Consider the following 54,451-nt stretch of genomic DNA (forward strand, 5'->3'; position numbering starts at 1 on the left):
GGTTGACGTAATAGCCGTCGTGCAGTTCGCGGGCGGCGCGCGCCGCCATCTGGTCTTGTGTCCACGCCATGATTACACCCCCGCCTTTTCTGTGATGGTCCGTTTTTCAATGCGTTTTTCGGGATTCGGGTTGTGCACGATGCGGTGCACATAGATGCCCGGCAGGTGCACCTGGTCCGGCACCATGGCGCCGGTCTCGACGATTTCCTCCACTTCCACCACGCAGATGCGCCCGGCCATTGCAACGGCCGGGTTGAAATTGCGCGCCGTCAGGCGGAACTGCAGGTTGCCCGACTTGTCAGCCCGGTGCGCCTTGACCAGCGACACCGCCGGCACCAGGGAGCGCTCCATGACGTAGGTCTTGCCGTCGAACTCGCGCAGCTCCTTGCCTTCGGCCACCAGCGTGCCGACACCGGTGCGGGTGAAGAAGGCCGGAATGCCGGCGCCGCCGGCGCGCAGCTTCTCGGCCAGCGTGCCCTGGGGCGTGAATTCCAGCTCCAGCTCGCCGGCCAGGTATTGGCGCTCGAACTCCTTGTTCTCGCCGACGTAGGACGAGATCATCTTCTTGATCTGGCGTGTCTCCAGCAACTTGCCCAGGCCGAAACCATCGACGCCGGCGTTGTTGGAAATGACAGTGAGGTTCTTCACGCCACTGTCGCGCAGCGCGTCGATCAGCGCCTCGGGGATGCCGCACAGGCCGAAGCCGCCGACCGCCATGAGCTGGCCGTCGGCCACGATGCCCTTGAGGGCCGCGGCGGCGGAAGGATAGAGCTTGTTCACACAGGTCTCCTGAAATGGGGAAAGCTGAACGATACTACGTAACTCAGTACGTAGTATTTCGTAATGGCCAACCCCCAACCCGATCGCATCGCCGTGACCCACGACATCGACTACCAGCTGGCCTTCGACCTGGCCCCGATCGGCCTCGTGCTCTCGCGCAACCGCACCATGGTGAACTGCAACCGCCGGGTCTGCGAGATGTTCGGCGCGACCCGCGAACAGCTCATCGGGCAGTCCTTCCAGATCCTGTACCCCAGTGCTGACGAATACGAACGCACCGGCGCGCGCATCGCGCCGCTGCTCAACCGCGACGGCACCTATTCCGACGACAGGCTCATGAAGCGGCTCGATGGCCGCTTCCGCGGCGAGATCTTCTGGTGTCATGTGACCGGCCGCGCGCTGAACCGCGACGCCCCGCACGAGGCCGGCATCTGGAGCTTCGAGGACCTGAGCTCACGCCGGCCGGTCAAGGCTGAGTTGACCGCCCGCGAGCGCGAGGTGGCCGCGCACGTCATGGACGGCCTGACGGCCAAGGAAATCGGCAAGGCGCTGGCGATCAGCCACCGCACCGTGGAAATCTACCGCGCTCGCCTGATGCGCAAGTACCAGGCCAGCACCACGGCCGACCTGGTGCACAAACTGATGGGCGGTTAAAAAGGTCCTATTTTCATAGCATTCCATGACCGTTCGACGCTGGTCCGGTGCCCAAAAGCCCCTGAACATCGCCTCAGCGGCCACCGAAATCGGCTTTCAGCGCGTGACCGGCGCGTCCACCACCTCGGCGGCGGTGCGGAAGGCCTCGACCGCGGTGGGCAGACCGCAGTAGATGCTCGCGTGCAGCAGCACCTCCTGGAGTTCCTGCGGCGTCGCGCCGTTGTTCAGCGCGCCGCGCACATGGCCCTTGAGCTCGTGCTGCTTGCCCAAGGCGATGAGCATGGCCACGGTGATCAGGCTGCGGGTTTTCAGGTCCAGGCCCGGACGCTGCCAGACGTCGCCCCAGGCGTTGCGTGTGATGTATTGCTGGATGGGTGCGGTGAACTCGGTGGCGCCGCCGAAGGCGCGGGCCACGAAGTCTTCGCCCATCACCTGCTTGCGGGTGGCCAGGCCTTTGTCGAATTGGGAATCCATTGTGTGAAGCTCCTGCAAAATCAGGCTGGCATCATGCATGAATCATTCCAGAGGAGACCCCTATGACCCGCTACCCCGCCCCCGAACTGAACGACCTGCCCGACGACATCAAGGCCAAAGTGCTGGAAGTGCAGGAGAAAGCCGGCTTTGTGCCGAACGTCTTTCTGGGCTTTGCCCGCCGCCCAGCCGAATGGCGCGCCTTCTTTGCCTACCACGACGCGCTGATGGTGCCGGAGTCCGTCGGGCGCACCAGTGGCCTGAGCAAGGGCGAGCGCGAGATGATCGTGACCACCACCAGTGCGGCCAACAACTGCCTGTACTGTGTGGTGGCGCACGGCGCCATCCTGCGCATCTACGAAAAGAAGCCGCTCGTGGCCGACCAGGTGGCGGTGAACTACCGCAAGGCCGAGATCCCGCCGCGCCAGCGCGCGATGCTGGACTTCGCGATGAAGGTCTGCCAGCACTCGGATCAGATCAATGACGCCGATTTCGAGGCGCTTCACGCCCATGGCTTTGACGACGAGGACATCTGGGACATCGCGGCCATCACCGCCTTCTTCGGCCTGTCCAACCGCATGGCCAGTTTCAGCGGCATGATGCCCAATCCCGAGTTCTACCTCATGGGCCGGATGCCGAAGGCCAAGGCCTGACTACTTTTCTGATAGCAATCAGTGACCTTTCGACGCTGGGAAGGAGCTGATTTCCCTCAACTTCGGGTGGGCGGGGCCGCCGGTGCCGTTCCTGTGGCCGTTTTTACCCGAGCAGTCCGGCGGGGTCCACGAATTCGTAGCCCAGGTCGTGTGCCACGGCTTCGTAGGTCACCTGGCCTTGGCACACGTTCAGGCCGTGCAGCAGGTGCGGGTTGTCCTTCAGCGCCTGCTTCCAGCCCTTTTCGGCCAGCGCCAGCGCATGCCCGATCGTGGCGTTGTTGAGCGCAAAGGTCGAGGTGCGCGCCACCGCGCCTGGCATGTTGGCCACGCAGTAGTGCACCACGCCGTCCACCATGTAGACGGGCTCGGCATGGGTCGTCGCGTGCGAGGTCTCGAAACAGCCGCCCTGGTCGATGGCCACGTCCACCAGCACCGCACCCTTCTTCATGCGCGCCACGTGCGCGCGGGTCACCAGCTTGGGCGCCGCCGCACCGGGCACCAGCACGCCGCCGACCACCAGGTCGGCGTCCAGCACGGCCTCTTCGATAGCGGACGCCGTCGAATAAATCGTGCTGATGCGGTTGCCGAACACCAGGTCCAGCTGGCGCAGGCGGTCCACGTTCTTGTCCAGCACGGTCACGCGCGCGCCCAGGCCCACCGCCATCTGCAGCGCATTGGTGCCGACCACGCCGGCACCAATGATGGCCACGTGCCCGGGCTGCACGCCGGGCACGCCGCCCAGCAGCAGGCCGCGCCCGCCATGGGCTTTTTCCAGATAGGTGGCGCCGGCCTGCACGGCCATGCGCCCGGCCACTTCGCTCATCGGTGCCAGCAGCGGAAGGCCGCCGCCGGCCCCGGTGATGGTTTCGTAGGCGATGCAGATGGCACCGGACTTGACCAGCGCCTTCGTCTGCTCGGGGTCCGGCGCCAGGTGCAGGTAGGTGTAGAGGATTTGCCCAGGCCGCAACATCGCGCACTCCACGGGCTGCGGCTCCTTGACTTTCACGATCATCTCGGCGCGCGCAAAGATCTCGGCGGCTGTGGCCACCATCTCGGCACCGGCGGCCACGTACTGCGCATCGGTCAGGTCGATCGCGGTACCGGCATCGTTTTGCACAAGCACCTGATGGCCATGGGCCGTGAGCTCGCGCACGCTGGCCGGCGTCAGGCCGACACGGTATTCATGGTTCTTGATTTCCTTGGGGACGCCGATGAGCATGATTGCCTCCTGTGAATGGATGAGGCGGATTGTGGCGGCGACGACTCCTCTTGAGAAGCAATGTTAATTTTATTGCAAGTTCATAAGAATAATGAATAGTTTCCAATGACCTGCCGGGCTTCGGCGGTCCAGGCGGTCCTGCTCATTCCTGCACCAGCTGGCGGACCCAGTCCGGCAGCGGCACGGCCTTCTGCTTCGGAAAATCGACCCAGATCGTGGTGGCCCCTCCGGCGACCCAGATCGCACCGGGGGCATCGGCCCGTTCGATCGTGGCCCAGGTCTCGAACGTGGTGCGCGCCGGATCGCTGGCATACATGCGCACCAGCAGGTCGCCCGGGAACTCCAGCTGCTTGTAGAAATTGCAGAACGCGTTGACGATCACCGGCCCTTCGCCCAGGGGATCCATCCTGCAACCGATGGATCGGAACCACTCGATGCGGATGATTTCCAGGTAGCGGAAATAGGTGGTGTTGTTGACATGGTTCATGGCATCCATGTCACCCCAGCGGATCGGGATGCTCATCTCGAAAACCTGTTTCTTGATGGCGGGAATTTCAAATTTCATCGATGGGCCCTGATCGAAAAAAGAATACCAAGGGTGAAGAGCACGGCGGCCGCAAGCTGCGCAAAGCCCGGCCAGTGGCCGTCCAGCACAAACGAATACACCAGCGCGAAGACCGTCTCGCTGACGATCAGCTGCCCGCACAGGCTGGCGGAAAGCCGCTGGCTGGCCACGTTCCAGAGGATGGTGGCCAGCCACGCCGAGCCCAGCCCGGTGGCCACGCACACCGCCGCCGATTGCGCAAAGCCAGGGTGTCGAACCAGCACTGACGCCGGCGTGCCCAGGGCCAGCCACATCAGCAGCGCGCCCGTGCCGGTGGCCACGCCGAGCCAGTTGGCCCAGTCCGTGGCGGAGACCTCGGGATGGCGGTGCAGCCAGGCCGAGTTCAGCAGCGCAAAGGCCGTCCAGCACGCCATGGCCAGGACGGCCCACGCTACGCCACGCATGAAGTCGGGTACAGCGCCTGTCGCGTCCATTGAAGGCGCCTGCGACGTCGCGTCCATCATCAAGGCCAGACCGGCAGCCGTCAGCACCAGACCCGGCAACAGTGCCGGCCAGCGAAGACCTGCCGGCTTGCCCAGCACCATGACCCACAGCGGAATGGTGCCGATGATGAGTGTCGGGACCTCGGTGCCGGCATCGCGGATCGCCAGCACCAGGAACCAGTAATAACCTGTGAAACCCAGCACGCTCAGGACCACGGCCCAGCCCATCTGGGCCAGCGTGGGCCGCCGCCGGCGGCCCGGCAAGGCCAGGAGCACCAACGTCGACGCCAGCCCATAGGCCATGAACCGCCCCGCGGCGAGGTCGAGTGATGACAGGCCCGGCGTCATGCGCGGTGCCACGAAAACCAGCCCCCACAGCGCGCCCGCCAGCAGGCCCGCAACAATGCCCCAACTCATGCCGGCATGGACCCCACCCGGCACCTCGGCGCGCCCCCGGGCCCGCGCGCGAGCCTCACGCCTCAGACCCCAAATCCATCGTCGGCCGCAATGACCGCGCCATTGATGAAGTGGCTCTGGTCGCTGGCCAGCATCAGCACCAGGCCATCCAGGTCCTGCGGCTGCCCCACACGCTTGCGCGGCAGCATCTGGATCAGTTTCTGCCCCTGCTCGGTCTGCCAGTGGTGGTGGTTGATCTCAGTGTCGATGTAGCCGGGGCAGATCGCGTTGACATTGATGCCGAAGCGGCCCCACTCCAGCGCCATGGCCTTGGTCATCTGCACCACCGCGGCCTTGCTCATGCAATAGACGCCGATTTGCGGCAGCACCTTCAGGCCAGCCATCGAGGCGATGTTGATGATGCGCCCGCCCGTGAAACTGCCGGGCGCCGCACCACGGGAACGGGCCAGCATGCGCTTGCCCACTTCCTGCGCCACGAAGAAGGCGCCGCGCACGTTGGTGTTGAACACGAAGTCGTAGTCGTCCTCCGCCACGTCCTGGATGCGCTGCGTGGTGCTGACACCGGAGTTGTTGACCAGGATGTCGATCGATCCCATTTCGGTCTCGGCATGCGCCACCGCGGATTTGATGGAATCGTTGTCGGTCACGTCGAGCTCGATCACATGGGCGTCGCCGCCCGCGCCCTCGATCTCTGCGCGCAGTTCCTTGAGCTTTTCCAGTCGCCGGCTGGCCAGGACGACGCCCGCACCGGCGGCAGCCAGCGTGCGCGCAAACTGGGCGCCGAGGCCCCCGGAGGCCCCGGTGATGAAGGCCACGCGGCCGGAGAGATCGATGCTGTATGCCATTGAGGGAACCTCCACTAAAAACGAAGAGAACGATCGTTCGATTGTGCCTGTGAACGGCATAAAATCAGTCGCCCAACCGACAGACACATGCACCTGTTGTGGGGCACGATACCGCCCATGTTCAACCGAGACATCCCATGACAAACCAGGAAATACTGGCCCAGTTCGGCCCGCGCGAAGCAATGGAATACGACGTGGTCGTGGTCGGCGGCGGTCCCGGCGGCCTGGCCACCGCGATTCGCCTGAAGCAGCTGGCGGCAGCGAAAGGCACCGAAATTTCGGTCGTCGTGCTGGAGAAGGGCTCCGAGCCTGGGGCGCACACGCTGTCCGGCGCAATCATGGACCCGATCGCCCTCAACGAACTTTTTCCGAACTGGAAGGAACTCGGCGCACCGCTGAACCAGCCCGTCACCGGCGACATCTTCCTGATGACCAGCGAGACCGGCGCGACCCGCACGCCCAACATGCTCCTGCCGGCATGCTTCCACAACCACGGCAACTACATCGTCAGCCTGGGTGCAGTGGTGCGCTGGATGGCCCAGCAGGCAGAGAACCTCGGCGTCGAGATTTTTCCTGGCTTCGCGGCGGCAGAGGTGCTCTACCACGACGATGGCTCCGTCAAGGGCGTGGCCACCGGAAACCTGGGCATCGGAAAGGATGGCGAACCCACCGAGAACTTCCAGCTGGGCATGGAACTGCATGCCAAGTACACCATCTTCGCCGAAGGTTCGCGCGGCCACCTGGGCAAACAACTGATCGCCAACTTCAAGCTCGACGCCGGCTGCGATCCGCAGAGCTACGGCATCGGCATCAAGGAACTCTGGGAGATCGATCCGGCGCGCCACACCCCGGGCCTGGTCGTGCACACGGCCGGCTGGCCGCTGGAGGAAGACACCTACGGCGGCTCGTTCATGTACCACATGGAAAACAACCAGGTCGTGGTGGGCTTCGTGGTCGGCCTCGACTACAAGAACCCCTGGCTCAGCCCGTTCGAGGAGTTTCAGCGCTACAAGACCCACCCGAACATCCGCTGGTACTTCGAGGGTGACAAAGGTGCCAAACCCGCCAAGCGCATTTCCTACGGTGCGCGGGCCATCACGGCCGGCGGCCTGCTGTCCCTGCCCAAGACGGTGTTCCCAGGCGGGGCGCTGGTCGGCTGCGATGCCGGTTACCTCAATGCCAGCCGCATCAAAGGTGCGCACGCCGCCATCAAGACCGGCATGTTGGCCGCCGAAGCGGCCTTCGACGCGTTGGCGAGCGGTCGCCAGCATGACGAGCTGACGGCCTATCCGGAGGCCTTCAACGAATCGTGGCTGCATACCGAACTCAACAAGGCACGCAACTTCAAACAGTGGTTCAAGAAGGGCCGTACGGTCGGCACGCTGATGACCGGCATCGAGCAATTCGTGCTCAAAGGCAACATCCCCTGGACGATCCACCGCGACAAGCCCGACCACGTCTACCTGAAGCCGGCCGCCGAGTGCAGGCCCATCGACTATCCGAAGCCCGACGGCGTCCTGACCTTCGACCGGCTCTCCAGCGTCTTCATCAGCAACACCAACCACGAAGAGAACCAGCCCGCCCACCTGACGCTCAAGGACGCCACGGTCCCGGTCAACGTGAACCTGGCCAAGTTCGCCGGACCCGAGGGTCGCTACTGCCCGGCGGGCGTGTACGAATTCGTGCCCGACGAATCCAAGGGCGGCAGCGCCCAACGCCTGCAGATCAACGCCCAGAACTGCGTGCACTGCAAGACCTGCGATATCAAGGACCCGACGCAGAACATCGTCTGGGTCTCGCCCGAAGGCGGTGGCGGCCCGAACTACGCCGGCATGTAGGCGGCCACGTCATCTTGATCTGAAAGGGGCCAACCGGCCCCTTTTTTCATGGCCCCTGTCGATCCTGCGACGACCCCCGGCGATGCACGCACGTTACAGTTCACGCTTCCCCTGGAGGTCAATCCATGAACATCGTGATCACCGGTGGCGCCGGTTTTCTGGGCGCGCGTCTGGCGCGCACCCTGCTCGCCCAAGGCCCGCTGGCGCTGGCGGGCGCAGCACCGCAGCCCATTTCCCGCATCACCCTGGTCGACCGGGCCCAGCCGCCGGCCGACTTGCTGGCCGACTCGCGCGTCGCCACCGTCGTGGGCGACCTGAACGACCTGCTGCGACCGGGACCGTCCGGAACGATGGCCATCGCCGCCGACACCCAGTTGGTATTTCACCTCGCGGCTGCGGTCAGCGGCGAATGCGAGGCTGATTTCGATCTCGGCATGCGAAGCAACCTGGACGCGACCCGTGCCCTGCTTGAGGCCTGCCGCACCCTGAAGACCGGCCCGACCTTCGTGTTCGCGAGCTCGCTGGCGGTCTTCGGCAAGGCGCCTGGGCAGTCCCTGCCCGAGGTGATCGAGGACAACACCCTGCCCACTCCGCAAAGCAGCTATGGCATCCAGAAGTTCATCGGGGAACAACTCGTGGCCGATTACGCACGCAAAGGCTTTGTGCGTGGGCGCAATGTGCGTCTGATGACGGTCAGCGTGCGCCCGGGCAAGCCCAACGGTGCGGCGTCGAGCTTCCTCAGCGGCATGATCCGCGAACCGCTGGCCGGTCAGCGCGCCGTCTGCCCGGTACCCGCGGACGTTGCAGTGGCACTGTCGTCGCCCGGACGCACGATCGACGGCTTGATCCGTGCGGCGCAGACCACCGATGCGGACTGGGGCCCGCTGACCGCCATGAATTTGCCCGCCCTGCGCACCAGCGTGCGCGAAATGGCCGAGGCGCTGGGCCGCGTGGCCGGCTCGGCAGCCGCCAATCTGCTGGACTGGACGCCTGATCCCGCGATCATTCGCGTCGTCAGCACCTGGCCCGGCGCCATCGCAGCGACCCGCGCACGCACTCTCGGCCTGCTGCCCGACTCCAGCTTCGAAGCCATCATTCGCGACTACATTCGCGAAAACCCGGATGCGATCCGCCTGCCCGTGCAGCCATAATCAAAGTTGTATGACGACTTTCGGGCGCATCTGACTCGATCAGATGTCCGAGGGTTGCCACCGTTTAAACCAAGGAGACTTTCATGAAATTGAGCAAACTGGTGTTGGGCCTGAGTCTGGCTCTGGGCTTTGTGGCCGCAGCCTCGGCACAGACCACAATGAAGATCAGCATTTCGACGGCCCAGAACTCGCACCAGGGCATTGCCATCGACACCTTTGCCAAGGAAGTCGAGAAGCGCACCGGTGGCCGCTACAAGATCCAGACGTTCTACAACGGCGCGCTGGGCGGCGAACGCGAATCCATCGAGGCGGTGCAACTGGGCACGCAGGAACTGGCCTTCAGCTCCACCGGACCGGTGCCCAATTTTGTGCCCGAAGCCAAGATCCTGGACGTGCCTTTCCTGTTCCGTGACAAGGCACATGCCCGCGCCGTGCTGGACGGCCCGATCGGCCAGGAAATGCTGGTCAAGTTCGACGCCAAGGGATTCAAGGCGCTGGCTTGGGCCGAGAACGGTTTCCGCCACATGACCAACAGCAAGCGCCCCGTCAATGTGCCTGAAGATCTGAAGGGCCTGAAGATGCGCACCATGGAGAACCCGGTGCACATTGCCGCCTACAAGGGCTTCGGCATCGTGACGACGCCCATGGCCTTCCCGGAAGTGTTCACCGCCCTGCAGCAGGGCACGGTCGATGGCCAGGAAAATCCCCTGTCGGTCATCATCTCGGCCAAGTTCGATCAGGTCCAGAAGCACCTCTCCCTGACCGGCCACGTGTATTCGCCCGCCATTTTCCTGATGAACAAGGCGGCTTACGAAAAGCTCAGCGCGGCCGACAAGCAAGCCTTCATCGAGGCCGCCAAGGAAGGCACCAAGGCCAACCGTGCCCGCGTCGACGAGGACGATGCCAAAGGTGTGGCCGACCTGCGCGCCAAGGGCATGACCGTCATTGATAACGTGGACAAGGCCAAGTTCGTCACGGTGCTGGCGCCGGTGAACGCCGAGTTCGAAAAGCAGTTCGGCAAGGCCAACATCGACCGGATTCGCGCCGTCAAGTAGTTCCCGCTCCACTGTCCGGACCACGCCCGAAGTTCTCCGACTTTCGGGCGTTTTCATTCCTGAACCTTCAGCCCAGGCGGCCCCTATCGTGAAAGACACTTTTCTCCGGATCGAACGCATGACCAGCACGCTGTCGATGCTGGCGGCCTGCGCCATGCTGGCACTGGCCGCCAGCCTGGGCGTGTTCCAGATCATCACCCGCTTCGTGCTCGAAACCCCGGCCGAGTGGTCCGAAGTCATGATCCGCTTCAGCCTGATCTGGATGGTCTTTCTCGGCATTCCGACGGCGTTTCGCCAGGGCGCCATGGTCAGCGTGGATGTGCTCTACCGCTGGAGCCCGCCGGCCCTGCGGCGCGTGCTCGACTGGATCGTCTGCCTCGCCGCGCTGGTGCTGATCGCCGTCATCATCTGGTGGGGCTGGGACTATGCCAACCGCGGCAAGGTGCAGACCATGATCGGTCTTGAAGATGTGTCCATGTTCTGGGCCTATCTGGCGATGCCGGTCGGCGGCGTGTTCAGCATCCTCGGCATCATCGGCAACCTGCTGGATCCGCAGCGCCTTGAACTGGAGACCGCGCAATGAGCACCCCTGGACCGCTCCAAGGCGCGAGGGCCCCCTTGGGGGGCAGTGCAGGCGCGCAGCGCCAAACGTGGGGGCTCCTATGACCGCCGCGATGCTTTCAACGATGGTGCTGTGCTTTGCACTCACCGTCTCGGTCGCGGTGTCGATCGGTCTGGCCTCGATCCTGGGCATCCAGGTTGGCAACGCCAACATGCTGATCTCCGTGAAGGAGATGTTCAACGCGATCAACAAGTTTCCGCTGGCGGCCATTCCCTTCTTCATCCTGGCCGGCAACATCATGGAAACCGGTGGCATCTCGCGTCGGCTGGTGGAGTTTGCCAAGAGCCTGGTCGGTGGTGTGCAGGGCGGCCTGCCCATGACCTGCGTACTGACGTGCATGATCTTCGCGGCCGTGTCGGGCTCGTCGGTGGCCACGACGTTCGCCATCGGCACCATCCTCATTCCGGCGCTCATCAAGCACGGCTACCCCACCACCTGGGCCGCCGCCTTGCAGGCCACCAGCGCCGAACTCGGGGTGATCATCCCGCCTTCGATTCCGATGATCCTGTACGGCGTGAGCGCCGAGGTCTCGATCGGCGAACTCTTCATCGCCGGCTTCGGTCCCGGCATCCTGATCGGCCTGGCGTTGATGGCTTTCGTCTGGGTCTATTGCCGCATCAAGGGCTGGGGCAAGAACGATGGCGACGGCCGCCTGGGCGTGGGCAAGGCCACCTGGCAGGCCGGCTGGGCGCTGCTGATGCCGGTCATCATCCTCGGTGGCATCTACGGCGGGGTCTTCACGCCGACCGAAGCATCGGCCGTGGCCGTCTTTTATGCGCTCGTCGTTGGCCTGCTGATCTACCGCGAAATCAAGCTCGCCGATCTCGCCATCATCCTGCGCAAGTCGGTGCTGTCCAGCGCGGTGATCATGTTCATCATCGCCAATGCCGGGCTGTTTGCTTTCCTGATCACGCGCGCCGGCGTGCCCGATGCCATCGGCCACTGGTTGGAGGATGTTCTGAAAACCCCGGCCTATTTCCTGCTGGGCGTGAACGCGGCGCTGTTCCTGATTGGCATGTTCATCGAGACCAGCGCGGCCATCATCGTGCTGGCACCGATCCTGGCGCCGGTGGCCATGCACTTCGGGATCGACCCGGTGCACTTCGGCCTGATCATGGTGGTGAACCTGGCCTTGGGCATGATCACGCCGCCTTTCGGCGTGAACCTGTTTGCCGCCTGCACGGTGGCGCGCATCTCGCTGGACCGCATGATCAAGGACCTGATTCCCTTCGTGTTGGTGATCCTCGCCTGCCTGATGGTGATCACCTATGTGCCCGGCCTCTCGCTGGGCTTGCGGGACCTGGTCTACGCCCGGTAGGTCGACGCCGGCCCAGCGGTAGAATCCAGCCTTGTCAGGAGAGAGCCGGCCCCAAGGGCTGGCCGCCGAAGGCGCAGGAGGCTCCGCAAGGAGTCCTGAACGCTCAGGCAAAAGGACTGACAAGCGTCTGAAAGGACGTTTCCTCACTGGAGAGAGTCTCCGCGGGTGCAAGCCGGCGGGGTCCACCGAAGGAGCAACCCGCAGCCCGCCGCTGTGCCCCAGGCACGGTGACGCAGGCCCGGCGAATCTCTCAGGTAAAGCGGACAGAGAGGGCAGCCCATGGCATGCGTGCCATGTTTCGAGTTTGCCCCGCAGGAGAATTGCATGTCCGCACCCCATGACACCCCTTTGCTCACCACCCCGCTGAATGCGCTGCATGTGGAGCTCGGTGCCCGCATGGTGCCGTTTGCCGGCTATTCGATGCCGGTGCAATACCCGGCCGGCCTCATGGCCGAACACCACCACACCCGCACCGCCGCCGGCCTGTTCGACGTCTCGCACATGGGCCAGCTGCGTCTGGTGGGTGCTGACGCCGCAGCCGCGTTCGAGACCCTGATTCCCATGAACGTGATCGGTCTGCAAGCCGGCAAGCAGCGCTACGGGCTGCTGCTCAATGACGAAGGCGGCATCCTCGATGACCTGATGTTCGTCAACCGGGGCGCAGACCTCTTTGTCATCGTCAATGGCGCCTGCAAGGCTGGCGACATCGCCCACATCCAGGCCCGGATCGGCCAGCGTTGCGACGTCATCCCGATGCCGGAGCGCGCGCTGCTGGCCTTGCAGGGCCCGCAGGCGGTCGCCGCCTTGTCGCGCATGGTGCCCGGTGTCGAGAAACTGGTCTTCATGACCGGTGGCAGTTTCAGTTGGGCCGGCGCGGACCTGTTCATCACGCGCAGCGGCTACACCGGCGAAGACGGATTCGAAATCTCGGTGCACAACGACCATGCCGAAGCGCTGGCGCGTGCCCTGCTGGCACAACCCGAGGTCAAGCCCGTGGGCCTGGGCGCGCGCAATTCGCTGCGCCTGGAAGCCGGACTGTGCCTGTACGGCAACGACATCGACACCACCACCACGCCGGTCGAGGCTGCCCTGAACTGGGCGATGCAGAAGGTGCGCCGCACGGGCGGCGCACGAGCCGGAGGTTTCCCCGGCGCCGACACCGTGCTGGCGCAACTCGACGGGACACTGCCGCTGACGCGCGTTCGTGTCGGGCTGGTGGCCACCGAGCGGGTGCCGGTGCGCGAGCACGTGAAGCTGGAAAACATGGACGGGCAGACCGTCGGCGAAGTCACCAGCGGCCTGCTCTCGCCCACGCTGAACCGGCCGATCGCCATCGCCTATGTCGAACCCGATTACGCGGCCGCAGGCACGGAACTGTTTGCCATGGTGCGCGGCAAGCCGGTGCCGATGGTCGTGACGCCAACCCCCTTCGTCCCGACCCGCTACCACCGCGGCTGAGCGCCGGCTGGGTCCGCGTCCCCTGTCATGCTTCCCTTATATTGGCCCCCTGATCATTTTCCCCGGAGAACCCCATGAGCCTGAAATACACCGAAGACCACGAATGGATCAACGTCGACGGCGACATCGCCACCGTCGGCATCACCCACCATGCCCAGGACGCCCTGGGCGACGTGGTGTTCGTGGACCTGCCCGAAGTGGGCGCGACCATTGCGCAGAAGGAAGTCGCCGGCGTGGTCGAGTCCGTCAAGGCCGCCGCCGACGTGTACATGCCCGTGAGCGGTGAAGTCACTGAGGTGAACGAAGCCCTGCGCGCCGACCCCTCCTTGGCCAACAGCGACCCGCTGGGCGCGGGCTGGTTCTTCAAGGTGAAGCTGTCCGACGCCGGTGAAGTCGCCGCGCTGCTGGATGAGACCGCCTACACCGCGTTCGCCGCCAACGCCTGACCGGCAAAGCCTTGCGTGCGGGGCATTCCGCGGAGTGCCCCGTGCCCAATGTTTTGACCGGAGCCCTCCATGCTGATGCCAACCGCCCTGCCCTTGGGCGATCTCGAAAACCCTTCTGAATTCATCGCCCGCCACATCGGCATCAGCGCCGCGGACGAGGCCCACATGCTGTCGGTCATCGGCGAGGCCTCGCGCCGCGCGCTGATCGACTCCATCGTGCCGCGCAGCATCGCGCGCAACGCCGGCATGGACCTGCCGCCCGCGACGACCGAAGCCGCCGCGCTGGCCGAGCTGAAGGCCATCGCGGGCAAGAACCAGGTGCTCAAGAGCTTCATCGGCCAGGGCTACTACGGCACGCATACGCCGGGCGTCATCCTGCGCAACATCCTGGAGAACCCCGCCTGGTACACCGCCTACACGCCCTACCAGGCCGAAATTTCCCAGGGCCGCATGGAAGCCTTGGTCAACTTCCAGACCATGGTGACCGACCTCACCGGCATGGCGATCGCCAACGCGTCCATGCTGGACGAGGCCACCGCCGCCGCCGAGGCGATGACGCTGGCCCGCCGCTCCGTGAAGGCCAAGGGCCACACGATCGTGGTGGCCGGTGATGCCCACCCGCAGACCATCGAAGTGATCCAGACCCGCGCGAAGCCGCTGGGCCTGACCGTCAAGCTGGCCAACTCGCACCCGGAATGGGTCGAGGCGCTGGCCGGCGACGACTACTTTGCCGTGCTGGCCCAGTACCCCTCCACCAGCGGGCGCATCGACGACCTGCGCGCCGACGTGGCCACCGTGCACGGCAAGCAGGCGGCCTTCATCGTCGCCGCCGACCTGCTGGCGTTGACCCTGCTGGTGCCCCCCGGTGAGTTCGGCGCCGACATCGTGATCGGCACCACGCAGCGTTTCGGCATGCCCATGGGTGCAGGCGGCCCGCACGCCGCCTACATGGCCTGCCGCGACGAATTCAAGCGCTCCATGCCTGGGCGCCTGGTCGGCGTGAGCGTGGACGCCCACGGCAACCCGGCCTACCGGCTGGCGCTGCAGACGCGGGAGCAGCACATCCGCCGTGAAAAGGCCACCTCCAACATCTGCACCGCGCAGGTGTTGCCGGCCGTCGTCGCCAGCATGTACGCGGTCTATCACGGACCGCAGGGCCTGACGCGCATCGCACAGCGCGTGGCCGCCTACACCGCGATCCTGGCCCGGGGCCTGCGGCAACTGGGCTGCGAACTGACCAGCGACTCGGCCTTCGACACGCTGACCGTCAAGGCGGCTGATGCCGCACAGGCCCGGGCCATCGTGGCCAAGGCACTGGCCCAGGGCGCCAACCTGCGCCTGGCCTGGGACCAGTACGTCAGCGTCTCGCTGGACGAGACCACCACGCGTGACGACCTCGCCCTGCTCTGGTCGGTCTTCGCGCAGGATGGCCAGGCCTTGCCAAGCGTCGATGCCTTCGCACAAGGCATCGAACCGCTGATCCCGGCCGCGCTGCGCCGCACCAGCGCCTTCCTGACGCATCCGGTGTTCAACAGCCACCATTCCGAAACCGGCATGCTGCGCTACCTCCGCAGCCTGTCCGACAAGGACCTGGCGCTGGACCGCAGCATGATCCCGCTAGGCAGCTGCACCATGAAGCTCAATGCCACCAGCGAGATGATCCCCATCACCTGGCCCGAATTTGCCAACGTGCACCCCTTCGCGCCGGCCGACCAGCTGCAGGGCTACCGCGAACTGGACGAGCAACTGCGCGCCTGGCTGTGCCAGGCCACGGGCTACGCCGGCATCAGCCTGCAGCCCAACGCGGGCAGCCAGGGCGAATACGCCGGCCTGCTGGCCATCCAGGCCTGGCACGCGTCGCGCGGCGACCACCACCGCACCATCTGCCTGATTCCGTCCTCCGCCCACGGCACCAACCCGGCCAGCGCGCAGATGGCCGGCCTGCAGGTCGTGGTGACCAAGTGCGACGAGAACGGCAACGTGGATATGACCGACCTGGAAGCCAAATGCGAGCAGCACAGCGCCAATCTGGCCGCCGTAATGATCACCTACCCCTCGACCCATGGCGTGTTCGAGACCACGGTGAAGGAGTTGTGCGCGCTGGTGCACCGCCACGGCGGGCGCGTCTACGTGGACGGCGCCAACATGAACGCGCTGGTCGGCGTCGCCGCGCCGGGCGAGTTCGGCGGCGACGTGAGCCACCTGAACCTGCACAAGACCTTCTGCATCCCGCACGGCGGCGGCGGCCCGGGCGTGGGGCCGGTGTGTGTGGTCGAAGACCTGGTGCCGTTCCTGCCCGGACACGCGACCGGTGGCATCCAGAGCGGCGTGGGCGCGGTCAGCGCGGCGCCTCTCGGCAATGCTGCCGTGCTTCCCATCAGCTGGATGTACATCCGCATGATGGGCGCCGACGGCCTGAAGCACGCCACTGAAGCCGCCATCCTGAGCGCCAACTACATCAGCAAGCGCCTGGCCGGCCACTACCCCACGCTCTACGCCTCGGCCAACGGCCATGTGGCACACGAGTGCATCCTGGACCTGCGCTGTCTCAAGGAGACCAGCGGCGTGATGGCCGAGGACGTGGCCAAGCGGCTGATGGACTACGGCTTCCATGCGCCCACGCTCTCTTTCCCGGTGGCCAACACCCTGATGGTCGAGCCCACCGAGAGCGAAACCCGCGAAGAACTGGACCGCTTCATAGCCGCGATGATCGCGATCCGCGACGAGATCCGCCAGATCGAATCGGGCGCCTGGCCGCAGGGTGACAACCCGCTCAAGAACGCGCCGCACACCGCGGCCAGCGTGCTGAAAACCGACTGGCCCCACCCCTACCCGCGCGAAGTAGCGGCGGCGGCCCGGGGCGCGTCGGTCAACACCAAATACTGGCCCTCGGTGGGCCGGGTGGACAACGTCTACGGCGACCGCAACCTGTTCTGCAGCTGCGTGCCGGTGGAGGACCTGGCCTGACCATCCTGATCTGATTTCCCAGGGGTGGCCCACCAGCCGCCCCGCCGCGACAGCGGGAGAGACCGGTGCCCCGAGCACCGGCGCCGAAGGAGCAACCACCCCGGAAACTCTCAGGCACCCCGGACCGCCGCCGCGACGGCGCGCCTGATCGGCGTGCCGCCACACTCTGAAGAGCAGCCGGGATTCGTCCCCCGGCCCACCGCAGGAGCAAGCCGCCTCACGGGGTGGTGAATCTCTCAGGTCACAAACAGAGGGGGTCATGCGCCGCACACGGTGTGCGGGGCGTGCCCTTTGTTTGACGGCTTTGAAAGCGAGATTCCCATGTCCCATCTCATCGTCATCGGCGGCGGCATCACCGGCGTCACCAGCGCCCACGTCCTGGCCCGCGACGGCCACGAGGTCACCCTGATCGAAAAACACCGCTACGCCGGCATGGAAACCAGCCATGCCAACGGCGGCCAGCTCTCGGCCTCCAACGCCGAGGTCTGGACCCACCCCTCCACGCTCATCAAGGGCCTCAAGTGGATGCTCAAGGCCGACGCGCCGCTGCTGGTCAACCCCACGCCCAGCTGGCACAAACTCAGCTGGTTTGCCGAGTTCATCGCGTCCATTCCGAAGTACCGCGACAACACCGTCGCCACCGCAAAGCTGGCGATTGCCGCGCGCGAGCACCTGTTCGGCTGGGCCCGAGCCGAGGGCGTGGACTTTGACCATAAGAAGCGCGGCATCCTGCACATCTACCGCGACAAGGCCGGCTTCGACCACGCCGCCAACGTCTCCAAATTGCTGGCCGAAGGCGGCCTGCCGCGCCGCGCCGTCACGCCCGACGAGATGCGCGCCATCGAGCCCACGCTGGCCGGCCAGTACTACGGCGGCTTCTACACCGAAAGCGACAGCACCGGCGACATCCACAAGTTCACCCACGGCCTGAGCCTGGCCTGCGAGCGCCGCGGCGTACGCCTGCTGACCGGCCACACGGTGGCCCGCGTGCAGAGCAACGGCAGCACGGCGCAGGTCACGCTCTCCAATGGCGAGGTGGTCACCGGCGACGCGGTGGTGGTCTGCGCCGGCGTGCACAGCCGCGCGCTCGGCGCCCAGCTGGGCGACCGGCTCAACGTCTACCCGGTCAAGGGCTATTCGATCACTGTGATGCTGAACGACGAGGCCAGCCAGGCCGCCGCGCCGCAGGTCAGCCTGCTGGACGACGAGACCAAGCTGGTCACCAGCCGCCTGGGCGCCGACCGCTTCCGCGTGGCGGGCACGGCCGAGTTCAACGGCTTCAACCTCGACATCCGCGCCGACCGCATCCGCCCGCTGGTGGATTGGGTCAACCAGTGCTTCCCCGGCGTGAGCACCCGCCGGGTCGAGCCCTGGGCCGGCCTGCGGCCCATGATGCCCGACATGCTGCCGCGCGTGGGCCCCGGCCGCGCGCCCAACGTGTTCTACAACACCGGCCACGGGCATCTGGGCTGGACGCTGTCGGCCATCACCGCGCACCAGCTCGCCGGCCACGTCGCGCAGTGGGAGGCCGCGCGTGGGCCGCGCGGGCTGGCTGCTGTGCCCGCCTGAGCAAAGGACGGCCCCGGTCACTTCGCTATTGATAGCTGACCATGACCATTTGACGCTGGGATTCGGTCATTTTGATCAAGAATTGGCGCTCCGGCGACCTGCCGGGCGCCTTTCCGGTGGGCAGCGCCGGCACCGGCCCCACTCAGAGGCCATGCCCGATTCGCTTTAATTCGTCCGCATGGGCCTCGTAGGCACCCAGGTGGGCGCGCATCAGGCTTTTCCAGAGCTTCCCGTGGTTGGGCACCGAGAAGTGAAGCAGCTCATGGACGATCACGTAGTCCCACAGCTCGGGCTTCAGGGCGGGCAGTTCATCGCTGAAATTCAGATGGCCCGCGGTGGAGCACGAGGCCCACTTGTTCCGCATCGGCCGCACACCCAGCCAGACAATCCTGACCTCCAGCTTGTCGGCCCAGTGCCGCACGCGCTGCTTGAACCGGTCTTTCTGGTCGGTTGCCGTCATCGCGCTAGATCCGGTCCGCCTTGTCCAGCAGCGTGAACAACGCATCCACCAGGGCCGTCACCTGATCAAGGTTGTGGGCCTCCGGGTAAATGGCGAACGTCACTTTCTTGCGCAGTTCACGCAACGCGTTTTCGCTGCGCCGCCAGTTCGGAAACTCGGTGAACGCGTGGCGAATCTTGCGGCTGACCACTTCGGCGTTCCCGATCTTCGCGTCCAGCAGGCTGCGGTAGACAAAATAGGTCAGGCCATCGAAAGACTTCTCGGCCTGTTCCTTTTTCCGCGCTTCATTGCCTTCGACCTCGCGCAGCAATTCAGCCAGGGCCTCGGCCGTGCTGGTCTGGCGGTTCTCGAAGCTCTCCTGCACCGCCCTCGCCCGCTCGGCCATGGCGATGAGGCAGGGGTCATCGCTGTGTTCCTGCGCCAGCTGTTCAATGCTCTTGATCAGGTTGATGACCTTGGTGCCATCCCCGCCGCTCTTGTTCTTGATCAGCTCGATGGTGTTGCCATCGATCGCTAGGATCTCACCCAGTCCGCCCACGCCATAGCTGCCCACCTGCTGCTGGACGAGATGGTTGGTCTTGGCCTGGAATTCGCGGTCGACCCTCACGGTCCGGGTGTAGGCCTTGCGCACAATCTGATAGATCGCCGACAAGGTGCCATAGTCGTCCATGAACGGGCGCAGGAAGGCGTCGGGCGAGATGATCTCGTAGAGCATCTCGATCTCCTTGTACTCCTTGAAAAACGCCTTGCGCCGCTCCGGGTCGCGGAAGTGCTCGATGAGCGTATCCACGTCCTTGTCGTTGAAGTTGCGCTCGATCAGGCCCAGGTAGTCCGGCGCCCTGGACTCCATCTTGTTCTTGAACAACACCTTCAGCAGCTTCAGGTCCTTGACGATGGCGTTGATCTCGTCGCTGTCAAAGGCCAGCGCCTTCTCCAGCTTGTCGAAAATGCCGACGAAATCGAGCACGAAGCCATGCGGCTTCACCATCCCCTGCGCCTCGTTCTCGTAGGGGCGGTTCACCCGGGCGATGGCCTGCAGCAAGGTGTGGTCGCGCATCGGCTTGTCGAGATACATCGCGTAGAGCACCGGCGCGTCGAAACCGGTGAGCAGCTTCTCGGTGACGATGAGGATCTTCGGCATCTGGTCGAGCTTGCCGAAGCTCTTGCGAATCTGCCGCTCCCGCTTCGGGTCGAGGTGAAATTCCTTCAGCAGTTTCGAATCGTTGTTGCTGCCGGTGTAGACCACTTCGGAATACGCGGGCGGCAAGAACTGGTCGAGGGCGTGCTTGTAATGCGCGCAGGCTTCGCGGTCCACGCCGACCAGGAAGGCTTTGTAGCCCAGCGGCTCGACGTTCTGGCGGTAATGCCCGGCGACGAACTGCGCCACCTGCTGAATCCGCTCCTTGCCCTTCAGGAAGTTCTTCAGGTTCACCGCCCGTTCGAGGATCTTGTTCAGCTCCTCGATGTCGGCCACGCCCTCGGCCTCGGCCAGCGACAGGAACTCCTTGTCCAGCGTCTCATGGGGCACCAGCATGTCGTTGGGCGCGAGCTGGTAGTACAGCGGCAGCGTGGTGCCGTCTTCGATGCTGTCGGCGATCGAATACTTGTGCAGATAGCCCTGGTCGTCCTCGCAGCCAAAGGTCTTGAAGGTGCCCTTGCCATGCACCGTCTTGTCCACCGGCGTGCCGGTGAAGCCGATGAAGCTCGCGTTCGGCAGGCCGGCCATCAAAAAGTTGCCGAGGTCGCCGCCCGTGGTGCGGTGGGCTTCGTCGATCAGCACGTAGATGTTCGCGCGCGTGTTCAGGTTCGCCGGCATGTCGCGGAACTTGTGGATCATCGTCACGACGATGCCCCGGTAGTCGTCACGCAGCAGCTGGTTGAGCCGGGCGATGCTGCTGGCGTGCTCCAGGTTGCCCAGGCCCAGCGCGGCCAGATTCTTTAGCATCTGATCTTCCAGCTCGTTGCGGTCGATCATCAGCAGCACGGTGGGCTTGTCCGCCCCGGGCGCGCGGAACAGCCGCTCCGCCGCCTTGATCATAGTGAAGGTCTTGCCGCTGCCCTGGGTGTGCCAGACCAGGCCGCGTGTGCGCTGGGGGTCGAGGGCGCGGCCCACCGCCGCCTCCACCGCGCCGGTCTGGTGCTGGCGCAGGATGTATTTATTGAGCTCCTCGTCCTTCTCGGCAAAGACGATGTAGTCCTTCAGGAAGGCCAGCACCTGCGGGATGGCGCAGAAGCTCTTCACCTTGGCCTCCAGCTTGCCGACGTCTTCGCCTTTCCAGTTGAAGATGTTCCGCCGCACCGTGTTCCAGCTCACCCCGTAGCAAAAGCCGATGGCGTCGGTGGCGGTGAACAACTGCTGCGGCACGAACAGCTCGGGCGTCTCGCTGTGGTAACGGCGGATCTGGTCCACGCCCAGGGCCATCGCCTCGTCCTTGCTGGCGTTCTTGCACTCGATCACCAGCACCGGGATGCCGTTGATGAGAAAAACCACATCCTCCCGCGTGCCGTAGTGGCCGTTGTGAAAGGCCCACTCCTCGGTGACCTCAAAGACGTTGCGCGCCGGATCGTCGTAATCGACCAGGATCAGGTCGCGCTCGCGCTTCTCCTCGTGGTCGAAGAACTTGCCCCGGTTGCGCAGGTGTTCGACGAAATCCCTGTTGCCGTAGATGTCGGTGTGCAGATGGCGAAACTGCCCGAGCAAGGCGCCCTCGGCCTCGGCATAACGAGGATTGAATTCCCGCAGCTTGGCGTCGAGCAGGTCATCGAAGAAGAGGGAACGGTTCCTGGCGCGGTCTGCGGGCGGGACGTCCGGATCAAAGCCGCGACGCTGCTCGGCTTCCTCGCGGGATACAACCGTCCAGCCGATGGCCGCGGCGTAGCCGAGGATGCGAGCCTGGACGGTTTTGTGTTCGCCGGGGGTGGGCATGGCTATTTAAAGCAAACCCCATTGTTGGTGTGCTTCGCGCGTGTAATGCCCAAGCCCGCCTCCATTCGGAAAATTGTTGGGATCAAAGCGAGGAATCGCGTCCAGCAGTGGTGCTTTCTTGAAAGGAACGTGAATCACATGCGCGACCTGACTGTCAATACGTTGGGCCAAGGCCGCTGGCCAGAGCACACGCAGTCCAGCAGGGTCAAGAATGCTCGTGTAATCCGTGTAAGCCGCGATTATTGGTATCCGGTACGTATCAATGGCCTGTGTTATCTCGAATGGAACCCAGTCCGTGTCGTTTTTGGTGGTTACGCCGATAATCAGCACCATATTCTTGGAGTTCCGAAGTCTTTCCAAGAGTCGCGCTCTTAATGTGGACTTCTTGCTAGTATCCCGGACAGCCGACGTTTTCTCGTGGCTGTTGATCATCGTGAAGTCGTCATCGGTCCTCGCAGTCCACGCCTTCATGAGATTGTAGTAGTCGATGTCGGACTTACCGGGCTGATTGGTTCCGTCCGCATGGAATGCGATGTATGTTCCATTTCGATATGCCATGGCTATTCCTCCCAATGCGCTTTTACGTCTCGAAGATCGATCTCTTCAAATCTATCTGGATGCAGGACGATGCGGATCACTTCGGTAATCCTGTTCGCTTTCGTTTCAGTGACGACTGAAAGAATAATTAAATTGAGCAAATCGCGGGACGGAAGTCCGATCCCGGAAAGACCGCTCCCGATCAGGGGAACATTCAGTGGGTGGCCACCAGCCTCGATTCGCGCACGCTGCCACAGGTGGTGCATTGCGACCCACATTTTCGTCACATCCGATTTTGCTTTGCAGGTTTTGGGGTCAGCCTCGGATAGCGCGAAGACTATATATTTGTCACTATTAACGCATATCTCTGCCGTCGTTCCGATTGGAAACCGTTTTATTTTGCCTACATTTTTATCGACTTCCAAATAAGTGACATCTTTCAACTCCATTTTTAGCTGTCTATCGAAGTCCTTAGCCCCGCCACCGAAACACTGTTTCAGAAACAAACCGTGCAGGCTCGTTTCGGAAACCGGACTGCCAAGTTCACTTTCAAAAAACTCAGTAACACCGATTCCACGCAGTCCAGTTTGCGCAAACAAATCGCCGTACAAGACTTCGATTTTCGTGTTCGTGGTTGCAACCTTGATAACGATTTTGGACGGCTTCCAAAATCGGTTAAGACCATAAGCAATACTTGCCCCAATCATCAGGGTCAAAGCGTAGCCGCCTTCAATCTTGACGTCCGGAAGAAAATGAGTAATGCCCTCGGTCAGTGTCCACAAAACGCTGAAAGCGGCAAATGCGTAAGCCAAGCCTTTCCATGGCTGGTGACGGAGTCCGCGCCACAAGGCGTGGCACTTGGTCATCTTACTTGGCGTCATGATTTTGTATCCAGGGATTCGTGGAAGTGGCGCCCAATGGCACGCAGTCCACGCATAAGTTCATGGATGTCATCTTTGGAGATTGAAATTCGCCGCCCAACTAATGACGAGGTCAAGCCAGTGGCCTTTTGGTAGGCCTCATCAATGACCCCCATCTTGTGGGCTAGCAAGTGGCGCTTCTGGAATGCATGCTGAATCGTGATCCATTGGCTTGGATCAACTGCGTCCGAGAGGTTGATACCGAACTCCGCGTTCACACTTTCGGCGGCGCTTTTGATGTTCTGGAATCGTATTTCAGCCGCCTTCTTGGAGTTGGCCACATTTTGACCGAACACACGGCATGCCTCCCGTCCGAACCCGTCAAAGGCAGATACACAATCCTCAAGTGCGTTTTCGATTAGCTGTTGGGCAACCGATGCTTCCTGTGTTCCGGCGATTGTTAGCAGCTTCTCAATCAGCTCGAAGTTCTTTTCGAGGATCTGGAGGGAGTTGTGAACGCCGCAATCAGGGCAAAATCCGAATACACCGTAGATCATGTAACGAAGAGTACATTTGTCGCATACGACTTCAGTCTCAAGGTCTTCTTCACGACAAGGCTGCAACGGCGTTGGCCTGCCGCTGACTTTCATGCTTATGCCAATCCCGAAGGCCCCCCGAGGCTTGTGATTGAATTCCAAAGATTTCAGGTCTCTGATTAAAGCCCCGGTAACTTTATTCAGAACTACGGATTTAGCGTACTCAACCTGAGCCTTTGTGAAAAACTTGTTTTGTCCTGCTTCATGACCACAATATGGGCAGTGACATGGCAGATTTTCACCTCTCAAACCAGTTCCCGGTTGAATCTTGAAGACCCTTTCGCAACTTGGGTTCGGGCACTCACGGCCGATAAGGCCTGTTTCATCGGGCGGTATCGAAATAGAAAACTGAGAAGGGACGCTATTTAGATGCTTCATGTGGCTTCCACCTTTTCGAATTCGATTTCGTGAATACGTGTCTTCGCGGTCATCAGTTGGTGAAGGAGGGTGCGGAAGAGATCTTGGAGGGCTGCTTGCTTTCGAACGGCAAACTCCTGCTTGTCCTCTAACGTCTGGAATGCGGCGGCGATCTCCTGCTGTTCGGCGCGTGACGGCACCGGAATCGGAAGCGTCTTCAAGAATCCACATGTCAGGGCACCTTTCGTGCTTCCGCCGCCGTGCGCGATTGCTCGGAGATAGTCGTAGCGCGTTTGCATAAACCAAAGCACGAAATCGGGGACGATCTTGGCGGCGTGAAACTGCGCATAGGCAAGGTGCTGATTGATGCAGGTCTCGATCCGTGTGATCGCAGAATTTCCGAGCGTCTTTCCTTGGCCGGTGATTGCGATGAGCAGGCTGTTCGGTGCAACCCTGGGGAGGTGGCATTCCTTCACTGCCTGCGGCGTTACAAACTGGTCCGCCTCCGTGATGAAGCGGTCATGAATCTTGGTGCTGTTCAGCCACGGGATTGACCCGCCTTCCCAATACGCTTCGTTCGCGCGCTTCGGAGTCGAGCCGTTCCCAACCTTGGCAAGCGAGCCCAACGCCACCACCTCCCAGCTTTCTGGGACGAGGCCGATTTCGGTTTGTTTTTGGGGTTCGTTGCGGAGGCCTTCGGTGAAGAGCTTGTGCATGAGGGCCTTTTTCAGCTCGGTGGTGGTCTGAATGATCCGCTCCTGCGCTTCAATCGCCCGCTGCACCGTCGAAAGGATGTGCGCGATCTTCTTCTGCTCCGGGAGTGGGATGCCAGCATCGTTGATTGGCAATTCAGCCAACTGCGATTTGTTAATCGCCTTGAAAATCGCGCCTGACCCGAGGCTGTCGATATAGGTCTCTATCTTCTTGAGGTAGAAGTAGAGGAAGTCGCGATCGATGCCGTTCGCCCGAATCGCCGCGATGCCTCGGCCTATGCACGATCGACCCTTGCAGAGATTCGTCGCTCCAACCGGTGCGCGAACCGACATCAGGATGTCCCCTTCTTCAGCCAGCTTCTTCGGCTCACGACAATAAATGCGTGGCGTTGGGTACGTAGCGCCGAAGTCAGTCTTTCCTTGATAGAAAGGAAGTCCGTCACCGATGTCGTTATAGCTCGATGACGGTGGCGATTGCCCCATCACGAGCTTGGCGACGTCTGAAAGCATTACGGCAGCGCTCACTCAGCACCGCCTTCCTCGTTCCCGCTTTCCACATCACCCCTTGCGATCCGCATGACTTCGGCGTCGAAATCCGAGACAAACAAGCGATCCTGGACGATGCAGGAAAGGTTGTCGTGGCCGGTGTCGTAGTTTTTGCCATCGGTGGCAGTTATTAGAAATTTTCGAATAACTGACCCTTCCACCAACCCACTGTCCTCGCCGGGGCTCCAGGTTTCCAGGCGGCTTTTGAAGTGCATCACCCAGCACCGCCTTCCAACTGCTTTGCCGTCCTTGCGGTGAGTGTCTGCATCTGGCGGATGGCGATGGCATTGGTTTTTTCCACCCATTCCTTGACGCTGAGCTTGTAGCTGTTCAGGCCGGTCTGACTTTTAATTACGGCGAATTCGCCGGAATTAAAACGGGGGTTGTGCACGTTCTCCCAGATGCCGAGGAATTCGACGGTGTTGCGGTTGCGCAGCCAGTCAGAGATGAAGAAATCGCCGTCCTTGGCTTTGAGCATGTCGGTCAGGGAGATGTAATCCTGCCCCTCCCGCTGGACCACCGCGACTTCGGTGCCACGGACGTTGATCGTGGTGTTGGTGGATTTCTTCGTCATGAATTGACCCCCAGTTGTTCGAGGATTTTCCGCAGGGCCGCATCGGTTTCCCTGGCCTCGGCCTCGATCACGTTCAGTTCTTCGACGATCTCCGCAATGGGCCGGTAGGTTTCGGCACCCGAGGTGTGGATGTAGCGGCTGGGGGAGATGTTGTAGTCGTTCTTCTTGAGTTCGGCGTGGTCGACGATGCGGCTGAGTTTTTCTTCCTCCTTCCAGCCGATCAGGGTGTCGGCGATGCGCTGGATGCCGGCCTCGGGGATGAAGTTCTTGGGGTCGCCCTTTTCAAAGACCTGGGACGCGTTGACGAGCAAGACCTTGCCCTGGCGCCCCTTGGGCTTGCCCTTGTTCAGGAACAGCACGATGCCGGGGGCGGTGGTGTTGTAAAACAGGTTCTCCGGCAGGTAGAGCACGCTCTCGATCAGGTCGTGGTCGACGAACCACTGGCGGACGGTCTTTTCCTTGTTGGTGCCGGCATTGCCCGACCCGCGCGAGGCAGCGCCGGTGTCCAGCACCACGGCGGCGCGGCCGGTGGCGTTCAGGCTGGCGTGGATGTGCTGCACCCAGCCCCAGTCGGCGGAGGATTTGCCGGGGAAGCCGGCCCCGGGGGGGAAGCGGTCGAGTTCGTCGTTGTCGTAGTCGGCCTCGGTGAACCAGTCCTGGTTCCACATGGGATTGGCGACGACGCGGTCGAACGTGCGCAGCTTGCCTTTGCTGCGGAATTTGGGGTTCTTGAAGGTGTCGCCGATCTCGATCTGGCCTTCCATGTCATGGATGATCATGTTCATGTTGGCCATGGCCCAGGTCTCGGGGGTGAACTCCTGGCCAAACAGCTTCAGCGGCGCGACTTCGCGCTTGTTGCCCTGCGCGCTTTCCTCCATGGCGATCTCGCATTTCACGAGCAGGCCGCCGGAGCCGCAGGTGGGGTCGTAGATGTCCATGCCGGGCTGGGGCTGGAGCACGCGCGACATGATGGTGCCGACCTCGGGCGGGGTGTAGAACTCGCCGGCACTCTGGCCCCCGCCCTCGGCGAACTTGCGGATCAGGTATTCGTAGCTCTTGCCGATGATGTCGGCCTCGACGTCGTCAAGCCCGAGGCGCTTGGTGCTGATGGCCTCGATGAGGTTGGAGAGGCGGTCGTCGTCCAGGTCGCGCTGGCCGTGGGTGGTGGCGTTGAAGTCGACGCGGTCGATGATGCCCTGCAGCAGCGGGTTCTCCCGGGCGATGGCGCGCATGTGGGTGGTGACGCCTTCGCCGATCCGGACGGAGAGCTTGCGGATGACGGACCAGACCGGCTGCTCGGTGTCGTCCGGCACCAGGGGCAGGTAGAAGCGGACCAGCTTGTGGTCGGCCCTGGCGAGCTGGAAGGCTTTCTTGCGCGAGCCGACTTCCTTGGCGATGCGGTTCAGCTCGTCGTCGAAGACGTCGCAGAGGCGCTTGGTGAAGATGAGCGGAAGGATGTAGTCCTTGTACTTGGGCGCATCCTTGGCCCCGCGGATGGAACAGGCCGCATCCCAGATCCAGGATTCGAGGGATTTGCCGCTGCCGTTAAGGTTTGCCATCGGTGTCCGGTTCTTTTGTTTTTGTAGGGTTGAAACCACAAGGAGCCCCCTGCGGCAGATGAAGCTTGTTCGCCCATTCCGCCGCTGTCTAAAGTGGTTTGCAGATGATTGTAGGGATGGCGCGTGGATGGCAGGCTTGCAAGAAGCAGCCCCCGCCATGGCGCTGCTCGCCGGCGCACGGCATCCGGACGTGAGCGGGGGATAGACCCTGCTGCGTGCCCGCCTCGGAAGCCGACTGATGTGCTTCATTATTGATAGCTGCTCGTGGCCATCCGGCGCTGGGATCGGGCCATTTTGATTCGAAATTCAGGCCTTGGAGCGGCCTGAGGCCCTGCCCAACGGCTCCAGCGGCCTCAGTGCGCGCCCAGCCCCGCCTTCAGGGCCGCGGCCAGGTCGGCCGGCAAGGTCTGCACGCCCTTGACCACGCCCGGCCCGCCGTCCTGCCAGTGGATCGAGAACTGCTGCTGCGGCTCGCGCCGGCCCGGCCGGTACACCGCCACGTCCACCACCACCTCGGTGCCGCCGTCCACCAGCGCGGCCGATGACAGCAGCTTGACCACCGGGCCCAGCTCGCGCACCGTCAGCACGACTAGCCGATCCGATCCGGCCGGCACGTCGAAAGCCGATCCACCGACCTGGGTGCGGGCCACGGTGGCCAAGGTGAAGCAGCCGCCATCGGCAAAAAAGCGCTGAATGCCCTGCGCCGCGGCGGCTTCACGGTCGGTCACATCCTTCTGGTCCGCCCGCCACTGGGTTCGCCAGAGCACCGATGCCTTCAGGGCGGCCTGCGGCTGGCAGACCGGCGCCTGATCCGGTGGCGTGACCGTGACCCGGGTGGTGGCCGTGCCCGCGCAAGCGCCCAGCAGGGCCGCCGCCCCCAGCAGCGCGACCAGGGACAGGGAACCAAACCATCTGTGCAGGGTTGGCCTCATTTCGGGTTTCATGCCAAGGCCGCGCCATTCGTCGCCGGGGCGCCGGGGCCAGTGGCGCGGAATGCTTCGTGGAACATCACCGTTCCGTGCGGCAGGTGCCCATCAAAACACAGCGCGAAAAAGACCTCCGGCGGCACGCCCTCCAGCACCAGATCCGATGGTTTCCTGAAGCCGAACTGCTGGTAGTAGCCCGGGTGCCCGACCAGACAGCAGCCTTGCGCGCCCAGGGCTTTCAACCTGGCCAGGCCTTCCTGAATCAGCGCCCGGCCCACGCCCTGCCGCTGCAACGCCGGCAGCACCGACACCGGGCCCAGGCCGTAACAGTCTGGCGTTCCGTCCGAAAGGGTCACCGGCAAAAAAGCGACGTGGCTGATCACGCGGTCCCCGGATTCGGCGACGAGCGACACCGAAAGCGCTCCGGCCGCGCGCAGGGCCGCGACGATGAATTGCTCAGTCTGCTGGCTGATCGCCAGGGTCTCGAAGGCGGCCATAGTCACCTCGGTGATCGCGCCGAGGTCGGCCGGGGTTTCGTCGCGGAGGGTGAACTTCAAACTCATGGGTCTGGGCTTTCGGGTTTGTCGTGCCCCGGCCTACTGAGAGGCATGAGCACGGATGAAGGCCTGCACCTCGGCACGGATGCGCGGCTGCTCCACCGCGATCAGCAGGTGGCCGCCCCGCTCGAAGCGCCTCAGCCTGGCACCGGGAATGGTAGCCGCCGCGAACTCCGCATTGCGGTAAAGCTGCAGCGTGTCATCCGTGGCATGAAAGATCAGCGTGGGCGTGCGAATGGCCGCAATGCGCCCGTCGGGCATGGCCGCGCGGTTGTCCAGTTCGACCCCGGCGTAGCGCGGCTCGGCCGGGTTCATGAAGTCGATGACCTGATCCACGACCTGCCGCTGCCCTGGCGCGAGCCCGGCGATGACCTCGTCGCTGGCACCCATGAGGTTTATGAACGGCTTGCGCAGCGCGGTACTGACGCCCCAGTAGGCGACGTCGTGCTTGAAGATCATCTTCAGCCGGTCGCCCGCGCGGTTCGCCTCGGCCTGCTGCGCATCGGTGGACGACGCCACGCCACATGACAGCAGCACCAGCGACTGCACCCGCCCGGGATACTTCAGCGCAAAGAACAGCGCCGACGGCCCGCCCTGCGACAGCGCCACCACTGCCGTTCGCCGGATGCCCAGATGATCCAGCAGCCGGGCATAGGCGTCGGCCTGGGTCTCGAAGCTGGCGCCCGCAGGCCGCGTCGAGCCGAGGTAACCGAAGCGCGACGGCGCGATCCAGTGAAAGCCGTCGCCGACCACCGCGCCGGCGATCAGCGCCCCCTGATCAAAGCCGCCACCGCTGCCATGCACCACGAGCACCGGCAAGCCCGTGCCGCCCTGCGCGTATTCAATGCGTTCGTCGCCCGCCGCGAAAACCTTGCTCTGGCCCGAGATGCGGTCGTAGGCAAGCCTGATCTGCCACAGGTACACGCCCGCGATGACGGCTGCTCCGGCCAGCATCGCCACGGTGATCCATCGCAGGGCATTCATGAGGGTCAAGGTTCGCCGGGCCAGGAGACTCAAGAGTGAGACGTTGTGCTGGAAAACACGTTGAGAACGACAACGCCTGCGACGATCAACGCAAGCCCGATGATGGCCGGAACGTCCAGCGTCTGCCCGAAGAAGACCCATGCGATCAGCGCGATGAGCGCAACCCCCGCGCCGGACCAGATGGCATACGCCACGCCAATCGGCATCGTCCTGAGCGTGAGTGACAGAAAGTAGAAGGCTGACAGATAGCCAATCACAACGATGAGCGATGGCCAAAGACGCGTAAAGCCTTCAGACGCCTTGAGGGCTGATGTGGCAATGACTTCGCTGACGATCGCCACCGCAAGAAACATCCATTGCTGCATTTGCTCAGTCCCCGGGTTTGAGACGTTCACGGTTCACCTTGTTCGGCCGGCGCCATAGGCGGCGAACTGAACATGTCAATCACCCGGCAAGATCTGGCGGCAGCATTCGGTACATTTTTGATAGCTCACAATGACCTTTACACGCAGGGTTTCGCCCATCTTATCCAAGAATTGGACATCTGGAGCGCCCTGGAACCCCGTTGAACGCCCGGGCAGCCGCGCTCCCCATCCAGCCACAGCCACGCCCGCGCGCGACAGCCCGTCCGCCCGGCTTCCCGGACAATCAACGCCTTCTCGTTGGTCTTTTGACCGCCCCGTCCAGCAAAGGAGCCTGCCTTGCCGCTTCCGCCGCCCGCCCCCCGCGCGCCCCAGCACACCCGCACCACCGTGTTCAACGGCTACCGCCGCGACGACGGCCTGTGGGACATCGAGGGCGAGCTGCTCGACACCAAGAGCGTGCCGTTCGAGATCGCGGGCGACGGGGTCTGGCAGCCGGGCGAAGCCATCCACGGGCTGAAGATCCGCGTCACCATCGACACCGCCTTCACGATCCGCGACATCGCCGTGGCGATGGACGACGTGCCGCACCCCGAGTGCCCGCAGGCGCAGGCGCCGATGCACCGCATGATCGGCGCCACCATGGGCCCAGGCTGGCGCAAGGCCATCGAAACCCACCTGGGCGGCATCCAGGGCTGCGCGCACCTGCGCGAACTGCTGTTCGCCATGGCCACCGCCGCCTACCAGACCCTGCCCGACGAGGCCGAGCCCGCCGACCCCGCACGCCCGCCGCACCACCTGGGCAAGTGCCTGGCCTGGGATTTCGCGGGCCCGGTGGTGGCGCGGCATCACCCGATGTTCTTCCGCCCGCCGGCTGGCGCCGCCGAATAACCACCCGGCATGTCCCGACCCCGCGGCCCGGCGCCGCCCTGGCAGCGGGCCCACGACGCCCTCCACCGCCGCACCGCGCACCTGCCGCCCACGGTGCGCGGCCTGTTGTGGTCGGCCGCCGCCGGCCTGATCTTCAGCGTGCTCAACGCGCTGATGCGCGCGCTGGCGCTGCACCTGGATCCGTTCCAGGCGCAGTTCCTGCGCTATCTGTTCGGGCTGCTGGTGCTGCTGCCCCTGGTGGCGCGCAGCGCAAGCCTGCGGGCCTGGTGGCCCAAGTCGGTGCGCGGGCAGTTCATCCGCGGCGCGCTGCACACCGCCGGGCTGGTGCTGTGGTTCTGGTCATTGCCGCGCATTCCGCTGGCCGACATGACCGCCATCGGCTTCACCGGGCCGCTGTTCATCATGGTCGGCGCCTGGCTGTTCTTCAGGGAGCCGATGCGCTGGGAGCGCTGGGTGGCGGTGGGCCTGGGATTTGCCGGCGTGCTGATCGTGGTGGGCCCGAAGCTCTCGATCGGACATGGCGGCGGCGGCCTGTGGCACCTGGTGATGCTCGGCTCGGCGCCGCTGTTCGCGGCGTCGTTTCTGGTGACCAAGGCGCTCACGCGCTACGAGACCGCCGGCACCATCCTGCTGTGGCAGGCCATCACGGTCACACTGCTGAGCCTGCCGCTGGCCCTGCCCGGCTGGCAGGCACCCACGCCCTGGCAGTGGGCGGGTTTCCTGGCCTGCGGGGTGCTGGGCAGTGCCGGGCACTACTGCCTGACGCGCTCGTACCAGGTGGCCGACATCTCGGCCACGCAGTCGGCCAAGTTTCTCGATCTGCTGTGGTCGGCCCTGATGGGCTGGCTGCTGTTCGCCGACCTGCCCACCGCCAGCACGTTGCTGGGCGGGCTCATCATCGCCGCAGCCACGCTGTGGCTGGCGCGCCGCGAGGCGAAACGGCCTGCCTGACGCTATCAAATCAATAGCTTCCGGCGGCCGATGGACGCTGGAAAAGGACCGATTTGATCGAAAATTCGGGGTTTTCTTGCCCCCGGCAAGCTCCGCCGAGCCGCCCGGAGCGCCCCGAGCCATCAGGCGACGGGGCCTGCCTGCGCGGCCAGGCTGCGGTCGTAGTCGGTCAGCAGCGCCATGAAGCGCGCCGCCACCGGCGACAGCGTGCGCGCCTTGAGCCAGGCGCAGCCGAAGCGCACGCGCAAGCCCAGGTCCACGCCGGGCAGGCACACCAGCTGGCCCGCGGCCACTTCCGGCGCCACCATGAAGGCCGGCATCAGCGAGATCGCGTGGCTGTGCCGCAGCACGTCCTTGAGCATGCCCGAGAGGTCGCACTCCACCGCCAGCGGGCCGCGGCCCGGCGGCTGGGCGCGCGCGCCCGCGGGCAGGCCGGCCTGCAGCAGCGCCGCCTGCGCCGCGGTCAGGCTGGGGCCGGCGATCGGATAGCTGAACACCGCGGCCGGGCTCGGCGAATCCATCCCCGCCAGCGGGTGCCGCGGCTGGCACACCACCACCAGGCCATGCTCGCTCAGCGCCTGCACCGCAAAGTCGTCCATCAGCTGCACCTGGCTGAGCTCGACCACGATCAGATCCACATCGCGCGCCCGGGCGCGGTCGGGCAGCTCCTGCCAGGGGGCCAGCACGGTCTTGAGACGCAGGCCCGGGTGCGCCAGGTTGAGCCGCCCGAGGGCGGGCCCCACCAGCGCCGAACCGCCGTAGGGGCCCACGCCGATGCGCAGCTCGCCCAGTTCCAGCCCCTGCGTGAGCGCGATGTCGCGCTCCAGGTCGCGCGTGGCGCTGTCGAGCTGGCGCGCATGCGTGAGCAGCAGCCGGCCCACATCGGTGGGTTCGATGGCGCCGCGGTGGCGCTCCAGCACCGGCGCGCCGACGCTCGCCTCCAGCGCCTGGATGCTGCGCGACAGCGCGGGTTGGGTCAGGTGCACCGCCTCGGCGGCGCGGCTGAAGCTGCCGTGTTCGACCACGGCGATCAGATGGCGCAACTGGCGCAACTCCATGCATGACTCCCATTTATCGATTCGATGTTTCGAATGCATTGGACAAATAGTACCGGGAACCGGATCATCCAGCAATGCGCCTCACAGAAGGCGCTTCCCCAATGGAGACATGGCATGAATCCCCAAACCTTTGACTACGTCATCGTCGGCGCCGGCTCGGCCGGCTGTGCACTCGCCGCTCGCCTGACCGAAGACCCGAACGCGACGGTCTGTCTGCTGGAGGCCGGCGGCCCCGACAAGAGCGTGCTGATCCACGCGCCCGCAGGCGTCGTGGCCATGGTGCCCACGAAGATCAACAACTACGCCTACGAGACCGTGCCCCAGCCCGGTCTGAACGGCCGCAGGGGCTACCAGCCGCGCGGCAAGACGCTGGGTGGCTCAAGCTCCATCAACGCCATGCTCTACGTGCGCGGCAACCGCTGGGACTACGACCACTGGGCCTCGCTGGGCAACCCCGGCTGGTCGTACGACGAGGTGCTGCCGCTGTTCAAGCGCTCGGAACACAACGAGCAGTTCACCGACGGTTTCCATGGCCAGGGCGGCCCGCTGAACGTGACCTACCAGCAGCACCAGAGCGCCGTCAACGAGCTGTTTCTGCAAGCCGCCGCCGCCAACGGCATCGCTTTGAATCCGGACTACAACGGTGCCGAACAGGCCGGCGCGTTCCAGTACCAGGTCACGCACAAGAACGGCGAGCGTTGCAGCGCGGCCAAGGCCTTCCTCACGCCCAACCTGTCGCGCCCCAATCTCAAGGTCATCACCCATGCGGTCTCGGCCAAGGTGACGCTGGAAGGCCGGCGCGCCACCGGCGTCGCCTACCACCAGGGTGGCGCCTTGCAGACCGTGCAGGCGCGGCGCGAGGTGATTCTGTCCGCCGGCGCCTTCGGCTCGCCGCAACTGCTGCAGCTCTCGGGCATCGGCGCTGCGGCCGATCTGCAGAAGCTCGGCATTCCGGTGGCGCATGACCTACCCGGTGTGGGCCGCAACCTGCAGGACCATATCGACTACGTGCAGACCTGGCGTGTGCCCAGCCACACCGACACCTTCGGCGTGTCGCTGCGCGGCTCGGCCAGGGTCACCGGCGCCATGCTGGAGTGGAAGAACAAGCGCACCGGCATGGTGACGAGCTCGATCGCGACCTGCGGGGCGTTCTTCCGCTCGTCACCCGAGGTGGCGATCCCTGATCTGCAACTGGTCTTCGTGCTGGGCATCGTAGACGACCATGCGCGAAAGATGCACCTCGGCCACGGCATTTCGTGCCACGTCGATCTGCTGCGCCCGCACAGCCGCGGCACCGTCAGCCTGGCCAGCACCGATCCCCACGATGCCCCGCTGATCGACCCGAAATTCCTGTCCGACGAGCGCGACCTGCCGGTGCTGGTCAAGGGCGGCCAGATGCAGCAGCGCATCCTGGAGTCCAAGCCCTTCGACCCGATCCGCGGCAAGATGCTCTACCCCGCGCGCATCGACGACCCGGCCGGCATGGCGCAGGACATCCGCAACCGCGCCGACACCCAGTACCACCCGGTGGGCACCTGCAAGATGGGCCCCGACAGCGACCCCATGGCCGTGGTGGATGCGCAGCTGCGCGTGCGCGGCATCGACGGCCTGCGTGTCGCCGATGCGTCCATCATGCCGACCCTGATTGGTGGAAATACCAATGCCCCCAGCATCATGATCGGCGATAAGCTCGCTGACCTGCTCCGTTCCAACGCCTGAACGCATTCCAACAACTTCAATCCTTCCAGGAAACTCCCATGAACCAGACCATGAACAAGACCCTGGGCAGCGCGCTGCTCATCACCCTGCTGGCCCTCGCCGGCTGCGGCAAGAACACCGGCGTCGGCGGCACGGCCGGCGACGCCGAAACGGCCACCCAGAAGGCCAACGAACTGATCGCCCAGGAACTCAAGCTCGACGACCCCCAGGACTTCGAAGACGCCAAACGCGGCTTCATCGCCGCGCCCGAAGGCAAGATCATGGCGGCCGACGGCACCACGGTGCTGATCGACTTCGATGCCTACAAGTTCGTCGATGGCAAGGCGCCGCCGACCGTCAACCCCAGCCTGTGGCGCCACGCCACGCTGAACAAGGGCGTGGGCCTGTACAAGGTGCGCGACGGTGTGCACCAGCTGCGCGGCTTCGACATCTCCAACATCACGCTGATCGACGGCAAGACCGGCTGGATCGTCGTGGACGCCCTCACCTCGCGAGAGAGCTCGGCCGCTGCGATGGCCTTTGCGCGCAAGCACCTGGGCAACAAGCCGGTCACGGCGCTGGTCTTCACGCACAGCCATGCCGACCACTTCGGCGGCGCGCTCGGGGTGGTGACGCCGCAGGAAGTGGCCGAACGCAAGATCCCCGTGATCGCCTCGGAAGGCTTCATGGAGGAAGCCACCAGCGAGAACATCCTGGTCGGCACCGCGATGGCGCGCCGCTCGATGTACCAGTTCGGCAAGAACCTGGCGCCCGGCCCGAAGGGCGCGGTCGACACCGGCCTGGGCAAGAACGTGTCGTACGGGGCCATCGGCATCCTGGAGCCCACCCAGCTCATCACGAAACCCACGCAGGAGCTGGTCCTCGACGGCCTGCGCGTCGTGTTCCATAACGTCCCCGGTGCCGAGGCCCCGGCCGAGATGACCTTCTCGGTGCCCGAGTACAAGGTCTACGGCGGCGCCGAGAACCTGGCACAGACCATGCACAACCTGCTGCCCGTGCGCGGCGCCAAGGCGCGCGACGCGCTGCGCTGGTCCACCTACATGCAGGAGGCGCTGGACCAGCTCGGTGACGCCGAGGTCTACGTGGGCCAGCACAACTGGCCGGTCTGGGGCCAGGCGCGCATCCGCGAGTTCATCACCAAGAACCGCGATGTGTACAAGTACACCCATGACCAGACGGTGCGCCTGGCGAACGCCGGCCACACCCCGCGCGAGATCGCCGACCTGATCAAGCTGCCGAAGTCCTTGGCGTCCTACCCCAACACGCGCGGCTACTACGGCGACCTGCGCCACAACGTCAAGGCGGTCTACCAGCTCTACCTGGGCGCCTACGACGGCAACCCGGCCAACCTGAACCCGCTGCCGCCGCAGGAATCTGCCAAGCGCTACCTGGAGCTGCTCGGCGGCCCCGACAAGGCCGTGGCCGCCGCGCAGGCCGCCTACGACAAGGGCGACTTCCGCTGGGCGGCCGAGCTGCTCAACCACGCCGTCTTCGGCGCGCCCGACAACAAGGCCGCCAAGGAACTGCTGGCACGCACCTACGACCAGATGGGCTACATGTCCGAGGCGGCCACCTGGCGCAACAGCTACCTGACCGCCGCCCTGGAGCTGCGCAATGGCCCGCCCAAGAAGGGTATCGACCGCTCGGCCCTGATCGACATGCTGTACCAGACGCCGATCGAACGCTTCCTGGAGGCCATGGCCGCCGGTCTGAACGGCCCCGAAGCCGAAGGCAAGGACCTCAAGGTCAACCTGGTGCTGACCGACCAGAAGACCTCGTACGTGCTGTGGATCGAGAACGCGGTGCTGCATTTCAAGAAGGCCCCGCCGGACGCCGGCGCCAACGCCACCCTTTCGCTGACCAAGCCGATCTTCATCAAGATGATGGCCGGCACCGCCGGGGTGAAGGACACCCTGCTGAGCGACGACCTCAAGATCGACGGCAGCAAGATCGACCTGGTGCGCTTCTTCAGCCTGATCGACAAGGCGCCGGGCACCTTCCAGATCGTGACCAAATAACGCGCAGAACCCAATCGAGAGACCCCCCCATGGAAGTCAAACTGAATGCAACGGCCGACCACGTGTTCGGCCTCCTGACCGACCCGAAATGGCTCGAGGCGCGCAGCCTGGCCTTGGGCGAGCTGAGCGCGAAATGTTCAGCCCGCAAGAGTGGCGGCGTGCAGGTCACGATGAAGCGGCGCGTGCACCGCGACATGAACGCCATCATTGCCAAGGTCCTCAATCCGGATAGCGACATCGAGATCGTCGAAAAATGGTCGGGCGACGGCGACCGCCGCCAGGCAACCTATGCCCTGACCATCGTCGGCAAACCGGTCACGGTCAGCGCCGACATCGAACTGGAGGCAACCGGCAAGACCTGCGTCTACCGGATCACGCACCGGGGGCATGTCAAGGTGCCCTTGATCGGTGGCGTGATCGAGAAGTTCGTCGTCGGAGAAACCGAAAAGGGGTGCATCGATGAGCTCAACTACCTGGCCAACTACCTGAAGAAAAACAAGTAGCCCGGGCCATCGTCCGAATTCCAGAATAAGCGTCCATCGGTCAACAGGAGACACTGTGCCCGCCCTATCCGTCATCGATCTCGCGATGTTTCTGCTGGAAACGGGCGAGCGTCCCTACAACATCGGCCCCCTCGCCATCATTGCGCCGCCGGCAAACTTTCGCGGCAATTTCGCCGACAAGCTGCTGGAGCGCATGCTGAAACGCCCTGTGGGTGCGCCGTTCAACTACCGGCTGGGGAGTTCGGCGTTGGGCATTCCAACGCTGGAGATCGATGAGCAGGCGGACGCCCGCCAGCACGTCAAACGGCTGACGCTGGACGCGCCAGCTTCCATGGATCAGCTGTGCGCCACGGTCAGCCGCCTGCATGAAGTCCGCATCGATCGCTCCGGATTGTTGTGGGAGCTCTACGTGATCGACGGTCTGGAGGACAACCGCGTCGCCCTCTACGGAAAGGTCCACCATGCCATCATCGACGGGCGTACCTTCGTGCAGGTGGTGTCCAACTGGTTTGCGCCAACCGCGTCGGACAAGACCGTCCGGGCCCTGTGGGAAGGTGTGCCCAAGGCGCCCCGCAGGACGCCGGCGAAACGGTCGCTCGTGGAATTCGTCGGCGGCACGATCCGCCAAACCGCGGCGACCACCGCGTCCGCGTTCGGCCTTTACAAGCTGCTGGCCCGCCAGGCATTGACCACCGTCGGCGTGGACAGCGCGTTGACCGTGCCGGTGCTCGGCGTACCCAAAGTTTTCCAGGGCGAAGCGGTTGCCGGGCGTGAATTCGGCTTCTGCACGCTGCCGATTGCGGAGGTCAAGGCGGTTGCCAAGGTGCAATCGGCCAGTGTCAACGATGTGTTTCTGGCTATCGTCGACGCCGCCATGGCCCGCCTGCTGTCAGACTCCAACGACCTGCCCGCGGAACCCCTGGTGGCCGACATGCCGCTGGCCCTCAACGACGCAAAAGGCGGAAACCAGATTGCCGTCCTGCAATTCCCTCTGGGCGCGCCGCAGATGAGCGTGCTGGAACGCCTAGCCGCCATCCGCACCCAGGCCGGTCGCGTCAAGGACATGCTCAAGCAGGAATCCGCCAGCACCTTGATGCTCTACACGACGCTGGTCCACGGCGTCCCCGCCTTGCTGGAAAAGATGGGTCTGCGCGAAAGCGTGCGCGTCAGCAACGTGCTGATCTCCAACCCCTTCGGCCTGCTGGAAGAGCGCTTCCTGATGGGCGGGCGTGTCGAACTGGCGCTGCCCATGGCCGTGGTGGCCGCCGGACAGATGCTCAACGTCACCGCCGTCACCGCAGCCGACAAGTTCCAGATCGGATTCCTGGCCGTGGCCAAGGCCGTGCCAACGTTCGAGCGCCTGGCACGCTACACCGTCGAGGCGTTCAACGACCTCCGGCAGGCCAGCGAGCCCGCCGTACCCACCCGGCACCGCCGCGCCAGCGTGAAGCCGCGACCCCGGGCCAGCGCCCGCGCGCGGACGCCACGCTGAACCACCCTCGACGCAAGACCGTTTCCATCGCCCCATCTTTCAACGCTTCACAGGAGTTCTCGCCATGAATCCCAAACCCTGGCTCGCCACCTACCGCGAGAACGGCATTGCCGAATCCGTCAACGCCGACGCGTACCCATCCGTCGTGCACATGCTTGACGAGGCCATGCAACGCTACGCCGACCAGCCCGCCTTCCGGGCTTTCGGCCAGACCCTGAGCTTTGCCGATGTGGACCGCCAGTCCGCGGCCTTCGCCGCCTGGCTGCAGCAGCGCCTGGGCGTGAAGAAGGGCGACCGCATCGCCGTGATGCTGCCCAACCTGCTGGCCTTCCCCATCGCCTGCATCGGCATCTTGCGCGCCGGTGCGGTGCAGGTGAACGTGAACCCGCTCTACACCCCGCGTGAACTCGAACACCAGCTGAAGGACTCCGGCAGCGAGACCATCATCATCTTCAACGGCTCCACGCCCACGCTCGCCGAAGTGGCCACCAAGGCCGGCATCAAGACCGTGATCACCGTGGCCCCGGGCGACGGCACCGGTGCCGCCCTGCCCGCGCCGCCGGTCGATCCGCGCCTGACGGGCAGCATTGCCTTTGCAGATGCCTTGCGCGACGGCGCCGGGCTGACGCGCACCCCGGTTGATTTGAGCGGCGACGACCTGATCTTCCTGCAGTACACCGGCGGCACCACCGGCTTGTCCAAGGGCGCGGCGCTGTCGCACCGCAACCTGGTGGCGAACGTCGAGCAGTTCAAGGCCACCATGCCCTCGGCGGTGCGCCCCGGGCAGGAGGTCATCGTCACCGCGATTCCGCTGTATCACATCTTCGCGTTGATGGTGAATTTCCTGACCTACTTCTCGGTCGGTGCGGACAGCTGGCTGGTGGCCAATCCGCGCGACATGGATGGTTTCGTCGAGACGCTCAAGAAGTCAAAGCTCACGGTCTTCATGGGCGTCAACACCTTGTACGCAGGCCTGGTCATGCACCCGAAGATCCGCGAGGTCGACTTCTCGCACCTGCACCTGGCCGGCGGCGGCGGCGCGGCCGTCGTGGGGGCCACGTCGGCGAAGTGGAAGGAGATCACCGGCCAGTTCATCCGCGAGGGCTACGGCCTGTCGGAAACCAGCCCGGTGCTGTCGTTCAATCCGGCATCCATCAAGGAGTTCTCCGGCACCACCGGCCTGCCGATGCCGAGCACCGACATCAAGCTGCTCGACGATGCGGGCGTTGAAGTCGCGCTCGGCCAGTCGGGCGAAGTCTGCGCCAAGGGGCCCCAAGTCATGCGCGGTTACTGGAACCAGCCCGAGGCCAATGCCGTGGCCTTCACACCCGACGGGTATTTCAAGACGGGTGACGTCGGCGTGTTCGACGACAAGGGGTTCCTGAAGATCGTGGACCGCAAGAAGGACATGGTGCTGGTCTCGGGCTTCAATGTGTACCCGAACGAAGTCGAGGCGGTGGCCACCGCCTGCCCCGGCGTGGCCGAATGCGCCTGCGTCGGCGTGCCCGACGACAAGACCGGCGAGGCCGTCAAGCTGTTCGTGGTCAAGGCGCCCGGCGCCACCCTGAGCGCCGATGAAGTGATCGCCCATTGCCGCAAGGAAATGACCGCCTACAAGGTCCCGAAGACGGTGGTGTTCCTGGACGCGCTGCCGAAGTCCACCGTGGGCAAGATCCTGCGGCGCGATCTGCGCGGCGTGTGACTCGGTTCGCGGCCTACCGGGTCGCCACCAGGCCCGGCGGCTGCCAGCTGCCGGCCCCGGCGGGCAGGATGGACGGTGGCGTGTCCTTGGGCCAGTACAGGCGCATCACCAGGTAGATCGGGCCGTCCGGCGCGGGCAGCCAGTTCGCTTCCTTGCCCTTGCCAGGCGAGTCCTTCTGGATGGTGAGCGTCAGCGAACCATCCGGATTCTTCTTCATGCCCGACAACATGGGGGAGTTGATGAGGTAACGGTTGATCGGATTGTCGATCAGCAGCTGCGTCTTGCCGTCGTACATCGTCACCGACCAGAAGGCGTTCACCGGCGGCAATTGCCCCACGGGGAAGGTCAGCGTGTAGTCGTGCTTGCTGCCGTCCAGCACAGCGCCACTGACGTCCTCGCGCGTCATCGGGTACATCGCTTCGACGGCGTCGTTGCCATAGATGCCCCCCTTGGCCGCGGCGGCGCGTTTGAGCCAGTCGCCATTGAAGAAGCCACGGTCGCCGAACATGGCGCCGACCTTCCAGCCATTGACGTTCTTCATGCCGTTGGTCATGAACGCGTCGATCTTGCCGTCGCCTTCCTTCATCGCCAGCAACAATGCGGCCTTGTGCTCCAGCGAAAGGTCCTTGAACTCGAAGGTCTTGCCGGGCCCGATGCCGATGCTGGCCATGCGCGCACGGACGCCACGGTCCTCTGCGGTAACCGGCACATACTGCAGCGCCGCATCAAGGTAGGCGAAGAAGTTGTCCTTGATGCCGGCCGTCGTGGCCGGCACAAAAGCAATCTCAGGCGCAGCAGGTGGTGCTGGCTGTTTCAGGAAGCTGGAAAGCGGCTGCGCCTTGTAGCCCGTCTGCACCTTCACCACGTTGGGCATGTCCGCCGCGTTGAACAGCTGGGTCCGGAAGATGGTCAGCCCGAACGGCGTGGTGGACTGGAACACCTTCTTGATGCCGGGCGGCGTTTCGCCCTTCCAGTCCGGCCCCACCACCAGGTAGTTGCCGGCCTCGCTGCCGGTGGCCCGGCTGCCGATGTAGCCATAGTTGTAGGTGTTGCCGTCGACCAGTTGCACCGAGTAGTAGCGCTTCTTGTCCACCGCCGGCACCGAGATCACCATCGGTTCCGCGCGCAGGTCCAGCCAGAGCATCGAGTACGGTGTGTCGCTGTTGGGCGTGACGACGGCGGTGTCCTTGGGCGTGAAGACGCGCGATTCGTTGAAGATGGCGTTGAACGGCCCCTTGTACTGGCCGGAGTTCTTGTCCACCACAAATTCGTTCATCACCGCGTAATTCATCACGATGGGCAGGCCGAAGATGAAGGCCTCTTCGGCGATCGCCTTGACCTCTGCAATACCGGGGCGGCCATCCTTGGCCGGACCTGAGGCCGCCCCTGCGGCGGAGGCGGCCGGCGTTGCGGGCGCCTTCGCGGCCTGGTTGATGGGGTCATCCTTCTTGCCGCAACCGGCCAGCGCAAGTGCGGCGGCAAGCGCAAGGAGGGTCAATGGGTTGAGGTACATAGGAACTGGGTTCTCCATAGAAAGAGCGCGAGCCCGCAGGCACTCGGGTGACTCTTCGCAAAAGGGGGGGCCGTCGCGGACCGATTGTAGGTTCGCGCGCGCCCCTCAGGTGGGGCACGCCGGGTCGGGACCGAGCCGACCGGCGGGCCGTCAGGCGACTCATGGCCAGGCGATCAAGGCTTGCGGCGCGTGCGGCGCCGGGCCCAAACACGCAAGCGCCAGAACAGCTTGACGCCCAGATACCCACCCGCGGCCCCGCCCACTGCAAACAGGCCCATGCCAAGCAGGGTCGGCCAGCCGAATGCGGACAACCATTCGATGGTGCCAACGCCTTGTGGAGCTGCAGCGGCCAGGGGTTCACCCAAAACCAGCGCGCCCACCTGGTAGGCCAGCCAGAGCCAGAAACTGATCGTCAGCGGATTGGTCACCATCGTCATCGCAGCGGCGACCGGGATGTTGGCGCGCCACCAGGTGCAGTGAGCCGCTGCCACGACCACCTGGGCGGCCGGAATGACAAACGCCCAGAACGTGCCCACCGCAACTCCGCGCGCGACAGACTCGTGCTGCAGGCGCCAAAGACGTGGGTCGACCAGCCTGCCGGCGACGGGCCGCAGCCACCGGTGGGCGACCAGTTCCTCGCGGCCGGGCAGCGACTGGCGCAATCGCTCCGTCCAGCCCGGTAGCGGGCGAGTCATGGCGCCAGGCCTTCGGTCGTCATCAGGTGCATCAAGTTCGGCCCTTCTGTTTGAGGAGCCCATGGTGCCGCTCGGCAGGCCCTGGCAGAAGCAGGAAACTCCGCCTGAACATTCCCTTTTTTACGAACTAAATTCAAAATTAAATCAGTCTAAACATACTTATTTCAAACTAAACTCCACCAACACCTGTGCGGTGGCGCTCAAGCAAGACCCACAGGCGGTGCAGGCAGAAAAGCTTGCTGTAAATCCATACTCAAGGCTGAATCGACATGGAAACAATTGCTCCCCTGTGGCTGTGGACCACCTTCGGTGCCATCGTGCTGGTGTCGCTGTTCATCGACTTCGTGGTGCTCAAAAAGCAGGGTTCGCACGACATCGGGGTCAAGGAGGCGCTGAACTGGTCGCTGGTCTGGATCGCCCTGAGCTTCCTGTTCAACGGCCTGTTCTGGTGGGCCGTGAAGGACAGCACCGGCTCCACCGAGATGGCCAATACCAAGTCGCTGGAATTCCTGACCGGCTACCTGATCGAGAAGTCCCTGGCGGTGGACAACATCTTTGTCTTCCTGATGATCTTCACCTACTTCGCGGTGCCCACGGCGTTCCAGAAACGGGTGCTGATGATCGGCATCATTGGCGCGATCGTGCTGCGCACCGTCATGATCCTGGTGGGCGGCTGGCTGCTGGCCGAGTTCCACTGGATCCTGTACGTGTTCGGTGCCTTCCTCATCCTCACCGGCGTGAAGATGTGGTGGGCGGCCGGCAAGGAGCCCGACCTGGAGGACAACCCCGCCTTGAAACTGTTGCGCAAGCTGTTGCCGGTCAGCAAAAACTACGACGGTGAAAATTTCTGGACCGTGGAAAACGGCAAGAAGATCGCCACGCCGCTGTTCATGGTGATCTGCCTGATTGCACTCACTGACGTGATCTTTGCGGTGGACTCCATCCCCGCCATTTTTGCGATCACCAGCGACCCCTTCATCGTCCTGACCAGCAACGTGTTCGCGATTCTGGGTCTGCGCGCCATGTACTTCCTGCTGGCGGCCGTGGCCAACAAGTTCCACCTGTTGAACTACGGGCTGGCCGTGATCCTGGTGTTCATCGGCACCAAGATGTGCCTGATCGACCTCTACAAGATTCCGGTCGGCGTCTCGCTGGGCGTCGTGGTCGGGATCCTGGCCGTGACCATGCTCCTCAGCGTGCGCACCGCCAACGTCCCGGCCAAGGGACAGAAAGCCTAAAGCGGTGCCTGAAGCAAGCGCTGCACCAGCGGGTGCTTCACCTTGCGCTCGGTCCCGATGGCGAAGAACTCTTCGGTGACGCCTTCGCAGGGGCCCAGGCGCTGCACGGCGTAGTGCGCCAGCAGGTTCTCGTGCACCCATTCGGCCGCCGGGAACAGGCCCATGCCACCGGCACCAAAGGTCTTGAGCAGGGCACTGTCCTCGAACTCGCCCGCCACGCGCGGGCGGATCGCGCGCTGCTCGAACCAGTGGTCCAGACGCACGCGCACAGCCGTATGGGCCGTGGGCAGCAGCACCGGCATGTCGGCCAGGCTTTGCGGGAAGTTCGTGCTCGCGGCCTTCACGAGCTCGGCCGTGCCGTACCAGGCGAAGGCCGACGAGCCCAGGGCGTGGCTGTAGAGCTTGATGTTGGGGTTCGTGGGTGCGGGCCGGTCCGACAGCACCACGTCCAGCCGGTGCAGCGCCAGATCACCGAGCAGATCGTCCAGTTCACCCTCATGGCACAGCAGCCGCAGGTTGGGCTCCGTCAAGGCCGGTTGCAGGAGACGGTGCACCACCAGCTTGGGCAAACCATCGGAGATGCCGACCGCCAGGCGCACCGCCGGTGTGCTCACCGTATCGCGCACGAGCGCCGGCAATTGCTCACCGAGCTGAAAGATCTGGTCGGCCTGCCGCATGGCTGCCAGGCCGGCCTCGGTCAGCACCAGCCCGCGACCCGCGGGCTTGAGCAGGGCATAGCCCAGCGAGCGCTCCAGCTCGCGCACCTGCGCGCTCACGGTCTGCACCGCCATGTCCAGTTTGTCGGCAGCCCGCGATATCCCTCCCTCCTTGGCCACGACCCAGAAGTAATACAGGTGCTTGTAGTTGAACGGCGTGCTCATGTGTCGGTTTTTAGGGATTATCGATAACAAATTATCTGCTTTTTTGGAAGGAGGAGGCCGTCTATCTTCGAGCTTCATTTCACTCCCCGGAGAATCTTTCATGCAGATCATCGTCGAATCCCGCGATGCCGACGCCACCCCGATGCGCGAGCTGTCCATCGCGCGCGTGCGCTTTGCCCTGCGCCGGCTGAAGGCTCTGGTGCCGCGCGCAAAGGTGCAGTTTTCCGACGTCAACGGACCCCGCGGCGGCATCGACAAGCGCTGCCAGGTCGAGCTCAAGACCGACAGTGCTGGCACCGTCGTGATTGCGTCGCTGGCGCGCGACTGGCGCACTGCGCTGGACCGTTCCATCGCACGGGCCACCCGGGTCCTGACGCGCAGCCTTCAGCGCAGCCAGAAGCCTGCCCGCGGCCGCACCGCGAAGCTCGCCCTCGGGGGCTCCCATGAGTGAGGTCATCCCTCCGGACATGGCCGTCGGCGGCCTCATCTTCGCGGCAGCCGTGCTCTACGCTGCGTGGCATGAATACGCACGAAGCAACCGCCGTGATGCCGGATTGCTGGCCGCAACGGGTGCGCTCAGCCTGATGGGCAGTGCGGCAGTGTGGGCCCTGTAAGCCCCGCCGGACCACCCATCCCGTTTCTCCATGCCTGTTGATCCAACCCACAAACATACCTATGAAATGTCCTGCCTGCCCCGACACCACCCTCGTGATGACCGACCGCCAGGGTGTCGAAATCGACTACTGCCCTGCCTGCCGCGGCATCTGGCTGGACCGGGGTGAACTCGACAAGCTGCTGGATCGTGCAGCCACGGCAACGGCCGCTGCGCCGGTGCCGTCGCAAACCCCACAGCACCACCGGCGCCCGGACTTCGAAGACTCGGACTACCGCCAGGCGCAGCACGATCCGCGCCGGCGCAAGAAGTCGTGGCTGAACGACTTCTTCGATTGAGACGAATACCCACCCGATGCAAAGCTTCCTCGACCCCGCCATCCTGTTCTTCGTTTTTGGCATTCTGGCCGGGTCGTTGAAGTCGAATCTGGAGATACCGCCGCCCATCTCGCGGTTCCTGTCGCTCTACCTGTTGATGGCCCTGGGCCTGAAGGGCGGCTTTTCCCTGGCCCAATCCGGCCTGACGGCAGACGTGCTCATCAGCCTGGCGGCCGCGCTGGCCATGGCGACGCTGGTGCCCGTGCTGGGCTACCTGACATTGCGCCGCTTCCTCAACCGCTTCGATGCCGCGGCGATTGCCGCCACCTACGGCTCGGTCAGCGCCGTCACCTTCATCACGGCCGTTCAGTACCTGGACAACCATGGCATCAGCTTTGGCGGCCACATGGCCGCCGCCATGGCGCTGATGGAATCGCCCGCTATCGTGCTGGCGGTGGTGCTGGCCAACCACGCGCGTCGAACAACGACGCTTTCGAATGAGCCGGTATCCGCAGTCAGCAACGCCCCCCTGGGCCGCATCCTGCACGAAGCGCTGACCGATGGCGCGCAGCTCCTGCTGCTGGGCGCAATGCTGATCGGCGTGCTGACCGGCGAGTCGGGCCAGGCCGCGATGAAGCCCTTCTCGGTCGATCTGTTCAAGGGCATGCTGGCCTTCTTCCTGCTGGACATGGGCCTGCTGGCCGCGCGCAACATGGGCAAGCTGAGGGGGCAGTCCGTCTGGTTGCTGGTCTATGCCATCGCCGGGCCATTGGTGCATGCCAGCATTGCGCTGGCGCTGGGCTCGGTGGTGGGCATGTCCGCGGGCAATATGGCCCTGCTGATGGTGCTGGCGGCCAGCGCCTCCTATATCGCGGTGCCGGCGGTCATCCGCCACGCCATCCCCGAGGCCAACCCGTCGCTGTACTTCGGCATGTCGCTGGGGCTGACCTTTCCGTTCAACATCCTGATCGGCATCCCGCTCTATGTGCAGGTGGCGCAGCTGTGGCGATGAGTTTCCGCTTTTTGCGAAGTCGCGGTTCTGCAAAGGCTGATTGCGCACGCCGGCTTGCCACTTGACACTGACATGTCGTTTTCAAAGACAACTGACCAAACAACCCGAATGAAGGAAACATTCATGCGCCGATATGCACCCAACAGCCCGCAGGCCGCCGCCCGCATCGTGGCCCTGACCGTCATCGCCGATGGCGATGTTGGCGCCGCCGAGCTGGCCTTGCTCGACGAACTCGCCGTGCACCGGCAGCTGGGGCTGGAGCGCGAAGCCTTGCATGCGGTCGTCGACCAGCTCTGCGCGGACCTGTTGTCCAGCCATCAGCTCGCCTGGTCCGATACCTGCCCGGTGGACGAGTACACCCTGGCCGAGTTGATGGGCGAGATCGATGACCCGGCCCTGCGCAGAAAGGTGCTGGGCCTGTGCGTCCGCCTGGCCGAGGCAGACGATCTCGTCGCCGAGGGGGAATCCGGTGTGCTGATGGCCGCCATGGCGCACTGGGGCTTGAACCATCGGCTCCTGCATGCGTACGACACCGGACGGTCGCGGCAAGCGGCGTGACGCCCGGGGTGCTTCAGCCCGCCAGATCCCCGAGCCACTGCATCGCTGCCTGCAGCTCTGCCGCCCGGATCTCATGCGTGCCGGGGTACTCGTGGTAGGTCAGGGCGACGGGCAGCGTGCTCGCAAGATCGCGGATGGCGCGGGCGCTGGCGATGGGAATCACCCCGTCCTGCAGGCCATGACTGACCCAGAGCTGCTTGCCATTCAGCGCCTGCGCCGGCGCGGCCAGCGCATCCACCTCGGGCAGCAGGCGGCTGTGCATCACCATCGCGGCCTGCAGCAGCGCCGGCTGCGTGCGCAGCAGGCTCAGCGCCATGATGCCGCCCTGGCTGAAGCCGCCGAGCACCACGCGCTGCGGCGGCACGTCGAGCTGGTGCGCCACCGCCTGCACCGTGCGCACGATGGCCTCGCGGCTGACGGTCTCCTGCGCGGTGTCGATACGGCGCGAGCCATCGGAGGCCACGCTGAATTCGAACCAGGCGTAGCTGTCCGGCCCCAGGACGAAGGGCGCGCGCAGGCTCACCACATGGAACGGCGCCGGCACGAAGTCGGACAGGCCAAACAGGTCGTCCTCGTTGCTGCCGACGCCGTGCATCAGCACCAGCAGCCAGGGCTGCGTCACCCCGGGCGCGGGTGGACGATGCAATAGTGATAGCAGCTTGTGACCATCCGACGCTGGGATCGTGCCATTTTGATTCACATTTCGGCTCATGGAAGGCTTTCCGGGCCTGACAGGGCAAAGGCGTCCATCGCGAGCATGCTGTACATCACCTCGCGGCTGATGTAGTCGGTCTGCAGGGGTGTTTCACCGCCCCAGCCGGCCGCGCCGAGCGTGAAGAAGATCGGCAGGAAATGGTCTTCGGTCGGGTGTGCGCGGCGGGCATGCGGCGCCAGCTCGCGGTAGTTGAACAGTGCGACGCGATCCCCGCGCGTCACGGCCGATTCCACCCAGCGGCTGAACTCCAGCACATACGGCGAGGGCTCGCGGCCGCCGCCGAAGAACTCGCCCAGGTTGTGCGTCATGCTGCCCGTGCCCATCACCAGCACGCCCTCGCTGCGCAGCCCGCCCAAAGCCTGCCCCAGCGCAAACACTTCTTTCGGGCCATACCCGACCGGCAGCGCCACTTGCACGACCGGCACATCGGCCTGCGGGTACAGGTGCATCAGCGGCACCCAGGCGCCGTGGTCCAGTGGGCGCTGCGCATCGGCCTGCGCGACGATGCCCGCTTGTTGCAGCTGGCCCAGCACCTGCCGACCCAGCTCGACTGAGCCCGGCGCCGGATATTGCAGCTGGTACAGCTCGGCCGGGAATCCGCCGAAGTCGTGCCAGGTGGCGGGCGCGGGGTTGGTCATGACAGCTGGTGTACGCGCCATCCAGTGCGGCGACATCACGACGATGCCGCGCAGTGCCGACGCCGGCGCATGGGCCTGGGCCCAGGCCCACAGCGCCGGGCCGGTGGTGCCGGCATCGGTGGCGAACAAAGGCGCGCCGTGGGAAACGAACAGGGTGGGCAGGGTGGCAGCGGTCACGAAAAACTCCTCAGAACAGGTCTGATGAGAACTTTATTGGATTCACCGAAAAAGATAAACAGGCCCTGGAGCGACAATTTGTCAATCCAATCACAACAATCAGCGCGGCGGGTGCCGTCCGGCTGCGGCGAGATCGAACAACTTCACCTGCTGCGCCACATGCGCGAGCAAGCCCTCGCAGGCGTCCTCGATGAGGTCCAGCACCCGCTCGAATCCGGCCGCTCCACCGGCGTAGGGGTCGGGCACAACCGGGCTGCGATACCGTTGGCAGAACTCGGTCAGGCGGCGCACCTTGTGCTGGTGGGCGTCGGGACAGCGGGAGCGAGCCACGGCCTCGTTGTCGTCGTCCATCACCAGCAGGAGATCGGCCTGCAGGAAATCCACGTCGCGCAGCGGGCGCGAGCGCAGGTCCGACAGGTCGTAGCCGCGCCGGGCCGCGTGCTGCTGGCTGCGCGCATCGGGTGGCGCGCCCTCGTGCCAGCCGTGCGTGCCGGCCGAATCGACCCGCACCCGGTCGGCCCAGCCGGCCCGGGCCACCCGGTCGCGAAACACGCCATGCGCCGTCGGGCTGCGGCAGATATTGCCCATGCAGACGAACGTGACGGTGAACACGGGCCGGTCCGCGATGGCGCCCTCGCCCGGTTGCAGGGTGGCCGTGCTCATGCCTCGGCCTGGGCCGCGATCTGGCGCAGCGCCTGCTCGAACACCGCGGCCGGCTGCCCGCCGGAGATCAGGTGCCGGTCGTTGATGATGACGGCTGGCACCGAGTGAATGCCAGCGCGCTGGTAGAACTGCTCCTGCTGGCGCACCTCGGCGGCGTACTCGTCACTGGCCAGGATCTCGCGGGCACGCGCCTGGTTCAGCCCCACTTCCGCCACGGCGGCCAGCAGCACCTCGGGCGATTCGGGGCTTTCGCCGCGGCCCTGGTAGGCCGCCAGCAGCGCCTTTTTCAGCGCGACCTGCTTCGCCGCGTCTTCCAGGCTGGCCCAGTGCAGCAGACGGTGCGCGTTGAAGCTGTTCCAGATGCGGCCACGCCCGGCCGGGCGGAAGGTGAAGCCCACCTCGGCGCCGCGCTGGCGGATGGTCTCGCGGATCTGCGCCTGCTGCTCGGGCGTGGAGCCGTACTTCTCGGTCAGGTGCTCGGTGATGTCCTGGCCGCCCGGCGGCATCTGCGGGTTCAGCTCGAACGGCTGGAAATGCAGCTCGGCGCTGACCTCGCCTTTGAGGGCATCGAGCGCCTGCTCCAGCGCGCCCAGGCCCACGGCGCACCAGGGGCAGGAAATATCGGAGACGAAATCGATCTTGAGGGTGGTGGTCATGGCGGCGCTTTCGAGGAGAATGCCGCGGGCTTCGGGCCGGATCGGCCCGCCGCAGCGGCGGTGTGTTTGAATCAGGGTCGTCATTTTCAACCCAAGCCCAAATCCCTGCCGCCATGGACGCCTTGCGCCAGCTTGAAGCCTTCGTCGCCGTGGTGCGCGCGGGCAGCTATGTCAAGGCTGCCGAGCGCCAGGAGACCTCCAAGGCTGTGCTCTCGCGCCAGGTGCTCGAGCTGGAAACCCGCCTGGGCACGCGGCTGCTGAACCGCACCACCCGGCGCCTGTCGCTGACCGAGACCGGCGCGGCCTACTTCGAGCGCTGCGTGCAGATCCTGGACGACCTGCGCGAGGCCGACGCCGCCGCGGGAGCCACCACGGCCACCGCCCGCGGGCGCCTGCGCATCAATGCGCCGCTGACCTTCGGCAACCTGCATCTGGCGCCGCTGTGGGGCGAGTTCCTCAAGCTGCACCCGGCGGTGGAGCTCGACATCACCCTGACCGACCGCGTGGTGGATCTGGTGGAGGAAGGCTTCGACCTGGCGGTGCGCATCGCGCCCACCGGGCGCCTGCCCAGCAGCTCGCTGGTGGCGCGCACCATTGCCGACGACCGCATCGTGCTATGCGCCTCGCCCGGCTACCTGCGCGGTGCGCCGGCGCTTACGCATCCCGCCGACCTCGCCGCGCACGCGGTGATGGCCTACGCCTGGTGGTCGGGCGGTGACAGCTGGCAGTTCAGCGGCGCCGACGGCGCCACGGCCGACGTCACGGTGCGCCCGCGCCTGCGCACCAACAGCGGCGACACCTGCCGTGCCGCCGCGCTGGCCGACCAGGGTGTGATCTACCAGCCCGCGTTCCTGGTGGGGCCGGACCTGCGGGCGGGGCGGCTGGTGGAACTGCTGAGCGACTGGCACGGCCCGACGCTGGACATCCACGCCGTCTATCCCAGCCGAACGCACCTGTCGGGCAAGGTGCGCGCGATGGTGGATTTCCTGGCGCAGGCTTTCGTGCAGCCGGGCTGGCGTTGACAACGTGCCCGGCACCATGACCTGCGAGCCTATTCGCCGCTGCCGCCCACCTTGCCCCGCAGCGACTTGATCTGTCCGCGCTGGCTCTTGCCCTCCAGCCGGCGCTGCTTTGACGCGTAGGTGGGCTTCGTCGCCCGCCGGGCCCGGGGCGGCCGCGCCACGCGGTTGACGACCTCGCCCAGCCTCAGCAACGCGTCCTGCCGGTTCTGCTCCTGCGTGCGAAAACGCTGCGCCTTGAGGATCAGCACGCCCTCGTCGGTGATGCGCGAGTCGCGCAGGGCCAGCAGCCGCTCCTTCACGTCCTCGGGCAAGGATGACGCCCGGATGTCGAATCGCAGGTGCACCGCACTGGACACCTTGTTGACGTTCTGCCCGCCCGCACCCTGGGCCCGGATCGCCGTGATCTCGACCTCGGACTCGGGGATGATGAGAGGGGCAGCGGTGGACATGGCAAGGGCAAATTCTTCGGGCAGGCAACTCCTGCACTCTACACTTTCGATAGCAGAAGATGACCTTTTCACGCTGGGGTGGTACGAATTTTGTTCAAATTCTGCCTCCGAAGGCTGCAGGGCGCCCTGCGCCGCTCCTATACTGATGTCATGAACGAACCAGTCCATACAGGGGCGCCCGCGCGCCGGGGCCGCCCGCCGAACAAGAGCGCGCCGGGCGAGACCGGCCGCACCAACGACCCGGCCCGCACCATGGCGGAGATCCTTGAGGTGGCAACCCAGGAGTTCGCCAGCAAGGGCCTCAGCGGCGCGCGCATCGACGAGATCGCCGCCGCCACGCGCACCAGCAAGCGCATGATCTACTACTACTTCGGCAGCAAGGAGGGGCTGTACATCGCGGTGCTGGAAGACGCCTACCGGCGCATGCGCAGCATCGAATCGCAGCTGCACCTGGAAGACCTGCCACCCGAAGAGGCGTTGCGCCGCCTGGTGGCATTCACCTTCGACCACCACGCCGGCAACGAGTTTTTCATCCGCCTGGTGATGACCGAAAACATGGAGCGCGGCGCCTACCTGGCCCAGAGCAAGAGCATCCAGGAGCTCAACGTGCCGGCGATCCAGGCCATCCGCCACCTCTACGAGCGTGGCGTGGCGCAAGGCGTGTTCCGCGCCGGGCTGGACCCGGTGGACATCCACGCCTCGATCTCCGCGCTGACGTTTTTCAACGTCTCCAACCAGCACACCTTCGGCCTGATCTTCAAGGACGGCGCGCTGTCGCCGCAGGCCCTGGCCACGCGCCGCGCCAACGTCATCGACATGATCGTGCGTTTCGTGCGCCGGTAAGTCCCCGCATCGCGGCCTCGGGGCCGACCCTAGGGTTTCCACGGATTTCTATAAAACTAACCAGTTCGTACATTACCATACCCATTCCGCTCCTGGAGACCGATTCATGCTGGAAAAGTTGATCGATGGCTACTGCCAGCTCATCAGCTACCTGATTGCCGCGCTGCTGGCACTCATGGTGGTGCTGGTGTTCGGCAACGTCTTCATGCGCTATGCCTTCAACTCGGGCTTCAGCATTTCGGAAGAACTCTCGCGCTGGCTGTTCGTCTGGCTGACCTTCCTGGGCGCGGTGGCCGCCCTGCGCAGTAATGCCCACCTGGGCACCGACATGCTGGTGGGCAAGCTCGGTCCGCTGGGCAAGAAGATCTGCATGGGCTTGTCGCTGCTGCTGATGCTGTACTGCCTGTGGCTGCTGTTCAAGGGCTCGTACGACCAGTCGGTCATCAACTGGGACACGACCAGCGCGGTGATGGAGGTCTCGATGAGCTGGTTCTACGCCTCGGGCATGGTGTTTGCCGTGCTCAGCGCGCCGATCCTGCTGGGCGACCTGTGGCGCCTGCTCAGCGGCCAGATCGACGACGACCACCTGGTGCTGATGCAGGAGTCCGAGGAAGCCCCGCACCCCGCCAATCCGGACCACCGCTGAACCCCTGGGCATCGACATGACCATCCTCATCTTCCTGGGTTCAATGATCGGCGCGATGGCGCTGGGCGTGCCCATTGCGTTCTCCCTGCTGCTGTGCGGCGCCGCGCTGATGTGGCACCTCAACATGTTCGACGCGCAGATCCTGGCGCAGAACGTGATCAACGGCGCCGACAGCTTTCCGCTGCTGGCCGTGCCGTTCTTCATGCTGGCCGGCGAGATCATGAACGCCGGCGGCCTGTCCCGGCGCATCGTGAACTTCGCCATGGCGCTGGTCGGCCACGTCAAGGGCGGACTGGGTTACGTGACCATCGTCGCCGCCGTCATCATGGCCTCGCTGTCGGGCTCTGCGGTGGCCGACGCCGCCGCGCTGACCGCCCTGCTGCTGCCGATGATGGTGGCCGCCGGGCACGACAAGGCGCGCTCGGCCGGGCTGATCGCATCGGCCGGCATCATCGCGCCGATCATCCCGCCAAGCATCGGCTTCGTGATCTTCGGCGTGGCCGCCAACGTGTCGATCTCCAAGCTGTTCATGGCCGGCATCTTCCCGGGCATCTGGCTGGCCGTGTCGCTGTGGTTCACCTGGTGGTGGCTGGTGCGCAAGGAAACCATCGCGCCGCCGCCGCGCAAGAGTTTCAAGGAAGTGATGGAGGCCATGCGCCTGGCGACCTGGGCGCTGGTGCTGCCCTTCATCATCGTCTTCGGCCTGAAGTTCGGCGTGTTCACGCCCACCGAGGCCGCCGTGGTGGCCGCGGTGTATTCGCTGTTCGTCTCCACCGTCATCTACCGCGAACTCAACCTGAAGCAACTGGTGCCGTTGTTCGTGTCAGCGGCCACCACCTGCGCCATCGTGATGTTCCTGGTGGCGGCCGCCATGGTCTCGGCCTGGCTGATCACGGTGGCCAACCTGCCCGCGCAGGTGGTGGAACTGTTGCAGCCGCTGCTGGACAGCCCGCGCCTGCTGATGCTGGCGATCATGGTGCTGACCATGGTGGTGGGCACGGCGCTGGACATGAC

The 54,451-nt window shown here is 64.7% G+C and carries 56 protein-coding genes, 1 pseudogene and 4 riboswitches (1 of these 61 cut by a window edge); of the genes and pseudogenes, 28 read left to right on the top strand and 29 right to left on the bottom strand.

Translation table 11 applies throughout. The features are described 5' to 3' along the window. Together ACMUOY_RS13490 and ACMUOY_RS13495 are read right to left on the bottom strand one after the other, a co-directional pair. Positions 1-70, bottom strand: a pseudogene (locus tag ACMUOY_RS13490) (succinyl-CoA--3-ketoacid-CoA transferase); the annotation flags it as partial. Between the two features lie 2 nt (positions 71-72). Beyond that, a complete protein-coding gene (locus tag ACMUOY_RS13495; protein WP_413893246.1) occupies positions 73-780 on the bottom strand; it encodes a CoA transferase subunit A in 708 nt (235 codons plus the stop codon). A 63-nt stretch (positions 781-843) separates the two neighbouring features. On the opposite strand from ACMUOY_RS13495, the gene ACMUOY_RS13500 reads away from it, so the two are divergent. Next, positions 844-1,434, top strand: coding sequence for a LuxR C-terminal-related transcriptional regulator (locus ACMUOY_RS13500; protein WP_413893247.1), 591 nt, complete (start codon positions 844-846; stop codon positions 1,432-1,434). Positions 1,435-1,530: 96 nt separating this feature from the next. Here the strand turns inward: ACMUOY_RS13500 and ACMUOY_RS13505 are convergent, their stop codons facing one another. Then, positions 1,531-1,908 (bottom strand): carboxymuconolactone decarboxylase family protein, encoded by a 378-nt coding sequence (locus ACMUOY_RS13505; RefSeq protein WP_413893248.1) that lies wholly within the window; start codon positions 1,906-1,908, stop codon positions 1,531-1,533. 62 nt (positions 1,909-1,970) lie between these two features. Between ACMUOY_RS13505 and ACMUOY_RS13510 the strand changes: the two genes are divergently transcribed. Beyond that, on the top strand, positions 1,971-2,558 hold the full coding sequence (locus ACMUOY_RS13510) for a peroxidase-related enzyme (protein WP_413893249.1): 588 nt from the start codon (positions 1,971-1,973) through the stop codon (positions 2,556-2,558). 103 nt (positions 2,559-2,661) lie between these two features. On the opposite strand, the gene ald is transcribed toward ACMUOY_RS13510, so the two are convergent. The 4 genes from ald to ACMUOY_RS13530 form a co-directional block, all read right to left on the bottom strand. After that, a complete protein-coding gene (ald, locus tag ACMUOY_RS13515) occupies positions 2,662-3,777 on the bottom strand; it encodes an alanine dehydrogenase (protein WP_413893250.1) in 1,116 nt (371 codons plus the stop codon). Positions 3,778-3,919: 142 nt separating this feature from the next. After that, positions 3,920-4,342 (bottom strand): acyl-CoA thioesterase, encoded by a 423-nt coding sequence (locus ACMUOY_RS13520; protein WP_413893251.1) that lies wholly within the window; start codon positions 4,340-4,342, stop codon positions 3,920-3,922. After that, a complete protein-coding gene (locus ACMUOY_RS13525) occupies positions 4,339-5,241 on the bottom strand; it encodes a DMT family transporter (RefSeq protein ID WP_413893252.1) in 903 nt (300 codons plus the stop codon). Before ACMUOY_RS13525 ends, ACMUOY_RS13520 begins: the two co-directional genes overlap by 4 nt. A 62-nt stretch (positions 5,242-5,303) precedes the next feature. Continuing rightward, the gene (locus ACMUOY_RS13530; RefSeq protein WP_413893253.1) at positions 5,304-6,086 is read right to left on the bottom strand and encodes an SDR family oxidoreductase; all 783 of its coding nucleotides are present in this window, start codon (positions 6,084-6,086) and stop codon (positions 5,304-5,306) included. Positions 6,087-6,223: 137 nt separating this feature from the next. Between ACMUOY_RS13530 and ACMUOY_RS13535 the strand changes: the two genes are divergently transcribed. The 9 genes from ACMUOY_RS13535 to ACMUOY_RS13575 all read left to right on the top strand — a co-directional run bounded on the left by ACMUOY_RS13535 (position 6,224) and on the right by ACMUOY_RS13575 (position 18,510). Then, positions 6,224-7,924 (top strand): electron transfer flavoprotein-ubiquinone oxidoreductase, encoded by a 1,701-nt coding sequence (locus tag ACMUOY_RS13535; RefSeq protein ID WP_413893254.1) that lies wholly within the window; start codon positions 6,224-6,226, stop codon positions 7,922-7,924. Between the two features lie 125 nt (positions 7,925-8,049). Continuing rightward, complete coding sequence (denD, locus tag ACMUOY_RS13540) at positions 8,050-9,075, top strand: D-erythronate dehydrogenase (protein WP_413893255.1); 1,026 nt, start codon at positions 8,050-8,052, stop codon at positions 9,073-9,075. Positions 9,076-9,158: 83 nt separating this feature from the next. Further along, positions 9,159-10,130 (top strand): TRAP transporter substrate-binding protein, encoded by a 972-nt coding sequence (locus ACMUOY_RS13545; RefSeq protein ID WP_413893256.1) that lies wholly within the window; start codon positions 9,159-9,161, stop codon positions 10,128-10,130. Positions 10,131-10,218: 88 nt separating this feature from the next. After that, complete coding sequence (locus ACMUOY_RS13550) at positions 10,219-10,713, top strand: TRAP transporter small permease (protein WP_413893257.1); 495 nt, start codon at positions 10,219-10,221, stop codon at positions 10,711-10,713. A gap of 79 nt (positions 10,714-10,792) precedes the next feature. Continuing rightward, complete coding sequence (locus ACMUOY_RS13555) at positions 10,793-12,070, top strand: TRAP transporter large permease (protein ID WP_413893258.1); 1,278 nt, start codon at positions 10,793-10,795, stop codon at positions 12,068-12,070. A gap of 25 nt (positions 12,071-12,095) precedes the next feature. Further along, a riboswitch (glycine riboswitch) is annotated at positions 12,096-12,199 on the top strand. Positions 12,200-12,206: 7 nt separating this feature from the next. Further along, positions 12,207-12,347: riboswitch (glycine riboswitch) on the top strand. A 47-nt stretch (positions 12,348-12,394) separates the two neighbouring features. Further along, the gene (gene gcvT / locus ACMUOY_RS13560) at positions 12,395-13,528 is read left to right on the top strand and encodes a glycine cleavage system aminomethyltransferase GcvT (RefSeq protein ID WP_413893259.1); all 1,134 of its coding nucleotides are present in this window, start codon (positions 12,395-12,397) and stop codon (positions 13,526-13,528) included. A gap of 74 nt (positions 13,529-13,602) precedes the next feature. After that, positions 13,603-13,974: a glycine cleavage system protein H gene (gcvH, locus tag ACMUOY_RS13565; RefSeq protein WP_413893260.1), complete on the top strand. Its 372-nt coding sequence runs from the start codon at positions 13,603-13,605 to the stop codon at positions 13,972-13,974. Positions 13,975-14,043: 69 nt separating this feature from the next. Then, a complete protein-coding gene (gene gcvP / locus ACMUOY_RS13570; RefSeq protein ID WP_413893261.1) occupies positions 14,044-16,941 on the top strand; it encodes an aminomethyl-transferring glycine dehydrogenase in 2,898 nt (965 codons plus the stop codon). Positions 16,942-16,993: 52 nt separating this feature from the next. Next, a riboswitch (glycine riboswitch) is annotated at positions 16,994-17,069 on the top strand. 28 nt (positions 17,070-17,097) lie between these two features. Next, positions 17,098-17,202: riboswitch (glycine riboswitch) on the top strand. A 60-nt stretch (positions 17,203-17,262) separates the two neighbouring features. Beyond that, the gene (locus ACMUOY_RS13575) at positions 17,263-18,510 is read left to right on the top strand and encodes a D-amino acid dehydrogenase (RefSeq protein WP_413893262.1); all 1,248 of its coding nucleotides are present in this window, start codon (positions 17,263-17,265) and stop codon (positions 18,508-18,510) included. Positions 18,511-18,652: 142 nt separating this feature from the next. Here the strand turns inward: ACMUOY_RS13575 and ACMUOY_RS13580 are convergent, their stop codons facing one another. The 13 genes from ACMUOY_RS13580 to ACMUOY_RS13640 form a co-directional block, all read right to left on the bottom strand. Further along, the gene (locus tag ACMUOY_RS13580; RefSeq protein WP_413893263.1) at positions 18,653-18,970 is read right to left on the bottom strand and encodes a M48 family metallopeptidase; all 318 of its coding nucleotides are present in this window, start codon (positions 18,968-18,970) and stop codon (positions 18,653-18,655) included. Between the two features lie 4 nt (positions 18,971-18,974). Continuing rightward, the gene (locus ACMUOY_RS13585; protein ID WP_413893264.1) at positions 18,975-21,896 is read right to left on the bottom strand and encodes a type I restriction endonuclease subunit R; all 2,922 of its coding nucleotides are present in this window, start codon (positions 21,894-21,896) and stop codon (positions 18,975-18,977) included. Between the two features lie 6 nt (positions 21,897-21,902). Next, positions 21,903-22,454 carry a TIR domain-containing protein gene (locus ACMUOY_RS13590; protein WP_413893265.1) on the bottom strand — a complete coding sequence of 184 codons (552 nt, stop codon included), beginning with the start codon at positions 22,452-22,454 and terminating at the stop codon, positions 21,903-21,905. A gap of 2 nt (positions 22,455-22,456) precedes the next feature. Next, complete coding sequence (locus ACMUOY_RS13595) at positions 22,457-23,314, bottom strand: macro domain-containing protein (RefSeq protein ID WP_413893266.1); 858 nt, start codon at positions 23,312-23,314, stop codon at positions 22,457-22,459. Continuing rightward, a complete protein-coding gene (locus ACMUOY_RS13600; RefSeq protein ID WP_413893267.1) occupies positions 23,311-24,267 on the bottom strand; it encodes a hypothetical protein in 957 nt (318 codons plus the stop codon). Before ACMUOY_RS13600 ends, ACMUOY_RS13595 begins: the two co-directional genes overlap by 4 nt. Beyond that, entirely contained in the window at positions 24,264-25,484 is a 1,221-nt protein-coding gene (locus ACMUOY_RS13605) for a restriction endonuclease subunit S (RefSeq protein WP_413893268.1), read from the bottom strand. Before ACMUOY_RS13605 ends, ACMUOY_RS13600 begins: the two co-directional genes overlap by 4 nt. Beyond that, positions 25,481-25,720: a hypothetical protein gene (locus ACMUOY_RS13610; RefSeq protein ID WP_413893269.1), complete on the bottom strand. Its 240-nt coding sequence runs from the start codon at positions 25,718-25,720 to the stop codon at positions 25,481-25,483. The genes ACMUOY_RS13605 and ACMUOY_RS13610 overlap by 4 nt, the downstream gene beginning before the upstream one ends. Continuing rightward, positions 25,720-26,079 (bottom strand): KilA-N domain-containing protein, encoded by a 360-nt coding sequence (locus ACMUOY_RS13615; protein WP_413893270.1) that lies wholly within the window; start codon positions 26,077-26,079, stop codon positions 25,720-25,722. Before ACMUOY_RS13615 ends, ACMUOY_RS13610 begins: the two co-directional genes overlap by 1 nt. After that, complete coding sequence (locus ACMUOY_RS13620) at positions 26,076-27,638, bottom strand: type I restriction-modification system subunit M (RefSeq protein ID WP_413893271.1); 1,563 nt, start codon at positions 27,636-27,638, stop codon at positions 26,076-26,078. The genes ACMUOY_RS13615 and ACMUOY_RS13620 overlap by 4 nt, the downstream gene beginning before the upstream one ends. Before the next feature lie 353 nt (positions 27,639-27,991). Then, complete coding sequence (locus ACMUOY_RS13625; RefSeq protein WP_413893272.1) at positions 27,992-28,570, bottom strand: hypothetical protein; 579 nt, start codon at positions 28,568-28,570, stop codon at positions 27,992-27,994. 8 nt (positions 28,571-28,578) lie between these two features. Continuing rightward, positions 28,579-29,127: a GNAT family N-acetyltransferase gene (locus ACMUOY_RS13630; protein ID WP_413893273.1), complete on the bottom strand. Its 549-nt coding sequence runs from the start codon at positions 29,125-29,127 to the stop codon at positions 28,579-28,581. 33 nt (positions 29,128-29,160) lie between these two features. After that, entirely contained in the window at positions 29,161-30,105 is a 945-nt protein-coding gene (locus tag ACMUOY_RS13635) for an alpha/beta fold hydrolase (protein ID WP_413893274.1), read from the bottom strand. A gap of 29 nt (positions 30,106-30,134) precedes the next feature. Continuing rightward, a complete protein-coding gene (locus ACMUOY_RS13640; protein ID WP_413893319.1) occupies positions 30,135-30,470 on the bottom strand; it encodes a DMT family transporter in 336 nt (111 codons plus the stop codon). A 336-nt stretch (positions 30,471-30,806) separates the two neighbouring features. Between ACMUOY_RS13640 and ACMUOY_RS13645 the strand changes: the two genes are divergently transcribed. Further along, positions 30,807-31,358, top strand: a complete 552-nt coding sequence (locus ACMUOY_RS13645) for a DUF2889 domain-containing protein (protein ID WP_413893275.1) — start codon at positions 30,807-30,809, stop codon at positions 31,356-31,358. A gap of 9 nt (positions 31,359-31,367) precedes the next feature. Beyond that, a complete protein-coding gene (locus tag ACMUOY_RS13650; protein ID WP_413893276.1) occupies positions 31,368-32,309 on the top strand; it encodes a DMT family transporter in 942 nt (313 codons plus the stop codon). Positions 32,310-32,431: 122 nt separating this feature from the next. Here the strand turns inward: ACMUOY_RS13650 and ACMUOY_RS13655 are convergent, their stop codons facing one another. Next, positions 32,432-33,367 carry a LysR family transcriptional regulator gene (locus ACMUOY_RS13655; protein ID WP_413893277.1) on the bottom strand — a complete coding sequence of 312 codons (936 nt, stop codon included), beginning with the start codon at positions 33,365-33,367 and terminating at the stop codon, positions 32,432-32,434. Between the two features lie 114 nt (positions 33,368-33,481). Between ACMUOY_RS13655 and ACMUOY_RS13660 the strand changes: the two genes are divergently transcribed. From ACMUOY_RS13660 to ACMUOY_RS13680, 5 genes are all read left to right on the top strand, one after another. Further along, positions 33,482-35,086: a GMC family oxidoreductase gene (locus ACMUOY_RS13660; protein WP_413893278.1), complete on the top strand. Its 1,605-nt coding sequence runs from the start codon at positions 33,482-33,484 to the stop codon at positions 35,084-35,086. A 38-nt stretch (positions 35,087-35,124) separates the two neighbouring features. After that, positions 35,125-37,104 carry an alkyl/aryl-sulfatase gene (locus ACMUOY_RS13665; RefSeq protein ID WP_413893279.1) on the top strand — a complete coding sequence of 660 codons (1,980 nt, stop codon included), beginning with the start codon at positions 35,125-35,127 and terminating at the stop codon, positions 37,102-37,104. Positions 37,105-37,133: 29 nt separating this feature from the next. Next, positions 37,134-37,607, top strand: coding sequence for a DUF2505 domain-containing protein (locus tag ACMUOY_RS13670; RefSeq protein ID WP_413893280.1), 474 nt, complete (start codon positions 37,134-37,136; stop codon positions 37,605-37,607). A 55-nt stretch (positions 37,608-37,662) separates the two neighbouring features. Next, positions 37,663-39,099 carry a wax ester/triacylglycerol synthase domain-containing protein gene (locus ACMUOY_RS13675; RefSeq protein WP_413893281.1) on the top strand — a complete coding sequence of 479 codons (1,437 nt, stop codon included), beginning with the start codon at positions 37,663-37,665 and terminating at the stop codon, positions 39,097-39,099. Between the two features lie 64 nt (positions 39,100-39,163). Continuing rightward, complete coding sequence (locus ACMUOY_RS13680) at positions 39,164-40,801, top strand: AMP-binding protein (RefSeq protein WP_413893282.1); 1,638 nt, start codon at positions 39,164-39,166, stop codon at positions 40,799-40,801. A gap of 13 nt (positions 40,802-40,814) precedes the next feature. On the opposite strand, the gene ACMUOY_RS13685 is transcribed toward ACMUOY_RS13680, so the two are convergent. Together ACMUOY_RS13685 and ACMUOY_RS13690 are read right to left on the bottom strand one after the other, a co-directional pair. After that, complete coding sequence (locus tag ACMUOY_RS13685; protein WP_413893283.1) at positions 40,815-42,299, bottom strand: DUF1254 domain-containing protein; 1,485 nt, start codon at positions 42,297-42,299, stop codon at positions 40,815-40,817. Between the two features lie 188 nt (positions 42,300-42,487). Next, the gene (locus ACMUOY_RS13690; RefSeq protein WP_413893284.1) at positions 42,488-43,009 is read right to left on the bottom strand and encodes a DUF2062 domain-containing protein; all 522 of its coding nucleotides are present in this window, start codon (positions 43,007-43,009) and stop codon (positions 42,488-42,490) included. Between the two features lie 269 nt (positions 43,010-43,278). On the opposite strand from ACMUOY_RS13690, the gene ACMUOY_RS13695 reads away from it, so the two are divergent. Beyond that, complete coding sequence (locus tag ACMUOY_RS13695) at positions 43,279-44,247, top strand: TerC family protein (protein WP_413893285.1); 969 nt, start codon at positions 43,279-43,281, stop codon at positions 44,245-44,247. Here ACMUOY_RS13695 and ACMUOY_RS13700 read toward each other — a convergent pair. After that, on the bottom strand, positions 44,244-45,128 hold the full coding sequence (locus tag ACMUOY_RS13700) for a LysR family transcriptional regulator (protein ID WP_413893286.1): 885 nt from the start codon (positions 45,126-45,128) through the stop codon (positions 44,244-44,246). The genes ACMUOY_RS13695 and ACMUOY_RS13700 overlap by 4 nt on opposite strands. Before the next feature lie 100 nt (positions 45,129-45,228). Here ACMUOY_RS13700 and ACMUOY_RS13705 point away from each other — a divergent pair, with 100 nt between their 5' ends. The 5 genes from ACMUOY_RS13705 to ACMUOY_RS13725 all read left to right on the top strand — a co-directional run bounded on the left by ACMUOY_RS13705 (position 45,229) and on the right by ACMUOY_RS13725 (position 47,628). Next, positions 45,229-45,579, top strand: coding sequence for an HPF/RaiA family ribosome-associated protein (locus tag ACMUOY_RS13705; RefSeq protein WP_413893287.1), 351 nt, complete (start codon positions 45,229-45,231; stop codon positions 45,577-45,579). Further along, on the top strand, positions 45,572-45,742 hold the full coding sequence (locus ACMUOY_RS13710) for a hypothetical protein (protein WP_413893288.1): 171 nt from the start codon (positions 45,572-45,574) through the stop codon (positions 45,740-45,742). The genes ACMUOY_RS13705 and ACMUOY_RS13710 overlap by 8 nt, the downstream gene beginning before the upstream one ends. 61 nt (positions 45,743-45,803) lie before the next feature. Continuing rightward, on the top strand, positions 45,804-46,079 hold the full coding sequence (locus ACMUOY_RS13715) for a zf-TFIIB domain-containing protein (protein WP_413893289.1): 276 nt from the start codon (positions 45,804-45,806) through the stop codon (positions 46,077-46,079). A gap of 16 nt (positions 46,080-46,095) precedes the next feature. Next, positions 46,096-47,070: a sodium-dependent bicarbonate transport family permease gene (locus ACMUOY_RS13720; RefSeq protein ID WP_413893290.1), complete on the top strand. Its 975-nt coding sequence runs from the start codon at positions 46,096-46,098 to the stop codon at positions 47,068-47,070. A gap of 123 nt (positions 47,071-47,193) precedes the next feature. Then, a complete protein-coding gene (locus ACMUOY_RS13725; RefSeq protein ID WP_413893291.1) occupies positions 47,194-47,628 on the top strand; it encodes a TerB family tellurite resistance protein in 435 nt (144 codons plus the stop codon). 13 nt (positions 47,629-47,641) lie between these two features. On the opposite strand, the gene ACMUOY_RS13730 is transcribed toward ACMUOY_RS13725, so the two are convergent. The 4 genes from ACMUOY_RS13730 to ACMUOY_RS13745 form a co-directional block, all read right to left on the bottom strand. Next, positions 47,642-48,340 carry an alpha/beta hydrolase gene (locus ACMUOY_RS13730; protein WP_413893292.1) on the bottom strand — a complete coding sequence of 233 codons (699 nt, stop codon included), beginning with the start codon at positions 48,338-48,340 and terminating at the stop codon, positions 47,642-47,644. Further along, positions 48,337-49,158, bottom strand: coding sequence for a DODA-type extradiol aromatic ring-opening family dioxygenase (locus ACMUOY_RS13735; protein ID WP_413893293.1), 822 nt, complete (start codon positions 49,156-49,158; stop codon positions 48,337-48,339). Before ACMUOY_RS13735 ends, ACMUOY_RS13730 begins: the two co-directional genes overlap by 4 nt. Positions 49,159-49,257: 99 nt before the next feature. Further along, complete coding sequence (locus tag ACMUOY_RS13740; RefSeq protein ID WP_413893294.1) at positions 49,258-49,821, bottom strand: low molecular weight protein-tyrosine-phosphatase; 564 nt, start codon at positions 49,819-49,821, stop codon at positions 49,258-49,260. Then, positions 49,818-50,477 carry a DsbA family oxidoreductase gene (locus tag ACMUOY_RS13745; protein ID WP_413893320.1) on the bottom strand — a complete coding sequence of 220 codons (660 nt, stop codon included), beginning with the start codon at positions 50,475-50,477 and terminating at the stop codon, positions 49,818-49,820. Before ACMUOY_RS13745 ends, ACMUOY_RS13740 begins: the two co-directional genes overlap by 4 nt. Positions 50,478-50,590: 113 nt before the next feature. Here ACMUOY_RS13745 and ACMUOY_RS13750 point away from each other — a divergent pair, with 113 nt between their 5' ends. Continuing rightward, positions 50,591-51,499 carry a LysR substrate-binding domain-containing protein gene (locus ACMUOY_RS13750; RefSeq protein ID WP_413893295.1) on the top strand — a complete coding sequence of 303 codons (909 nt, stop codon included), beginning with the start codon at positions 50,591-50,593 and terminating at the stop codon, positions 51,497-51,499. 29 nt (positions 51,500-51,528) lie between these two features. Here the strand turns inward: ACMUOY_RS13750 and arfB are convergent, their stop codons facing one another. Next, positions 51,529-51,948 carry an alternative ribosome rescue aminoacyl-tRNA hydrolase ArfB gene (gene arfB / locus ACMUOY_RS13755; RefSeq protein ID WP_413893296.1) on the bottom strand — a complete coding sequence of 140 codons (420 nt, stop codon included), beginning with the start codon at positions 51,946-51,948 and terminating at the stop codon, positions 51,529-51,531. A 150-nt stretch (positions 51,949-52,098) separates the two neighbouring features. Here arfB and ACMUOY_RS13760 point away from each other — a divergent pair, with 150 nt between their 5' ends. The 3 genes from ACMUOY_RS13760 to ACMUOY_RS13770 all read left to right on the top strand — a co-directional run. Then, positions 52,099-52,791: a TetR/AcrR family transcriptional regulator gene (locus ACMUOY_RS13760; protein ID WP_413893297.1), complete on the top strand. Its 693-nt coding sequence runs from the start codon at positions 52,099-52,101 to the stop codon at positions 52,789-52,791. A gap of 106 nt (positions 52,792-52,897) precedes the next feature. Further along, positions 52,898-53,437, top strand: a complete 540-nt coding sequence (locus tag ACMUOY_RS13765) for a TRAP transporter small permease (RefSeq protein WP_413893298.1) — start codon at positions 52,898-52,900, stop codon at positions 53,435-53,437. Positions 53,438-53,453: 16 nt separating this feature from the next. Next, positions 53,454-54,451, top strand: partial view of a TRAP transporter large permease subunit gene (locus ACMUOY_RS13770; RefSeq protein ID WP_413893299.1) — the 5' portion only. 280 nt of this gene lie beyond the right edge of the window; the window shows 998 of its 1,278 coding nt (coding positions 1-998); its start codon is at positions 53,454-53,456; its stop codon lies beyond the right edge, outside the window.

The sequence above is a fragment of the Candidatus Skiveiella danica genome (assembly GCF_022705245.1).
GTDB classification, from domain to species: domain Bacteria; phylum Pseudomonadota; class Gammaproteobacteria; order Burkholderiales; family Burkholderiaceae_C; genus Skiveiella; species Skiveiella danica.

Excerpts from the sequence above, each read along its gene's own strand:
- ACMUOY_RS13690 (WP_413893284.1), bottom strand. The coding sequence starts at position 43,009 with ATGACTCGCCCGCTACCGGGCTGGACGGAGCGATTGCGCCAGTCGCTG.
- ACMUOY_RS13725 (WP_413893291.1), top strand. The coding sequence starts at position 47,194 with ATGCGCCGATATGCACCCAACAGCCCGCAGGCCGCCGCCCGCATCGTG.
- ACMUOY_RS13525 (WP_413893252.1), bottom strand. The coding sequence starts at position 5,241 with ATGAGTTGGGGCATTGTTGCGGGCCTGCTGGCGGGCGCGCTGTGGGGG.
- ACMUOY_RS13715 (WP_413893289.1), top strand. The coding sequence starts at position 45,804 with ATGAAATGTCCTGCCTGCCCCGACACCACCCTCGTGATGACCGACCGC.
- denD (WP_413893255.1), top strand. The coding sequence starts at position 8,050 with ATGAACATCGTGATCACCGGTGGCGCCGGTTTTCTGGGCGCGCGTCTG.
- ACMUOY_RS13650 (WP_413893276.1), top strand. The coding sequence starts at position 31,368 with ATGTCCCGACCCCGCGGCCCGGCGCCGCCCTGGCAGCGGGCCCACGAC.
- ACMUOY_RS13510 (WP_413893249.1), top strand. The coding sequence starts at position 1,971 with ATGACCCGCTACCCCGCCCCCGAACTGAACGACCTGCCCGACGACATC.
- ACMUOY_RS13700 (WP_413893286.1), bottom strand. The coding sequence starts at position 45,128 with ATGAGCACGCCGTTCAACTACAAGCACCTGTATTACTTCTGGGTCGTG.
- ACMUOY_RS13575 (WP_413893262.1), top strand. The coding sequence starts at position 17,263 with ATGTCCCATCTCATCGTCATCGGCGGCGGCATCACCGGCGTCACCAGC.
- ACMUOY_RS13705 (WP_413893287.1), top strand. The coding sequence starts at position 45,229 with ATGCAGATCATCGTCGAATCCCGCGATGCCGACGCCACCCCGATGCGC.
- ACMUOY_RS13660 (WP_413893278.1), top strand. The coding sequence starts at position 33,482 with ATGAATCCCCAAACCTTTGACTACGTCATCGTCGGCGCCGGCTCGGCC.
- ACMUOY_RS13680 (WP_413893282.1), top strand. The coding sequence starts at position 39,164 with ATGAATCCCAAACCCTGGCTCGCCACCTACCGCGAGAACGGCATTGCC.
- ACMUOY_RS13505 (WP_413893248.1), bottom strand. The coding sequence starts at position 1,908 with ATGGATTCCCAATTCGACAAAGGCCTGGCCACCCGCAAGCAGGTGATG.
- ACMUOY_RS13670 (WP_413893280.1), top strand. The coding sequence starts at position 37,134 with ATGGAAGTCAAACTGAATGCAACGGCCGACCACGTGTTCGGCCTCCTG.
- gcvP (WP_413893261.1), top strand. The coding sequence starts at position 14,044 with ATGCTGATGCCAACCGCCCTGCCCTTGGGCGATCTCGAAAACCCTTCT.
- ACMUOY_RS13630 (WP_413893273.1), bottom strand. The coding sequence starts at position 29,127 with ATGAGTTTGAAGTTCACCCTCCGCGACGAAACCCCGGCCGACCTCGGC.
- ACMUOY_RS13665 (WP_413893279.1), top strand. The coding sequence starts at position 35,125 with ATGAACCAGACCATGAACAAGACCCTGGGCAGCGCGCTGCTCATCACC.
- ACMUOY_RS13610 (WP_413893269.1), bottom strand. The coding sequence starts at position 25,720 with ATGCACTTCAAAAGCCGCCTGGAAACCTGGAGCCCCGGCGAGGACAGT.
- ACMUOY_RS13760 (WP_413893297.1), top strand. The coding sequence starts at position 52,099 with ATGAACGAACCAGTCCATACAGGGGCGCCCGCGCGCCGGGGCCGCCCG.
- gcvH (WP_413893260.1), top strand. The coding sequence starts at position 13,603 with ATGAGCCTGAAATACACCGAAGACCACGAATGGATCAACGTCGACGGC.
- ACMUOY_RS13580 (WP_413893263.1), bottom strand. The coding sequence starts at position 18,970 with ATGACGGCAACCGACCAGAAAGACCGGTTCAAGCAGCGCGTGCGGCAC.
- arfB (WP_413893296.1), bottom strand. The coding sequence starts at position 51,948 with ATGTCCACCGCTGCCCCTCTCATCATCCCCGAGTCCGAGGTCGAGATC.
- ACMUOY_RS13500 (WP_413893247.1), top strand. The coding sequence starts at position 844 with ATGGCCAACCCCCAACCCGATCGCATCGCCGTGACCCACGACATCGAC.
- ACMUOY_RS13635 (WP_413893274.1), bottom strand. The coding sequence starts at position 30,105 with ATGAATGCCCTGCGATGGATCACCGTGGCGATGCTGGCCGGAGCAGCC.
- ACMUOY_RS13765 (WP_413893298.1), top strand. The coding sequence starts at position 52,898 with ATGCTGGAAAAGTTGATCGATGGCTACTGCCAGCTCATCAGCTACCTG.
- ACMUOY_RS13720 (WP_413893290.1), top strand. The coding sequence starts at position 46,096 with ATGCAAAGCTTCCTCGACCCCGCCATCCTGTTCTTCGTTTTTGGCATT.
- ACMUOY_RS13710 (WP_413893288.1), top strand. The coding sequence starts at position 45,572 with ATGAGTGAGGTCATCCCTCCGGACATGGCCGTCGGCGGCCTCATCTTC.
- ACMUOY_RS13545 (WP_413893256.1), top strand. The coding sequence starts at position 9,159 with ATGAAATTGAGCAAACTGGTGTTGGGCCTGAGTCTGGCTCTGGGCTTT.
- ACMUOY_RS13520 (WP_413893251.1), bottom strand. The coding sequence starts at position 4,342 with ATGAAATTTGAAATTCCCGCCATCAAGAAACAGGTTTTCGAGATGAGC.
- ACMUOY_RS13730 (WP_413893292.1), bottom strand. The coding sequence starts at position 48,340 with ATGAGCCGAAATGTGAATCAAAATGGCACGATCCCAGCGTCGGATGGT.
- ACMUOY_RS13555 (WP_413893258.1), top strand. The coding sequence starts at position 10,793 with ATGACCGCCGCGATGCTTTCAACGATGGTGCTGTGCTTTGCACTCACC.
- ACMUOY_RS13535 (WP_413893254.1), top strand. The coding sequence starts at position 6,224 with ATGACAAACCAGGAAATACTGGCCCAGTTCGGCCCGCGCGAAGCAATG.
- ACMUOY_RS13745 (WP_413893320.1), bottom strand. The coding sequence starts at position 50,477 with ATGACCACCACCCTCAAGATCGATTTCGTCTCCGATATTTCCTGCCCC.
- ACMUOY_RS13695 (WP_413893285.1), top strand. The coding sequence starts at position 43,279 with ATGGAAACAATTGCTCCCCTGTGGCTGTGGACCACCTTCGGTGCCATC.
- ACMUOY_RS13640 (WP_413893319.1), bottom strand. The coding sequence starts at position 30,470 with ATGCAGCAATGGATGTTTCTTGCGGTGGCGATCGTCAGCGAAGTCATT.
- gcvT (WP_413893259.1), top strand. The coding sequence starts at position 12,395 with ATGTCCGCACCCCATGACACCCCTTTGCTCACCACCCCGCTGAATGCG.
- ACMUOY_RS13740 (WP_413893294.1), bottom strand. The coding sequence starts at position 49,821 with ATGAGCACGGCCACCCTGCAACCGGGCGAGGGCGCCATCGCGGACCGG.
- ACMUOY_RS13750 (WP_413893295.1), top strand. The coding sequence starts at position 50,591 with ATGGACGCCTTGCGCCAGCTTGAAGCCTTCGTCGCCGTGGTGCGCGCG.
- ACMUOY_RS13615 (WP_413893270.1), bottom strand. The coding sequence starts at position 26,079 with ATGACGAAGAAATCCACCAACACCACGATCAACGTCCGTGGCACCGAA.
- ACMUOY_RS13600 (WP_413893267.1), bottom strand. The coding sequence starts at position 24,267 with ATGAAGCATCTAAATAGCGTCCCTTCTCAGTTTTCTATTTCGATACCG.
- ald (WP_413893250.1), bottom strand. The coding sequence starts at position 3,777 with ATGCTCATCGGCGTCCCCAAGGAAATCAAGAACCATGAATACCGTGTC.
- ACMUOY_RS13530 (WP_413893253.1), bottom strand. The coding sequence starts at position 6,086 with ATGGCATACAGCATCGATCTCTCCGGCCGCGTGGCCTTCATCACCGGG.
- ACMUOY_RS13655 (WP_413893277.1), bottom strand. The coding sequence starts at position 33,367 with ATGGAGTTGCGCCAGTTGCGCCATCTGATCGCCGTGGTCGAACACGGC.
- ACMUOY_RS13590 (WP_413893265.1), bottom strand. The coding sequence starts at position 22,454 with ATGGCATATCGAAATGGAACATACATCGCATTCCATGCGGACGGAACC.
- ACMUOY_RS13585 (WP_413893264.1), bottom strand. The coding sequence starts at position 21,896 with ATGCCCACCCCCGGCGAACACAAAACCGTCCAGGCTCGCATCCTCGGC.
- ACMUOY_RS13625 (WP_413893272.1), bottom strand. The coding sequence starts at position 28,570 with ATGAGGCCAACCCTGCACAGATGGTTTGGTTCCCTGTCCCTGGTCGCG.
- ACMUOY_RS13595 (WP_413893266.1), bottom strand. The coding sequence starts at position 23,314 with ATGACGCCAAGTAAGATGACCAAGTGCCACGCCTTGTGGCGCGGACTC.
- ACMUOY_RS13620 (WP_413893271.1), bottom strand. The coding sequence starts at position 27,638 with ATGGCAAACCTTAACGGCAGCGGCAAATCCCTCGAATCCTGGATCTGG.